The organism is Streptomyces sp. 130 (assembly GCF_007096885.1).
Lineage (GTDB): Bacteria > Actinomycetota > Actinomycetes > Streptomycetales > Streptomycetaceae > Streptomyces.
This window is the reverse complement of record NZ_VJNO01000028.1, coordinates 1-57671: the sequence shown is the minus strand read 5'-3', so window position 1 is coordinate 57671 and position 57671 is coordinate 1. Positions and strand designations below refer to the sequence as shown.

The window sequence follows — 57671 nt, the reverse complement described above, 5'->3', positions numbered from 1 at the left end:
GTCCGGAGAGGAAGGTCACCTCGATCTCGTTGACCTGGTGTGCGTACTGCGGAGGCGGTGCGAGCTCGATCTCCTGGTAGAAGGGCAACTGCTGACCGGTTCCCCGGATGTGCCCGAGCTCGAGGTCGGCCGACTTGAAGCCGAACCCGAGCTGGCCCAGGGCCTCCAGGATCGCCTCCTGCGCGGGCAGCGGCCGCACCGCGAGCGGGTCCAGGTCGCCCTTGTCCTTCGCGCCGGCGACACCCAGCTCGGTCCGCACACCGAGGGCGATGCCCAGGCCCTGCCCGTACAACTCGGTGATCGGCGTCTCCCATGGCAGCGGGAAGGAGAACGGCACGCTGCGCTGCTCGCCCTCGGCGAGGGGGAAGCCCCCGCCCACCACGTGTTGATGGAAGACGACCACGCCCTCGGACTCACCGTCGTGATGCTCGGCCTCGACGCGGGCCACGAGCTCCAGGGTGATGTGCTCGATGGTGAAGTCGGCGTTCCCGCCCTCCAGGTGCACCTGGCCGCTCAGGGTGCCACCGGGCGTCACCGCGCCGGAATCCAGCACGGTGTCCACCGAGGGGCCGCCCACGCCGAGCGAGCCGAGCAGACGCTTGAACACCATGTGGCGTTCACTCCTTCAGATAGCTTGCCTGGTTCAGCACTTGGGCCGGACGACCTCCGGCCATCTACATGCGCGTAGAAGCATAGGGGGGAAGTCCGTCCCGGAATCAGCCGGAGACGTGCCGGGCGCGCAGATTCGGACAGCGCGCACCCGTCGTCGGCTGGAGAGGGGTGCGAAAAGGCGGCGTCGGACGACATGCGTGTGCTCGGGGACGCGTCCGGCGAGGTCCTGGAACGGGCGGCGGCCGTGACCTTCGGGCTGCTCGCCTCCCCGGTGCGTCCGCGTATCCCCCGGGCCCCGGCGCAGGGCGAGAACGATGTGGCACGCCTGACGGCAAGGGTCGGCGGAGCGCCGTCCACGATCGGCCGGCACCTGTCGGCGCTCAAGCGATCCGGGCTCGGTAGCGCGCGCGGGGACGGGCGGCGGCATGCGTACCGCTCTGCGGGGGCCTCCGCCTCCAAACGATCTACAAAACCAGTCAGGGGTCTGATTCGATCTCTCGAATCAGACCCCTGACCTGGTCTTACAGCTGTCGGGGTGGCGGGATTTGAACCCACGACCTCTTCGTCCCGAACGAAGCGCGCTGCCAAGCTGCGCTACACCCCGATCGCCGCCGGTCTCCCGGCGACATCGACAACTTTAGCCCACCGGCGCCCGGAGACGAAATCCGGTTGTTGTCGTGATCGGCGGGAGCGGCCCGGTCAGGCGTCCCGGGGCGTCAGGGTGAGCAGGGTCGCCTCCGGGGGGCAGGCCACGCGGACCGGGGCGTAGCGGCTCGTACCGCAGCCCGCGGAGACGTGGAGGTAGGAGCGGTTGCCGCCGCAGTAGTGGGTGGAGAGGCCCTTCACGCGGTCCGTGTCCAGGTCGCAGTTGGTGACCAGGGCGCCGTAGAAGGGGATGCAGACCTGGCCGCCGTGGGTGTGACCGGCGAGGATCAAGGGGTAACCGTCCGTGGTGAACGCGTCCAGGGAGCGCAGGTAGGGGGCGTGGACCACGCCGATCGAGAGGTCGGCGCCCGTCTCGGGGCCGCCGGCCACCTCGGCGTAGCGGTCGCGCTTGATGTGCGGGTCGTCCAGGCCGGTGAAGGCGAGCTCCAGGCCGTCCAGCTTGAGGCGGCCTCGGGTGTTGGACAGGTTGAGCCAGCCCGCCTCGTCGAAGGCGTCGCGCATCGGCTCCCACGGGTTGTGGACGGCGCCGGTCGCCGGGGCGTTGCCGTTGAGCCCGTGCTTGCCCGACGCCTTCTCGAAGAGATAGCGGACCGGGTTGCGCAGCTTGGGGCCGTAGTAGTCGTTGGAGCCGAACACGTACACGCCCGGGAGCTCCATCAGCGGGCCGAGGGCGTCCAGCAGCTCCGGTACGGCCTCGGGGTCGGAGAGGTTGTCGCCGGTGTTCACCACGAAGTCGGGGCGCAAACCGGCCAGGGACTGGAGCCAGGCGCGCTTCTTGCGCTGTCCGCTGACCATGTGCACGTCGGAGACCTGGAGGACGCGCAACGGGCGCGCCCCTCGGGGAAGCACCGGGACAGTGACCCTGCGCAGGCGGAACGAGCGGACTTCGAAGCCTGCCGCGTAGGCGAGACCGGCGGCGCCGGCCGCGGCGGTGACCGCCGTGATTTTCAGGGGTACTCCGTAGCGTGCGCGCATGCGCCCATCGTCGCAGACGCCGTCCGCCCGCAGGAAAACAGGCGGGCGCCGGGCGCCCCGCACCTGCCACAATCACCACATGACCACGCTCAAGTCCAAGCTCAAGGAAGACCTCACCACGGCCATGAAGGCGCGTGACGAACTGACCTCGTCCACGCTCCGGCTGACCCTGACCGCGATCACGAAGGAAGAGGTCGGCGGCAAGACCGCCCGCGAACTCTCCGACGACGAGGTGCAGAAGGTGATTGCCAAGGAGGCCAAGAAGCGCCGTGAGGCCGCCGATGCCTTCGCCAAGGGCGGCCGGGCCGAGCAGGCCGAGCGGGAGAAGAAGGAGGGCGAGATCCTTGAGGCGTACCTCCCCCAGCAGCTGAGCGACGAGGAACTGACCGCGATCGTGGCCTCCGCCGTCGACGAGGCGAAGGCCGCCGGGGCCGAGGGGCCGCGCGCGATGGGCGCCGTCATGAAGATCGTCAACCCGAAGGTGGCGGGGCGCGCCGAGGGCGGCCGGGTGGCCGCCACGGTGAAGAAGCTCCTCGCGGGCTGAGCGAAGGCCGAGCCGGCCGCGTACCTACGAGGGCGGGGCGCCCGGATGATCCGGAGCGCCCCGCCCTCGTCTGTGCGTCTGTGCGTCTGTGCAACGGCCGATCAGGGGCCGTTCGTACCGCCACCGTTCTGACCGCGGCCGTGGCCGTTGTCGCCGCCGAGGATGTCCGGCGGGATGCTGATCCCGGGGAACGGGTTGTCGTCGCCGGGCTTGTTGTCGCCCGGCTTCTTCTTGTCCCGGTCCCTGTTCTTGTCCTTGTCCTCCCTCTCCTTCGCCCGCGGTACGTCGACCGGGTTGAAGGACGGGGTCTCGGACGAGCTGAGGGAGCCGGTCATCGCCGTCTTCCAGATCGGTCCGGGCAGGCAGCCACCGCAGACCTTGTCGTAGTACTGGCCGCCGATGACGATGTTGGACATCTTGTTCTGGCGGGCGCCGTCGCTGCCGACCCATACCGCCGTGGACAGGTTCGGTGTGTAGCCGACGAACCAGGCGTTCTTGCGCTCGTCGGTGGTACCGGTCTTGCCCGCGTTGTCCCGGTCGCTGAGGCCGGCCTGCGTACCGGTGCCGTCCTCCACGACGCCCTTGAGCATCTGGTTGATGGTGTCGGCCGTGTGCTCGCTCATCGCGCGGTTGCACTGCGACTTCGGTACGTCGATCGGCTTGCCGTCCGGCTTGGTGACCGAGAGGAGCGCGACCGGCGTGCAGTACGTGCCGCGGTTGGCGAAGGTCGCGTAGACCGAGGCCATGGCCAGCGGGGTCGACTCCTGGCTGCCGAGGGTCGTGGTGGGGACCTGCAGGAGCGGCTTGTTGTCACCGCGGTCGTAGCCGACCTTCTTGGCCATCGCGAGCGTCTCGCAGAGGCCGGTCTGCTGCTGCAGCTTGGCGAAGTAGGTGTTGATCGACTTGCCCAGCGCGCTGGTCATGTCGAACATGCCCTTCTCGGTCTCCGTCTCGTTCCCGACCTCCCACGGCTTGTCATCGGCGGGGGCGCCGTCGCAGGTGCGGAAGGCGTCGGCGGGAAGAGTTATCGAGGAAGGGGTGTCGAAGGTCTGCGCCGGGCTGATGCCCTTCTCCAGGGCCGCCGCCGCGGTGATCGGCTTGAACGTCGAACCGACCTGGAAGCCGACGTAGCTGCCGCCCATCGCGTGGTCGACCGAGAGGTTCAGCATGGTCTGGTGCTTGGAGGAGTCGAGGCCGTACGGGCGGGACTGGGCCATCGCCAGGATGCGTCCGGTGCCGGGCTGGACCTGGACGACCGCGTCCGCGACCTTGTCGTCCGCGTTGACGCGGGAGACGGCGGCCTCGTTGGACGCGGCCTGCGACCTCGGGTCCAGGGTCGTCTTGATGGTCAGCCCGCCGGTCGCCCAGAGCTTCGCGCGGTCCTTCGCGGTCTTGCCGAAGGCCGGGTCGCTCTTGACGATCTTCGAGACGTAGTCGCAGAAGAACCCGGCGCCGCTGACGGCGGTGATGCAGCCGTTCCGCGGTCGCTTGACCTTCAGCTTGATCGGGGTGTTCTTGGCCTTGTCCGCCTCCGTCTGCGAGATCTTGCCGATGTCCGCCATCCGCTGGAGCACGGTGTTGCGGCGCTTGGTCGCCTCCTCCGTGTCGTTGATGGGGTCATAGCGGCTGGGCGACTGCACGATCCCGGCCAGCAGCGCCGCCTCCTCCAGCTTCAGGTCCTTCGCGGACTTGGAGAAGTAGCGCTGGGAGGCCGCCTCGACGCCGTACGCCTGCTGCCCGAAGAAGGTGATGTTGAGGTAGTTCTCCAGGATCTTCCGCTTGCCGAGCTCTTCCTCGACCTGGATCGCGTACTTCAGCTCCTGGACCTTGCGGCCCAGCGTCTGCTGGGTGGCCTCGGCGACCTTGGCCGGGTCGTCGCCGGCCTCCTCCACGAAGACGTTCTTCACGTACTGCTGGGTGAGGGTCGACGCGCCTTCCGCCGTACCGCCCGCCTGGACGTTGCGGTTCAGCGCGCGCAGGATGCCCTTGAGGTCGACCGCGCCGTGCTCGTAGAAGCGGGCGTCCTCGATCGCGATGATCGCGTCCTGCATGTAAGGGGAGATGCTCGTGAGCGGCACCACCGTGCGGTCACGCGAGTAGACCGTGGCGATCAGGCCGCCCTCGCTGTCGAGGATCTTGGTGCGCTGGCTGAGCGGCGGGGTCTTCAGGTTGGCCGGGATCTCGTCGAACCCGTCGACCGTCCCCTTGGCCGCGAGGCCCAGTGCTCCGGCCGCCGGCAGCGCGATGCCCGCCAGGACGACTCCGGAGAGTGCGGCGACACCGAGGAACTTGGCGGCCTGCTGGGTCGTGGTGAGACCCCCGCCCGAGCGCTTCTTTGGCATGGGGGCAGCCTAATCCGTAGATATGAGCGTTCCGTAGGACCGGGGGCCCCTCGGAGCGTTCGCGTACCGGACCGTGACATTTCAATCCGGCGTGGTTGCCGCACAGCGGCTGCTGGACCTGGTGGCATGGCGGCGCGAGGCGGCTACGTTCCCATTCGCCGGACACACGGATATGCCTTGGCCTAAGCTGCTCTCAACTGTCACAGCAGTCCGGTTCCGCATCAACCCCCGTGCACGATCAGGCCACACATCCGGCGCTCCCGAATTCGCCCCGTGTGTCACCGAATGTCCGATGTGGTTCTGGCAGACTGTCCTGATTTTGACAGGATGGTCCCGCATGTCCTCACCTCACTCCCCTGGGTGATCTGCCGTTTACGCATAGTCCGTTCGGGCCATTCAAGATTGGGCCCGAAGGGGGTGTTGTGCTGTCGCCACCTTCCGTAACGTCCTCAACTGGCAGCGGTGAATATGCCGCTGCCGCCGTGGGGGAGCCTCGATTCGGGAGAGGACGGCGCCGGGATGGGCTGGGTAACCGACTGGAGTGCGCAGGCAGCCTGCCGCACTACTGATCCGGATGAACTGTTCGTACAAGGGGCAGCGCAGAACAGGGCCAAGGCGGTGTGCACCGGATGCCCGGTGCGGACCGAGTGCCTGGCCGACGCGCTGGACAATCGCGTCGAATTCGGCGTGTGGGGCGGGATGACCGAGCGGGAGCGCCGCGCGCTGCTGCGCAGGCGGCCGACGGTGACGTCATGGCGCCGGCTGCTGGAGACGGCCCGGAGCGAATACGAGCGCTCCTCGGGCCTCCTGCCCGTGGCGATCGGGCTGGAGGACGGCGAGGAACTGCACGAGACGTTCGCCGCCGTCGGCTAGTCCTGGCGGTCCGTACGTTGTAAGGCTTACGTGGCACGAGGGGCTAGGCGGCTCCGGCCGGTGCTGAACCGGTCGCGAGGCGGTCTCCGATGGCTCGCAGGCCCGAGAGGTCATGGACGTCTCCGGGCAGCGCGGCCACGGCGGTCACGGCCACCTCGGGGTGCAGCGCGGTGAAGCGGTCGCGTGTGTCCTGTTCGCGCGCGACCACCTGCATCCGCTCCGCATGCAGACGGAGCAGGCCCGCGGTCAGTTCTTCGGTGGTGACGGCTGCCGTGCTGTCGGGCCGGGGCCCTGGGTCCGTGGCGCGTGCGTGCCCGGCCGTGGGGGAGTCGGCGGGCTCACCAAGTCCAGCTTTCCCTGCCGCCTGATCGACAATGCCGCCGGTTTCAAGATTTTCTGCGTCAAGCTTCTCCGCGGCGGCGAGCGCCTGCCCGGCGGAGAGTCGCGCCGCATCGCTGTCGTGGACCCGGTTGAGCACCAGCCCCGCGAGCGGCATGGCCTCCGCGCCCAGCCGTTCCACGAAGTACGCCGCCTCGCGCAGGGCGTCCCGCTCCGGCGTCGCGACGACGAGGAACGCCGTACCGGGTGCCTGAAGAAGTTTGTACGTGGCGTCCGCCCGGGTACGGAAACCGCCGAACATGGTGTCCATCGCCGCGACGAACGTCTGTACGTCACGCAGGAACTGACCGCCCAGCAGCTTGCCCAGCGTCCCGGTCATCATCGACATGCCCACGTTGAGGAACTTCATCCCCGCCCGGCCGCCCATCTTCGCCGGGGCCATCAGCAGCTTGATGAACTTCCCGTCCAGGAACGACCCCAAACGCTTCGGGGCGTCCAGGAAGTCCAGCGCGGACCGCGACGGCGGAGTGTCCACGACGATCAGGTCCCACTCGTCCCGCGCCCGGAGCTGCCCCAGCTTCTCCATCGCCATGTATTCCTGCGTGCCCGCGAAGCCGGCCGACAGCGACTGGTAGAAGGGGTTCTCCAGGATCGCGCGGGCCCGCTCGGCGTCCGCGTGCGCCTCGACGATCTCGTCGAAGGTGCGCTTCATGTCGAGCATCATGGCGTGCAGCTCACCGGAGCCCTCGATGCCCTTCACCCGGCGCGGGACGTTGTCGAGCGAGTCGATGCCCATGGACTGGGCGAGTCTGCGGGCCGGGTCGATGGTGAGGACGACGGCCTTGCGGCCGCGCTCCGCCGCCCGCACCCCGAGGGCCGCGGCGGTGGTCGTCTTGCCGACGCCGCCGGAACCGCAGCAGACGATGATCCGGATGCCCGGATCGTCGATCAGGGCGTCGGTGTCCAGAGCCGGTACGGGAGCGGACGCGCCGGCCCGGGCGTCCTCGTCCGCCTTCGTGCGCGCTGTCATGCACCCGCCCCTCGTCCGGATCCCGTTTCGCCCACGCCCTGAGCGCGCAGCGTGGCCGCCAGGTGGTCGAGCCCCGCCCGGTCCACCCCCTCGCCGATCAGCGGCAGTTCGCACCCCGGCAGACCGAGCCCGGCCAGCACGGTGCGCTGCTCCCGCTCCAGCGCGACCCGCTGGGTGTGCTCGGCGGCCTGCTCGACCAGCGGGCGTACGAGCCCCGCCGCGCCGGTCACGCCCGCCCGCGTCAGCGTCTTGGCGATCTCCTTGCGCCGTCCGCCCACCGCGGCGCCCAGCGCGTCCCCGTCCAGCAGCTGCGGGCGCACCATGTTCACGATGACCCGGCCCACCGGCAGCTCGGCGGCGCGAAGCTCCGCGATGCCGTCCGCGGTCTCCTGGACCGGCATCTCCTCCAGCAGCGTCACCAGATGCACCGCGGTCTCCGGGGACTTCAGCACCCGCATCACGGCCTGTGCCTGATTGTGTATCGGGCCGATCCGGGCGAGCCCGGCCACCTCGTCGTTCACGTTGAGGAAGCGGGTGATGCGGCCGGTCGGCGGGGCGTCCATGACCACGTAGTCGTAGACGAACCGGTTCTGCCGGTCCTTTCGGCGGACCGCCTCGCACGCCTTGCCCGTCAGCAGGACGTCCCGCACACCGGGCGCGACGGTGGTGGCGAAGTCGATCGCGCCGAGCTTCTTGAGCGCCCGGCCCGCGCTGCCGAGCTTGTAGAACATCTGGAGGTAGTCGAGGAGCGCCAGCTCCGCGTCAATCGCGAGCGCGTAGACCTCGCCGCCGCCCGGAGCGACGGCGATCCTGCGCTCCTCGTAGGGGAGGGGGTCCGCCTCGAAGAGCTGGGCGATGCCCTGCCTGCCCTCGACCTCCACGAGGAGGGTGCGCCTGCCCTCGGCCGCGAGGGCGAGCGCGAGGGCGGCGGCGACCGTGGTCTTACCGGTACCGCCCTTGCCGCTGACGACCTGGAACCTGCTCACGTATTCGAGCCTAACCAGTCGCACCGCAGGCTACGCACGAGGCTGCGCGTGCCCTGGATTGCGCAGGCATTACAGTCGGGCCATGACCAAGTGGGAATACGCGACCGTGCCCCTTCTCGTGCACGCGACCAAGCAGATTCTGGACACCTGGGGCGAGGACGGCTGGGAGCTGGTCCAGGTCGTTCCCGGCCCGAACAACCCCGAGCAGCTCGTGGCGTACCTGAAGCGGGAGAAGCAGTAGTGGCGGGCACCGTCGAGGCGAAGCTGGCCGAGCTCGGACTGCCGCTGCCGGCCGTGGTGCCCCCGCTGGCCGCGTACCAGCCGGCCGTGCAGTCCGGGGTGTACGTGTACACGTCCGGCCAGCTGCCCATGGTCGACGGCAAGCTGGCGGTGACCGGCAAGGTCGGCGCCGAGGTCACGCCCGACGAGGCCAAGGAGCTGGCGAAGACCTGCGCGCTGAACGCCCTCGCCGCCGTGAAGTCGGTCGTGGGCGACCTGGACCGGATCGCGCGGGTCGTGAAGGTCGTCGGCTTCGTCGCCTCGGCCACCGACTTCACCGGTCAGCCCGGTGTGATCAACGGCGCGAGCGAGCTGCTGGGCGAGGTCCTCGGGGACAAGGGCGTGCACGCCCGCAGCGCCGTGGGTGTCGCCGTGCTGCCGCTGGACGCCCCGGTAGAGGTCGAGATCCAGGTCGAGCTGACCGGAGCCTGACCCGTACCGTCTCCCTCCCCTGATCCCGTCCGGCCGTGTGGCCCGGGCGGGATCTTGTGTGTACACGCCATACACGGATTCGGGGACCCCTCGAACATCGACGCGGTTCCGGATAGCCTCCGGCCATGTCCAATGGTCAGTGGTACCCCCCGGAATGGCCCGGCCGGATCAGGGCCCTCGCCGCAGGCGAGCTGACGGCCGCCGAGCCCCGGCGGGCCGCCACCGTGATGCTGCTCCGGGACGACGCCACCGACACCGGGGGCGCGCCCGCCGTCCACATGCTGCGCCGGCGCACCTCGATGGCCTTCGCCGGAGGCGCGTACGCCTATCCGGGTGGCGGCGTCGACCCGCGCGACGACGACCGGCTCGTCCGCTGGGCCGGGCCCGCGCTGGAGACCTGGGCGCACCGGCTGGGAGTCGGCACGCCGGCCGAGGCGCAGGCGATCGTGTGCGCCGCGGTGCGCGAGACGTACGAGGAGGCCGGGGTCCTGCTGGCCGGTCCGACACCGGAGACCGTCGTCACCGACACCACCGGTGACGACTGGGAGGCCGATCGCGCGGCGCTGGTCGCCCGGGAGCTGTCGTTCGCCGCGTTCCTGGAGGGGCGTGGGCTGGTGCTGCGCTCGGACCTGCTCGGCGCGTGGGCGCGCTGGATCACGCCGGAGTTCGAGCCGCGCCGCTACGACACGTGGTTCTTCGTCGCCGCGCTCCCCGAGGGCCAGCGCACCCGGAACGCCTCGACGGAGGCCGACCGCACGGTGTGGATCACGCCGGGCGACGCGGCCGACGGATACGACCGGGGCGAGCTGCTGATGATGCCGCCGACCGTGGCGACGCTGCGGACGCTGCGGCCGTACGCCACCGCCGCGCAGGCGCTGGAGGCGGCGCCGGACCAGGACCTCACCCCCGTACTGGCGCAGGCGCGTCTGGACGGGGACGAGCTGGTGCTGAGCTGGCCGGGGCACGAGGAATTCACCAAGCACGTTTCCACCGCCGCGACGGACGAAACACCCGCCGGGGTGAGATCCGGCGGGGAGGCCTCCGGTGTCGCGAGTGCGCCCGGCGCGGAAGGCGGCACGGCATGAGCGACGCGGCGGCGCTGCCCGGACAGCCGCGCGGCGGTGTGCTGTCCGGTCCCGCCACGGCCCGTACGGTCAATGTCCTGGCGCCCAACCCCTCGGCGATGACGCTGGACGGGACCAACACCTGGGTCGTCGCCGAGCCGGACTCGGACCTGGCGGTGGTCATCGACCCGGGCCCGCTGGACGACGGCCACCTGAGGGCCGTCATCGACACCGTCGAGCGCGCGGGCCGCCGGGTCGCGCTGACGCTCCTCACCCACGGCCACCCCGACCACGCGGAGGGCGCGGCGCGCTTCGCGGAGCTGACCCGGACCAAGGTGCGCGCGCTCGACCCGGAGCTGAGGCTCGGTGACGAGGGCCTGGGCACCGGCGACGTGATCACCACCGGCGGCCTCGAAATGTACGTGGTGCCGACGCCGGGCCACACGGCGGACTCGCTGTCGTTCCACCTGCCCGCCGACCAGGCGGTGCTGACCGGGGACACGATCCTCGGACGCGGGACGACGCTGGTGGCGCACCCGGACGGGCGGCTCGGGGACTACCTCGACTCCCTGCGGCGGCTGCGCTCGCTGACGGTGGACGACGGGGTCCACACGGTGCTGCCCGGCCACGGACCCGTGCTGGACGACGCGCAGGGGGCGGTCGAGTTCTATCTGGCCCACCGCGCGCACCGGCTGGCCCAGGTGGAGACCGCGGTGGAATCGGGCCACCGGACCTCGTCCGAGGTGGTGGCCCATGTCTACGCGGACGTGGACCGTTCGCTGTGGCCGGCGGCGGAGCTGTCGGTGCGGGCGCAGCTGGACTACCTGGCCGAGCACGGGCTGATCTGACATGCGTGAGGGGCCCCGCCGATGCCGGTGGGGCCCCCCACGACGCGACGGGTCAGCGCGACCGCTTGGCCAGCCGCTCCACGTCCAGGAGGATCACCGCGCGGGCCTCCAGCCGGAGCCAGCCGCGGCCGGCGAAGTCGGCGAGGGCCTTGTTGACCGTCTCGCGGGACGCGCCGACCAGCTGGGCCAGCTCCTCCTGCGTCAGGTCGTGCACCACGTGGATGCCTTCCTCGGACTGGACGCCGAAGCGGCGCGACAGGTCCAGGAGGGCGCGGGCGACGCGGCCGGGCACATCGGAGAAGACCAGGTCGGACATCTGGTCGTTGGTCTTGCGCAGGCGCCGGGCGACGGCGCGCAGGAGTGCCGTGGCCACCTCGGGGCGCGCGTTGAGCCAGGGCTGGAGGTCGCCGTGGCCGAGGCCGAGGAGCTTGACCTCGGTCAGTGCGGTGGCGGTGGCGGTGCGCGGGCCCGGGTCGAACAGCGAGAGCTCACCGATCAGCTCGCCGGGGCCGAGGACCGCCAGCATGTTCTCGCGACCGTCGGGGGAGGTGCGGTGGAGCTTCACCTTGCCCTCGGTGACCACGTAGAGGCGGTCGCCCGGGTCACCCTCGTGGAACAGCGCGTCACCGCGCGCGAGGGTCACCTCACTCATCGAGGCGCGGAGCTCCGCGGCCTGCTCGTCATCGAGCGCCGCGAAAAGCGGGGCGCGCCGCAGAACGTCGTCCACGAGTTCTCTCCTTGTCGGCCTGTTCAGGGAACCGTGGTCCCCATCATGCCGGACGGTAAAACAGTGCGATCAATCACAAACCAGTTTGACGCACGCGCGTGCCGAGGGGTACGGCAGGGGGCCGATTGGGGGCGGATCACCCGTGACCGGGGCGGATGTCAGTGCCGGGCTCTAGGCTGGCCGGGTGTCCGAATTGCCGGTGAGAGCGCAGGCCAAGGGGGTTGATGGGGTGTCGCAGGGCCGTGATTCCGCTGTGGGCGAACAGGGTGCTGGCAAGGGGAGGAATCTGAGGAAAACGGCGGAAAGCAGCTCCGGGCAGACGAAGAGCCGGTCCGCCGGCCCCGGCTCGGCCAGGCGGGCGAAGCCCGAGGAGGCCGGGGCGTCCGAAACCGCCGGGCCGAAGAAGCGGCCGGGCCGGCCGGAATCGCATCTGGCCATGGTCCGCCGGGCCCGCCGGATCAACCGCGAACTCGCCGAGGTCTACCCGTACGCCCATCCGGAGCTGGACTTCCGGAATCCGTTCGAACTGCTCGTGGCCACGGTTCTCTCCGCCCAGACCACCGACCTGAGGGTCAACCAGACCACGCCCGCCCTCTTCGCCGCCTACCCGACCCCCGAGGACATGGCCGCCGCCGTTCCGGAGGAGCTGGAAGAGCTCATCCGGCCGACGGGCTTCTTCCGGGCCAAGGCGAGGTCTCTCCTCGGCCTGTCCGCCGCGCTCCGCGACGACTTCGGCGGGGAGGTGCCGGGGAGGCTCGCGGATCTCGTCAAGCTGCCGGGGGTCGGCCGCAAGACGGCCAATGTCGTGTTGGGCAATGCCTTCGGAGTGCCTGGAATCACCGTGGACACCCACTTCGGGCGCTTGGTCCGGCGGTGGAAGTGGACCGAGCAGGAGGACCCGGAGAAGGTCGAGGCGGAGATCGCGGCGATCTTCCCCAAGAGCGAGTGGACCATGCTCTCGCACCGCGTCATTTTTCACGGACGCCGTGTCTGCCATGCCCGCAAGCCCGCCTGCGGCGCCTGCCCGATCGCCCCGCTGTGCCCGTCGTACGGTGAGGGCGAGACGGACCCGGACAAGGCCCGCAAGCTGCTGAAGTACGAGCTGGGCGGCCGGCCGGGCCAGCGGCTGAACCCGCCGCCGGATTACCCGGGAAGCCCGGCACCTCCCCTGGGCGCCGACTGACGCGGACCGCCGCTGCGGAACGAATCGCGGGACGACGGGCGTTGTGAGACGGAGGGGTGCCTATGAAGACGCATGAGACCGGCACGGAGCACGGTGGGGCGGACGGCCCCGCGGTCATGGTTTCGGAGGAGGGCCTGCCCGACTGGCTCGACCCCGTCGTCCGTGCCGCGCGTACGGTGCGGCCGCAGCAGCTCAGCCGCTTCCTGCCGCCGGAGAACGGGGCGGGACGCCAGTCGGCCGTGCTCGTCCTGTTCGGCGAGGGCGCGCGCGGCCCCGAGCTGCTCCTGATGGAGCGTGCCGGGAGCCTGCGCTCCCATCCCGGCCAGCCCTCGTTCCCGGGCGGCTCGCTCGACCCGGAGGACGGCGACGAGGCGACGACCGGACCGCTCAGGGCGGCTCTGCGCGAGGCCGAGGAGGAGACCGGCCTCGATCCGCGCGGGGTGCAGATCTTCGGTGTGCTGCCCCGTCTCTACATCCCCGTGAGCAGCTTCGTGGTGACGCCGGTCCTCGGCTGGTGGCGGACGCCCAGCCCGGTCGGTGTGGTCGACCCGGGCGAGACGGCGCGGGTCTTCACGGTCCCGGTGGCGGATCTCACGGACCCGGCCAACCGGGCGACGGCCGTCCACCCCAGCGGCCACCGGGGACCGGCGTTCCTGGTCGAATCGACACTCGTCTGGGGGTTCACGGCCGGCGTGATCGACCGGATTATGCACTTCGCGGGCTGGGAACGCCCGTGGGACAGAGCCAGACAGGTGCCGCTCGACTGGCGCGCATGACAGGCTGACCTCCGTGCTCCGCCGATCCGGGACCGCCCGGACCGCGGAGACGTACGGGCCCGGTGACGAATCTGCGAGGCTATAGACGGTGAACGTGCTGGACATCCTGCTGCTGGCCGGAGCCGTGTGGTTCGCGGTCATCGGCTACCGCCAGGGGTTCGTCGTCGGCATTCTGTCGGTGATCGGGTTCCTGGGCGGCGGTCTCGTCGCCGTTTACCTTCTGCCGGTCCTCTGGGATCGGATGACGGACGGTTCGGAGGTCTCATCCACCGCCGCCGTCGTCGCGGTCGTCATCGTGATCGTGTGCGCGTCGGTCGGCCAGGCGTTCACCACCCATCTGGGAAACAAACTCCGCCGGCACATCACGTGGTCGCCCGCACGCGCCCTGGACGCGACCGGCGGCGCCCTGGTCAACGTGGTGGCGATGCTCCTGGTCGCCTGGCTGATCGGCTCGGCCCTGGCGGGCACCTCGCTGCCGACACTGGGCAAGGAGGTCCGCAACTCCTCGGTCCTGCTGGGCGTCTCCCGGGTGATGCCGCCGCAGGCGTCCACGTGGTTCACGGACTTCTCCTCGGTCCTCGCGCAGAACGGCTTCCCCCAGGTCTTCAGCCCGTTCGCCAACGAACCGATCACCGAGGTCAGGGCCCCCGACCCGGCGCTGGTCGGCAGCCCCGTCGCCGCGCGCGCCAAGCAGTCCATCGTCAAGGTCGTGGGCACGGCCCCGAGCTGCGGCAAGGTCCTCGAGGGCACCGGGTTCGTCTTCTCCGACCGCCGGGTGATGACCAACGCCCACGTCGTCGGCGGCGTCGACGAGCCGACCGTGCAGATCGGCGGCCAGGGACGCCTGTACGACGCGAAGGTCGTCCTCTACGACTGGCAGCGCGACATCGCCGTACTCGACGTTCCGGACCTCGATGTGAAGCCCTTGCAGTTCACCGGTCCCGACAGCGATGCGGAGACGGGCGACAGCGCCATCGTCGCGGGCTTCCCGGAGAACGGCTCGTACGACGTGCGCTCCGCGCGCGTACGGGCCCGTATCGACGCCAACGGCCCCGACATCTACCACCGGGGCACGGTCCGCCGGGATGTGTACTCGCTCTACACCACGGTCCGCCAGGGCAACTCCGGAGGCCCGCTGCTCACCCCCGAGGGCAAGGTGTACGGGGTCGTGTTCGCGAAGTCGCTCGACGACCCGGACACGGGCTACGCGCTGACGGCGGACGAGATCCGCGACGACATCGCGCAGGGCCGTGCGGCCAACCAGCAGGTCGACAGCCAGGGATGCGCGCTCTGAAGGTCTCCGGACGGCCCGTGCGGGACCGCCGGCGTGTCAGCTGCGGGGATGGCGCAGCCGCGCCGAGACCCAGCGGGCCCTGCGGCGGAGGATGCGTGAGATGCCGAGCCGAGGATCATGCATGACGTGCAAAGCGTGCACCCGGCCCGGAAGGCCGTCCCCCTCGTGAATGCCCGGAACCGCCGTGGCGGTCGAGCGACGGTTGCGTGCTGCGTCACCGAAGTCGTGCGTCCAGCCCATACCCGGACGTCTGCCCGTGCCTCATGGTCCGTAACCGCCCATCCGTCAGCCAATTGGCTTATGCGCCGGGCACGTGGCCTTTCGTAGGACATGTGTGCCGGAGCGGCTAGCGATCCGGCTCGGAATCCTTGAGCCAGTTGATGAGTTCGGCCGAGAACCCCGCCGGGTCCTCCTCGTGGGGGAAGTGACCCAGACCGTCGAAAAGTCGCCAACGGTAGGGCGCCTCGACGTACTCGCCGGACCCGGCCGAGCTACGGGTGCGGACCGCCGGATCGAGTGAACCGTGGAGGTGCAGCGTCGGCACCCGAACGGGGCGCTTCATGCGGCGGTTGAACTGGATGCCGTCCGGGCGCGCCAGCGAGCGCACCATCCAGCGGTACGGCTCGATCGAGCAGTGGGCCGTCGAGGGAATCGTCATGGCCCGCCGGTAGACGTCCAGGGCCGCCTCGTCGGGGAATTCCGTTCTGCCCGGCCCCGCCCAGTCGCTGATCAGCCGCCCCACCAGGGCGGCGTCGTCGGCCACGAGCTGACGCTCCGGCACCCAGGGCCGCTGGAAGCCCCAGACGTACGAGCCGGCCCGGGTCTGCGCGAAGTCGGAGAGCATCGAGGAACGCCACCGCCGCGGGTGGGGCATCGAGGAGACGACCAGCCGACGCACCAGCTTCGGGCGCATCACGGCGGCGGTCCAGGCCAGGTAGCCGCCCATGTCGTGGCCGACGAGTGCGGCGTCCGGCTCGCCGAGGGACCTGACCACGCCCGTGATGTCGAGCGCCAGGTTGGCGGGATCGTAACCGCGCGGGGTTCGGTCGCTGCCGCCCACCCCGCGCAGGTCCATCGCCACGGCACGGAAGCCGGCCTCGGCGAGCGCAGGGAGCTGGTGGCGCCAGGTCCACCAGAACTGCGGGAAGCCGTGCAGCAGGAGGACCAGTGGCCCTTCGCCCATTTCGGCGATGTGGAAGCGGGCGCCGTTCGCCGCGACGTCCCGGTGGGTCCAGGGGCCGTCGAGGCGGACGGGGCCGCCGTCCGGTGCGGGAGCGCTCATGCGGACGAGCGTGCCACAGCCGACGCCTCGTCCTGGACCGGTGCGCTTTCGATGGCCCGGTCGGAGCGGGTGCTGCCGCCCACCGGGAGGATCGCGTCGGCCGCGGTCTCGGGGCGCGGGTGCGGCTTGACGCCCTGAAGGACGGCGGCGGTCTGCTTGGCGGAGGCGATGGACTTCTCCGGCGGCTTGACCTTCTTGAACTTCGCGTAGCCGAAGAGCGCGAGCAGGACGCCCAGAAGGATGAACGCGCTGCCCACGATCAGGAACGACCAGGCGAGGCCCAGACCCAGGTTGTGGATGCCGTACGCGGCCGCGAAGCTCAGCACCGGGATCGCGAACAGGATCAGCACGCCGGTGACGATGAAGGCCACGCTGCCGATGACGCCGCGCTTGACGTCCTGCCGTACCTCGGCCTTGGCCAGGGCGATTTCGTCGTGTACCAGCGCCGACAGTTCGGCCGTCGCCGACGCGACCAGCTGGCCGAGACTGCGGTCGGCGCCGCCCGCGTAATTGCCGGGGTCGCTCATCCCTGACTCCCTCTCCTGTTCAACACGTCCGATGTCAGATCATGCCGGACTGTCCGGCCTGTCGCTCGCTGCCCCCGCCAGTCGGGCAAGGCGGCGGTGCTCGGCCGCCTTCTCCTCGTAGATCGCGGCCATCCTCAGGTGGTACGCCGGATCGTCCTGCTCGTAGACGTCCGGCACACCGGAACCGTCCTCGTCGAGTTCCTCGGCGTCGGACAGTGCCCTGTATCTGCGTACCCGCAGTTTGAGCAGTACACCGGAGAGTACGGCGGCGATGAGGGAACCGAGCAGAACCGACGCCTTGATCTCGTTGATCATGTCGTCGTCACCGGCGAACGCGAGCTCCCCGATGAGCAGGGACACGGTGAAGCCGATGCCGGCGAGGGTGGCGATCGCGAAGACGTCCGCCCAGGCCAGGTCCTTGTTCAGCTCGGCCCTGGTCAGCCGGGTGGTCAGCCACGTACCGCCGAAGACCCCGATCGTCTTGCCGGCGACGAGGCCCAGGACCACCCCGAGGGTTTCCGGTCGGTCGAACACGGATGCCACCGCGCCGCCGGAGAGGGAGACGCCCGCGGAGAACAGCGCGAAGACCGGTACGGCGAAACCCGCCGACAGCGGGTGCACCAGGTGCTCGATGCGCTCACCGGGGGAGTGCTCCTCGCCCTCGCGGCGGCTGCAGCGCAGCATCAGGCCCATGGCGACACCGGCGATGGTGGCGTGGATGCCGCTGTTGTACATCAGCCCCCAGATGACCAGGGCGAGCGGCACGTAGACGTACCAGCCGCGCACGCCGAGGCGGAGCAGCAGATAGAAGAGGCCCAGGCCGAGGAAGGCGCCACCGAGCGCGAGAAAGTCGATGTCGTCGGTGAAGAAGATGGCGATGATGAGGATCGCGAAGAGGTCGTCCACGACGGCGAGCGTGAGCAGGAAGGCCCGGAGCGCGGCGGGCAGCGAGGCACCGATGACGGCGAGGACGGCGAGTGCGAAGGCGATGTCCGTGGCGGTGGGAACCGCCCAGCCGTCCTTCGAGCCGTCGCCGAACACGTTCACCAGGGTGTAGACGACCGCCGGGGCCGCCATGCCGCACAGCGCGGCGGCCACGGGGAGCGCCGCGGCCTTCGGATCGCGCAGTTCTCCCGCCACGAGTTCGCGTTTGAGCTCGACGCCCGCGACGAAGAAGAAGACCGCGAGCAGCCCGTCGGCGGCCCAGTGCTCCACGGAAAGGTGCAGGCCGAGGGTTTCGGGCCCGATGTGGAAGTGGCTGACGGCCGAATAGCTCGAACCGGCGGTGTTCGCCCACACCAGCGCGGCCACGGCGGCGACCAGCAGGATGACGCCCCCGACGGTCTCCGTGCGCAGGGCGTCGGCGACGTAGTTGCGCTCGGGGAGCGGCAGCCGTCCCAGGAAGGTGCGGCGCGGGCCGGTGGGCGCGGGGGTGGGTGTGGCCACGGGGGGAGACCTCCGGGTCGGTACGGCAGCGATGGCATGGCTGATGCACTTGCCGACCAGACTTCCCGGCACCCCTGTGGAGATTTTCTTATCTTGTTCTCGATCGGCTGCCACTGTACCCGTGGGGTGCGGCGGTAAGGGTGCTTGGGAGCGGTGATCTCACCGTAAGGGCCCGAAGGGCACCCGGCGCGCTGCCGGATGCCCTTCGGATCGTGCGACTCGTGCGACAGCGTCAGTCCTCGGAGGGAGCCGAGGGCAGCTGGCTCTGGATCAGGTCCATGACCGAGGAGTCGGTCAGGGTCGTGACATCGCCCAGGGCCCTGTTCTCCGCCACGTCGCGCAGCAGGCGGCGCATGATCTTGCCGGAACGGGTCTTCGGCAGCTCGGCCACCGGCATGATGCGCTTCGGCTTGGCGATCGGGCCGAGGGTCGACCCGACGTGGTTGCGCAGTTCCGCCACCAACTCGTCGGAGGCGGTCGCGGTGCCCCGGAGGATGACGAAGGCGACGATGGCCTGGCCGGTCGTCTCGTCGGCGGCGCCGACCACGGCGGCCTCGGCGACCGACGGGTGCGAGACGAGAGCCGACTCGACCTCGGTGGTCGAGATGTTGTGCCCCGACACCAGCATGACGTCGTCCACCCGGCCGAGCAGCCAGATGTCGCCGTCCTCGTCCTTCTTGGCACCGTCGCCGGCGAAGTACTTGCCCTCGAAGCGCGACCAGTAGGTGTCGAGGAACCGCTGGTCGTCGCGCCAGATGGTGCGGAGCATCGACGGCCACGGCTCGGTGAGGACCAGGTAGCCGCCTCCGCCGTTCGGGACCTCGTTGGCCTCGTCGTCCACGACGGTCGCGGAGATGCCGGGCAGGGCGCGCTGGGCGCTGCCCGGCTTGGTCTCGGTGACACCGGGCAGCGGCGAGATCATCATCGTGCCGGTCTCGGTCTGCCACCAGGTGTCCACGATCGGGCACTTGTCGGCACCGATGTGCTTGCGGTACCACACCCACGCCTCGGGGTTGATCGGCTCGCCGACCGAACCGAGGACGCGCAGGGACGACAGGTCGAACTTGGCGGGGATGTCGTCCCCCCACTTCATGAACGTACGGATCGCGGTCGGCGCGGTGTAGAGGATCGTGACCCCGTACTTCTGGACGATCTCCCAGAAGCGGCCCTGGTGCGGGGTGTCGGGCGTGCCCTCGTACATCACCTGCGTGGCGCCGTTGGCCAGAGGTCCGTAGACGATGTAGGAGTGTCCGGTCACCCAGCCGATGTCGGCGGTGCACCAGTAGACATCGCTCGCAGGCTTCAGGTCGAAGACCGCGTGGTGGGTGTACGCCGCCTGGGTGAGGTAGCCCCCGGAGGTGTGCAGGATGCCCTTGGGCTTCCCGGTCGTGCCCGAGGTGTACAGGATGAAGAGCGGCTGCTCCGCCTCGAACGCCTCGGGCGTGTGCTCGGCGGACTGGCGGCCCGTGATCTCGTGCCACCAGACGTCGCGGCCCTCGGTCCACGCGGTGTCCTGGCCCGTACGACGGACCACCAGGACGTGTTCCACGCTGTCGATACGGGAGACGGCGTCGTCGACCGCGGGCTTGAGCGCGGAGGGCTTGCCGCGGCGGTACCCGCCGTCGGCCGTGATGACGACCTTCGCGTCCGCGTCCTCGATGCGGGCGGCGATGGCGTCGGCGGAGAAGCCGCCGAAGACGACCGAGTGCGCGGCACCGATGCGGGCGCAGGCCAGCATCGCGACCGCGGCCTCGGGGATCATCGGGAGGTAGACGGCGACCCGGTCGCCCTTGCCGACACCGAGCTCGATGAGCGCGTTGGCGGCGCGGGAGACCTCGTCCTTCAGCTCCGCGTAGGTGATGGCGCGGCTGTCGCCGGGCTCGCCCTCGAAGTGGATGGCGACCCGGTCGCCGTTGCCCGCCTCGACGTGACGGTCGACGCAGTTGTACGCGACGTTGAGCTCGCCGTCCGCGAACCACTTCGCGAAGGGCGGGTTGCTCCAGTCGAGGGTCTCGGTCGGCTCGGTGGCCCAGGTCAGGCGGCGGGCCTGCTCGGCCCAGAAGCCCAGCCGGTCCGCTTCGGCCTGCTCGTACGCCTCTGCGGTGACGTTGGCGTTGGCGGCCAGCTCGGCAGGCGGAGCGAACTTCCGCTCTTCCCGAAGCAGGTTGGCAAGGCTCTCGTTGCTCACGACTTCTCCCAGTCCCAGGGTGTCCGTTGTGTCCCGGGGCATAGCTCATCAGTCCCGAGGCCGGGTGACAAGTGTCTGCCGGGAATTGGTTTAGACCTGTGTCTCGTGTATAGAGGCATGATCCCGCCTCCACGCCGAGGCGGCATGGTGGAGCACACCATCGGTGTGGGCGCTTCCGGCACGGAAGCGGGATCACTGGGTCCTACGGATCCGAGGTGCCTGCGGTTCAGAGGTGCCTGCGATTCAGAGGTGCCTGCGGTTCAGATGCCGGTACGTGCCGGCTCCGCCGGGTGCTCAGCCGTGATCGGCTCGAACACCTCGGCCGTGTCGTTCTCCGCGCTCGCGCCCTCGTCCAGCAGATACGACTGGGCCTCGGCCACGTGGAAGTACATGCCGTGGAGCTGCAGGGCGCCGTCGGCGATCCGGCGCGCCACCGAGGGGTGGGCCCTCAGGTGGTCGAGCTGCTGGAGCACGTTGGTGAGGCAGAGTCGCTCCACCGCGTCGGCCGGCAACCGCCCGGAGAGACGGACCGGCGTGTCGTCGGCCGAGGCCGCCCGGGCGAGGCTGGGAAGCCCATGCCGGAGCCAGCGCCACAGCGACGTGTCCGGGGTTTCCGGGGCGGCGCCCAGCAGCGCGTTCATGGCGCCGCAGTCCGAGTGGCCGCAGACGGTGATGGACTCGATGCCGAGCACGTCCACCGCGTACTCGATCGCGGCTCCCACCGAGTGGTCGCCCTCCTCGGCGTCGGGAGGAGGCACCAGGTTGCCGATGTTCCGCACGGTGAACAGGTCGCCCGGGCCGCTGGCCGTGATCATGCTCGTCACCAGGCGCGAGTCCGCGCAGGTGATGAAGAGCTGCGAGGGGCGTTGGCCCTCCCTGGCGAGTCGTGCCAGCTCGCCCCGGACCAGGGGCGCCGTATCCCGTTGGAACGAGCTGAGGCCTCTGACCAGTCGGTGATCGCGGGCTGCGCGCGAGGGACGGCCGGCGGACGCGCGCTGCTGGGCGGAGGCGGCTTGAGCGAGGTGCTCCGCGTGCCGGGTGGGGGGTGCCTGGGCGGAAGAGGCCGTGAGGGTGACGGGCGCGAGGGGCTGGGTCCGCGAGGGGGATGGGTGCTGGGGGAGGGGCGGGACGGGTTCGGGCGGAGTGGCGGGGCCGGTGCCGGTGCCGGTGCCGGTGCCAGGGCCGGTGTGAGGTGAGGCGGAGGCGGGGGCAGGGCCGCTCGGGGCCGGGCTGACGGTGGTGGCGATCCGCGTGGCCGCGGCTGCCGCGGTGCCGGCGGTGTGGGCGGTTCCCGGCGGGTGGACTGTGTCGGGCGCGCCTGCCGTGTGCTGCGGTGCCTCGGCCGCGGCGGCACCCGCGCCGCTGTCGGTCGCTGCGGGAGGCGCGTGCTCGGGCTGGTTGTGGCAGTGGTGGTTGCGCCACGGGGTCCACGGCCGGCAGCAGGAGTGCGCTGCCGCGGCGGGCTCGGCGATCCTGCCGCCCCACCTCCCGGCGAATGCCACCTGGCCGCCATGGGCCGTATGGGCGTTGCTCCAGTCCTGGATCGTCTCGTATGCGGCGTGATCCATGAACGAGCCGTCCAGCTCCACGATCACATCGGCATCCTGGGGAAGCCGCCCCAGTACCCGGCTGAGACGTGGGACGGCCAGGAAGGTCAACTGACCCCGTACGACCACGAGGTGTTGCCCGTGCTGTTCGGAGACCGAGATCCGGGTCCGGCCCAGCCGGTGCAGGGCGACGGCCACCGCTACGGCGATGCCGATGGCCACGCCCTTGAGGACGCCGACGACCAGGACCCCGGCGATGGTCGCGCCGTACACCAGGAACTCGCGGTGCTTATGCACATTGCGGATATGCGCAAGGCTCACCATCTTGAGGCCGACCATCATCACCAGCGCCCCCAGCGCGGCCAGCGGGATGCGCTCCAGCAAGGTGACGAGAAGGCCGGATGCGACCAGAATCCAAACGCCGTGCAGCACGGTGGACGCGCGACCCGTCGCCCCGGCTCTCACGTTCGCGGAACTGCGCACGGCTCCACCGGAAACCGCGAGTCCTCCCAGCAGACCGGACACCGCGTTGGCGACGCCTTGAGCGCGTAGCTCCCGGTCGAGGTCGGCGCGTTTGACCAGGGGTGGCGCGGGCCGCTTGATGTCGTCCGGGCCGGCGTGGGCGGCGGGTTTGCCGCGAGAGTCCGGGCGGTCGCCGTTCTCGCGCGTCCCGTCCGTCTCGTCGCCCTGTCGCTCTTCGGACTTCGCGGGGGAATGTGCCGAGTGCGCACGGCTCCGGTCGGCGGCCAGCTTGTCCACGGCGACAGCGGCGAGCAGCGACTCCAGGCTGGCCACCAGCATCATCGTGAACACGGCTGTGGCCAGGCCGAGCACCGGCCCCTGGGGCATTTCCGGCATGGCGTGCGAACGCCAGGAGGGCAGATCGACCCGGGCGATCGACGGTGCCGCCCACGCGGCCACGGCCGTGGCCAGGCCCACGGAGGCCAGGGCCGCCGGAACCCGACGCAGGAACCGCCCGGCACTTCCGGGCAGCAGCGGCCACACGACGAGGACGGCCACGGTGAGCGCGCCGATCAATGGGGCGGCGGGGCTGACACGTGCCAGCTGGTCGGGGAGATGCAGCACGTTGGAGATGGCCGAGCTCTGCGGTGAACCGCCCAGAACGATGTGCAGCTGAGCGAGCGCGATGGCCACGCCGATGCCGGCGAGCGTGCCGTGAACGATGGCGGGGCTGACGGCGAGTGCGCTGCGGGCCGCCCGCAACGAACCGAGCGCGAGCTGAAGCAGGCCCGCCCCGATCGTGATGGCGCAGGTGGTGCGCCATCCGTAGATCTGGATTGTCTCGGCGGTGACCACGGTCAGTCCGGCGGACGGGCCGGAGACCTGTAGGGGAGTGCCGCCGAGCAGTCCGGCGACGATGCCGCCGACCGCAGCGGAGATGAGGCCGGCCTCCAGAGGGGCTCCCATGGCGACAGCGAGGCCGAGCGACATGGGGATGGCGAGCAGAAAGACAGTGATGGACGCGGACACATCGGCGCCCGAGATGCGGAACTGTCCGCCGGACGGCGGTGGGGGCGGGCTGTGTGGTCGCTTGACTCCCGAGGACCGGGAGGGGCGCGAACTGCGGGACGAGTGTTCGTGGCGAGTGGGTACACAGGCAGACATATTTCCCGTCTCCTCCTGGGCAGCGCGGTCGCGGAACTCGATGACGCGACCGCGGGTCTCGGCATGCAGCGGCGGGATATCTCAACTCTCGGTAAATAGACAGTAATGGAGAGTAAAGAGTCGTGTCCAGGGTTGAGAGCAAATGGCCTATTCAGTCACTCATTCCGGTGAATAGTCAGCTTTTCATTCGGCCTGTTGTGCAGGTGCTTGGGTCGTGCGTGCGACTTTGGCCGCGCCGTGTCGGCACCCGGCGCAAGCGACCTGCGAGAAAGAGGTGGGCGGATGATGGCCGCGAGGAAGAGGATGGGCGCCACGAAAGGAATCTGCCTGGGCGTCGTGGCCGTGGCACTGGTCGCGGGGGTGGCCGGGTGCTCGGGGGCCGGCTCCGAGGCGGAGGGCTCCGGCCTCGGGGCCGTGAATGGCGCCGCAGGAGAGAAGAAGAAAGGTGCTGCAGCCGCACCCAAGCGCGTGTTCCGGGCCATTGGCGATGGTTCCACCGCGTTCACGGGTGTTCAGCCCAAGCAGCCCGCTGTGCACCGCCTGGCGACGGGCCAGAAGCCGCCGCAGTTCGTGGTGTTCTCATGGGACGGGGCGGGTGAGGACGGCCAGCGGCTCTTCTCGCACTTCCGCGAGGTGGGCAAGAAGTACGGCGCCGTGATGACGTATTTCCTCAGCGGTGTGTACCTGCTTCCGGAGGGGAGGCGGGACCAGTACGACCCGCCCAAGCACAACGCCGGCGCCTCCGACATCGGTTTCAACGACACCGAGGGCATCCGCGACACTCTGGCCCAGTTGCGTGGGGCCTGGCAGGACGGCAACGAGATCGGCACCCACTTCAACGGGCACTTCTGCGGCAAGGACGGCGGCGTCGGCACCTGGTCCGTCGAGGAGTGGAAGAGCGAGATCAACCAGGCCAAATCTTTCGTGCGGGGCTGGAAGACGAACGCTCCGGTCCTCAAGAACGAGACGGCGCTGCCCTTCGACTACGACAAGGAGCTCGTCGGCGGTCGTACCCCCTGCTTGGAGGGGCAGAAGAACATGGTGGCGGCGGCACGCACCATGGGGTTCCGGTACGACTCCAGCGGTGTCAACGATCAGGTATGGCCTCAGAAGAAGAGCGGTGTGTGGGACCTTTCCATGCAGCTGGTGCCGGTCCCGGGGCGCGATTTCGAGACGCTGTCGATGGACTACAACTTCATGTTCAACCAGTCCGGAACGACGCAGGGCGACCCCGCCAAGCACGAGTACTGGGGAAACCAGATGCGTGACGGACTGCTCCAGGCGTTCGACCGCGCGTATGACGGCAATCGCGCGCCGCTGATCATCGGCAATCACTTCGAGTCCTGGAACGGTGGTACGTACATGCGCGCCATCGAGCAGACGATCGCTGCGGTCTGCACCAAGAAGGACGTGCGCTGCGTCTCGTTCAGGCAGCTGGCGGACTGGCTCGATGCCCAGGACCCGGCGACCCTGGCGAAGCTCCGGACGCTGAAGGTCGGCCAGGCGCCCAAGCATGGCTGGCCCGAGTTCCTCAAGAAGGGCGCGGGCCGGGAACGGCCGGCCTCGAAGACGCCGCCCGCGGCCGCGGGCAACCAGGCCGGTCAGTAGATCCGGCGGCACCGGGCGCCGGGCACGACAGATGCCCGGCGCCGTCCGGTGCGCCCATCGGGCCGCGGGGCCGTCCGTGGCCGGGCCCGCACGGGATCTCAGCCGCTCACGCGGGCTGGCCGGCTTCGGCGCGGATGAAGCGCTCGTCCAGTACGAAGCCGGGGTCGACCTGTGCGGCGAGGTCGGCCCCGGTCTTCTCGTTCCCCCAGCTCTCCGCGTTCCGCAGGTGGAAATGCACCATCTGGCGCGTGTAACGGCCCCAGTCCCGCCGCTCGTACGAGTCCTCCGCCGCGTTCTGCAAGGCTTGCAGCGCCATCCGGTTGTCCGCCTCGAGCAGCTCGAAGCGCGCGGGGCGGCCCTTCTCCATGGCTCGCACCCAGTCGGAATGGCCGACGGTCACCAGCAGGTCCTCGCCGACCTCGGAGCGCAGGAAGTCCAGGTCGTCCTCGCCCTGCACCTTGTTTCCGACCACCTTCAGGTCCACGCCGAAGTCCCGCGCGTACTCCTTGTACTGGCGGTAGACGGAGACACCCTTGCGGGTCGGTTCGGCGATGAGGAACGTCATGTCGAAGCGGGTGAACATCCCCGAGGCGAAGGAGTCCGAACCGGCGGTCATGTCGACCACCACATACTCGTCGGGGCCGTCCACGAGGTGGTTGAGGCAGAGTTCGACCGCGCCGACCTTCGAGTGGTAGCACGCCACACCCAGGTCCGATTCGGTGAACGGTCCCGTGGCCATAAGCCTGATGTCCCCGTCGTCGAGCCGAACCGTACGGGCACAGGCGTCGAAGATCGGGTTGTCCTCGCGCACGCGCAGGAGGCGTGAGCCCTCGCCCGGCGGCGTCGTCTTGATCATCGTCTCGGCCGAGGCGATGCGCGGATTGCTGCCGCGCAGGTACTCCTTGATGAGAGGCAGCTGGGCCCCCATGGCGGGCAGTGCTGCGGATTCGTCCTCATCAAGGCCGAGCGCGGCTCCGAGGTGCTGGTTGATGTCGGCGTCCACCGCGACGACGTGGGCTTCATTGGCTGCGAGGTGGCGGATGAAGAGCGAGGACAGCGTGGTCTTCCCGCTGCCGCCCTTCCCTACGAAAGCGATCTTCATGTTCACCTAGGGTAGTCGATCGATCGCGGCGAGTTGCCCCGTTGCGTGAAGAAGGCCACTTGCGGTCGGTCGGCGGGCGGGAGGCGCGTAGCCTCGCTACTTATGAGTACGACTTCCTCGGACCCGCTCGTCGCACTGGGCGCTCTGCCGGGCGTGACCGACGCGGTGGACTCCGTACGCAAGGCGGTGGACCGCGTCTACGGCCACCGTGTGATGCGACGTCGAAGCAACGAGGTCACCGCGGAGGCCGCTCTTCGGGGCGCGCGTGCATCGGCCGCTCTGTCCGGCGCCGACTGGAATCTGGAAGAAGTGCGCCGGCGCACCGACTTCAGCGGCGACGGCGAGGCGCGTGTCGTCGGGGCCGCCCTTCGCCTGACGGCGGAGGCGGGGCAGCTGCTCTCCATCTGGCGGCAGTCGCCGTTGCGGGTCCTGGCACGGCTCCACCTGGTGGCGGCGGGCAGCGCTGCCCCGCAGGACGCGGTCGGGCGGCCCAGGCTCGCGGGTGAACCGGTGGACGAGCCTCTGATCGAGGCCCCCCTGCCGGACGCTGACGAGGTCGCGGGCCGATTGGACGGCCTCAGCAGGATCATCCTTTCGGGGAGCGAGGCGCCGGCTCTGGTGACCTCCGCTGTCGTCCATGGAGAGTTGCTGGCGCTGCGTCCCTTCGGTTCGCACAATGGCCTGGTGGCGCGGACCGCAGAGCGGATCGTGCTGATCGGGAGCGGGCTCGATCCAAAATCGATCTGCCCTGCCGAAGTCGGGCACGCCGAGCAGGGGCGGGCGGCCTACGCCGCCGCTTTCGACGGCTACCTGTCCGGTACGCCGGAAGGCATGGCGGCCTGGATCAGTCATTGCGGGCGCTCGGCGGAACTCGGCGTCAGGGAATCCACCGCGGTGTGCGAGGCCCTGCAACGAGGCGCCGCATAACGCGATCGACGCGTGCCGCCGACGCTGCCCGGTCGGCTGACATACGGGTCCGAGCATGGTTGCGGCGGTACCGGAACCGGTACCGCCGCTGGCACGTCCGCCCAGTTACCAAGCGTCCTCGAAATATGCCCATCAGGTCGGAGTCTTTGCCCGCTCCTGGTGCGGCTGGCCCGTAATCGACGGGTCGACGTCGCGTGGGTGCCGGGTTTCCATGCGCGGTCCGTGGGGCCTTTGCTGCGTAAATTCAGGTCATCCTCGCGGATGTCCTTGGTCTCGCGGGCCGTTGAGTCCTTTGTACTCCAGGGACCGATGGAGCGGTAGTGCCGACCGCACTTCTTTACTTTTGGGTTCAATTACGGACGAGTTGCTTCAATGGGTCGCGTCAGACGGAAGCCGTTCCGGCTCGCCGGCGGGCGGCGTACCAGACGGCACCGGCCGTGAGCGCTGCCGCACTCACGGCTGCCGCGGCCATGAGGGCCGGACGCGGTGGCAGGGAGAATGAGGAGAGGCGCTGCTTGAGGCGGACGGGCCGGTCGAAGGCGAGAATCGGCCACTCCCGGAGCGTGGCCTCACGGCGCAGCGCGCGGTCGGGGTTGACCGCGTGGGGATGGCCGACGGCTTCCAGCATCGGTACATCGGTGGCCGAGTCGCTGTACGCGTAGCAGCGGGCCAGGTCGTATCCCTCGGATTCGGCGAGTGCCTTGATGGCTTCGGCCTTTGTGGGGCCGTACGCGTAGTACTCCACCTCGCCCGTGTAGCAACCGTCGTCACCGACAACCATGCGGGTGGCGACGACGCGGTCGGCGCCGAGCAGCTCACCGATCGGTTCGACCACCTCGGCGCCCGAGGTCGAGACGATCACGACGTCGCGGCCGGCGGTGTGGTGCTCCTCGATGAGGGTCGCCGCCTCGTCGTAGATGATCGGGTCGATCAGTTCGTGCAGAGTCTCGGCCACGAGTTCCTTGACCTGCTGCACGTTCCAGCCCTTGCAGAGCGCCGAGAGGTATTCGCGCATCCGCTCCATCTGGTCGTGATCCGCGCCTCCGGCAAGGAACACGAACTGCGTGTACGCGGTACGCAGCACCGCGCGGCGGTTGATCAGGCCGCCGTGGTAGAAGGACTTGCTGAAGGTCAGTGTCGAGGACTTCGCAATGACCGTCTTGTCCAGGTCGAAGAAGGCGGCTGTGCGCGGCAAGAAGCGGTTTTCCACATGCAGAGCATAGGGGCCCGCCATTCGGCGTAAACCCCAGCGCGTGGGTTTGCCTGAGAAGGACCTCGGGTACACCATGGAAGTCACGGATCGTTCGCGACCGTGCTAAGCCGGTCCGGCTCCTCCCCCCCCCGAGTCGGCCGTGGGGACGACCCCCGCTCTCCCCCCCGGCGGGGGTCGTCGCATGTCCGGACGCGGTTTGCCGCGCGGAATCGACCATTTCTTCTCCTTCCGCACCAGGCAGGGCTCCGTCTGCGCCCCACTCCCCTGAGCGTGCGCCGTGACGCTGGGTAGCGAAAGAGTCGCGCCAGGAAGTCACCGGTATGAGCGACGAAGTTATTCACAACCACTGAGTTGTCCACAGTTTTTAACCAAGATCCACATCTTTTCCGGAAGCGCTGCACGGTGATTCCACCCGTGAACTCCACGGGTACCGCAATCGCCGTTCTCGGACGGGATCCGAGATCGTCGCGAACGGCGGTGAAGGCGAGTGATGGAGGGGGAGAACGTGGCTGAATCCAGTGCGCAGGACCGGTGGGCGGCTGTCACCACGCGGCGGGGCGGACCGCTGATCGTGACCGAGGACGCGGACCTGCTCGACGACTTGCTGAGGCTGTGTGCCGCCGCCGGTGCGGAACCGGAGGTGCATCACACGCTGCCGAACCATCGGGAGGGGTGGGAGCAGGCGCCCATGGTCCTCGTCGGCGACGACGCGGCCGCACGGTGCCGCGGAGCGGCGCGCAGGAGGGGCGTCATGGTGGTGGGCAGGGGGCAGGACGTGCCGGACGTGTGGCGTCGAGCCGTCGAAATCGGTGCGGAGTACGTGATCCGGCTGCCTGACTCCGAGACCTGGCTCGTCGACCAGATCGCCAATGCGTCGGAAGGCGTCGGCCGGCCGGCGGTCACGGTCGGGGTGATCGGTGGCCGGGGTGGCGCGGGGGCGTCCACATTGGCCTGCGCTCTGGCGGTGTCCGCCGCGAGAGCGGGGCAGCGGACCATGCTCATCGACGGGGACCCGCTGGGCGGCGGCATCGACGTGCTGCTCGGCGGCGAGCGGGCGGAGGGCATGCGGTGGCCGGATTTCGCTCATTCCAAGGGGCGGGTCGGTGGGGGCGCGCTGGAGGAGTCGCTGCCCGCGCTGCATGGGCTTCGGGTGCTCAGCTGGGGCCGGGACGACTGGGTGGTGATCCCGGCACCCGCCATGCGGGCGGTGCTGGCCGCCGCGCGCAGGCTTGGCGGGGTGGTGGTGGTCGACCTGCCGCGCCGGGTGGACGAAGCAGTGGCCGAGGCCCTCGCTCAGCTGGACCTGGGGCTTGTGGTCGTTCCCGGGGAGCTGCGAGCGGTCGCGGCGGCGAAGCGGGTGGCGTCGATGACCGGGGCGGTGCTCGACGACCTGCGGGTAGTGGCCCGGGGACCGTACGCGCCAGGGATCGACGCGCAGTGGGTGGCCCGAGCCATGCGTCTGCCGCTGGCCGGCGAAGTTCCGCTGGAAAGAGGTCTGCCGGCCGAGCAGGACATCGGTGAGCCGCCCGGTGGCAACGCGCGCGGCCCGCTGGCCAGGTTCTGCGCTGCCTTCTGGGAACAGGCGCTCGCGACGGAGAGCGTCAGCGGACCGCTCGCCGGGAGCACCCCATGACCGAGGCACTGCTCGACGCGGTCAGGCAACGGCTCGCCTCCAGCGGCACCGATCCGACCCCGGCCGGGGTCGCCGCCGCTCTGCGGGCGCAGGGCCGTCTGCTCGGCACGGCTGAAGTGCTGGGTCGCGCGGACGAACTGAGAGGGGAACTGATCGGTACCGGGGCGCTGGAGCCGCTCCTCGCCGACCCCGATGTCACGGACGTTCTGGTGTCCGCGCCCGACCGGGTGTGGGTGGATCGGGGCGGCGGGCTCGAACTCACCGAGGTGTCCTTCGCGGACGCGGCTGCCGTCCGCAGGCTGGCCCAGCGGCTCGCGGCCGTGGCGGGACGCCGGCTCGACGATGCCAGGCCCTGGGTGGATGCGAGGCTGCCGGACGGCACTCGCATGCATGCCGTGCTGCCCCCGGTATCGGTCGGGTCGACGTGCCTGTCTCTTCGGGTGGTCAGGCCCCGGGCCTTCTCACTGGCGGAGCTGGTCGAGGCCGGGACCGTGCCGCCCGGAGGCGACCGGCTGCTGAGGGCCCTGGTGGAGGCGCGGGTCTCCTACCTGATCAGCGGTGGGACGGGGGCGGGGAAGACGACTCTGCTCTCGAGCCTGCTGGGGGCGGGGGGGGAGCGCGAGCGGATCGTGCTCGCCGAGGACTCGGCAGAGCTGCGGCCGGACCACCCGCACGTCGTACGGCTGGAGTCGCGCCCCGCCAACCAGGAGGGTGCCGGACGGGTGACCCTTCGGGATCTGGTGCGACAAGCCCTGCGCATGCGCCCCGACCGGCTGGTGGTCGGCGAGGTACGTGGAAGCGAGGTGACCGAGCTCCTGGCCGCCCTCAATACGGGACATGAGGGCGGCTCCGGAACTGTCCATGCCAATGCTGCCGGACACGTTCCGGCACGGTTGGAGGCGCTCGGCACCGCGGCGGGGCTGGACCGGCTGGCGCTGCACAGCCAGCTGGCGGCGGCTCTGTCGGTCGTGGTCCACCTCGTACGGGACCGGGCGGGACGCAGACGAATCGCGGACATCCATGTGCTGGAGCGGGATGCGGCCGGGCTGGTGCTGACCGTTCCGGCGCTGCGGTGGGGCGTGACGGGCTTTGAGCGGGATCGGGGCTGGGAGCGGCTGTACGCGCTCATCGGGAGCGCGCTGTGACCGGGGAGGAGGCACACGCCGGGGCACCGGACGTGGTGCACGCTGCGGTGCTGTGCGCGGCAATGGCGGCGTGGCTGGTGTTGAGGGGGCGCAGTCGGCCGCTGCGCAGGGCGCGATCGCTGCTGACCGACGGGGGCGAGCGGTCACGGGCGGCGGAGAGGTGGTGCAGGGCCCGTAATCGGACAGAGGGGTGGGTCAGAGGGCGGTGGGAGTTGCTGTGTCTCCCGATGTCTTCGGTGCCGGCCCTGCTCGGACAGTCCGTACTGCCGCTGTTCGCGGGGGCCGTAGCCGTTCCCTTGGTACGGAGATGGCTGCTGCAAAGACGGTCGCGCAAGGAACAGGAGGTCCGGGCGAACGGAGTGGTGGACCTGTGCGCTGCGCTGGTCGGAGAGCTCAGGGCGGGGCGCGAGCCCGGGGAGGCGCTGCTCGTCGCGGTGCGAGGCACGGACATCATGGGCGAAGCCGGATTCCGCGTGTCGGCAGCCGCGCGATTCGGGGGCGACGTGCCGCGAGCACTCGTCCAGGCGGCGGGTGAACCGGGGCTGGACGGGCTGGCCGGAGTAGCCGCCTGCTGGCGGGTGGCGGTCGGCAGTGGGGCCGGGCTCGCTGCGGGACTGGGCCGGCTGGAGAGCGCGCTGCGTGCCGAACGCCGTCAGCGGGACGAACTGCGGGCGCAACTCGCGGGGGCGTGGTCGACGGTCACGGTGCTCGCCGTGCTTCCTGTGATCGGTCTGGGGCTCGGCGCCGCGCTGGGCGCGGACCCGTTGAGGGTGTTGTTGCACAGCACCGCCGGTCTGGTCTGCCTGGTCACCGGCGGCCTGCTGGAGATGTGCGGTCTCTTCTGGGCCGCCCGGATCGTCCGGGCGGGGGAAGCGGGATGAGCGCGTCGGCCGGCGGGCTCGTCCAGGCGGCGGAAGCCGTCGGCGTGGCGTTGTGCCTGTACGCGCGCTTGATTCTTCCTCTTGCGCGGCAGCAGGCCGGCCGGCGGGTGCGGCGTCGTGGCGAGCGCCTTCTGACGGTGCGGCTGCCGGCCCCCAAAGGCTGGACGGGATTCTTCCGGTTGTCCGGACCCCGGGTGGGCCGGACGGACTCCGTCGGCGCGGTCAGACAGTGGCTGGTGCTGTCGGCGGTCGTGCTGACCGGGTGGTTCCTCGTGGGCGGCCCGGTGGGATGGGCGGTCGGCCTGGCCTCGGCCTGCGGCGCTCGGCGGTGGCAGCGGCAGAGGCTCGGACACGCCTCTCGGCTCGCCGCCGAGGCGAAGGCCCGAGCGGAGGAGGCCGCACGACAACTGCCCATGGCGGCGGACCTGCTGGCGGCGTGCCTCTCCGCCGGTGCCGGTCCGGTGGAGGCGGCCGAGGCGGTGGGGGAGTCCCTGGGCGGTGCGGTGGGCGATCAGCTCGCTCGGACGGCGGCGGAGATCCGGCTCGGTGGAGACCCGGCTGTCGCCTGGGGGAGGTTCGGCGAGATACCGGGGGCCGCCGCGCTGGCCGGCTGCCTGGACCGGGCGGGCTCGACCGGCGCCCCGGCGGCGGAGCCGGTGGCCCGGATCGCCGAGGCACTGCGGGCGGAGCGGGCGAGGGCGGCTGTGGCGCGGGCGCAGAGGGCCGCCGTGATGGTCACCGCGCCCGTGGGGCTCTGCTTCCTTCCGGCGTTCCTGGCAGCGGGTGTGGCGCCCGTGGTGATCGGGCTGGCCGGGGGTCTGCTGCAGCCGGCGTAGCCCGGATGACGAAGACGTAGCCGACGAAGACATGAGAGCAGTGCAGCCGTGATGTACGTAACCGATGAGTCAGGAGTTCGAAGTGATGCGCAAGATCAAGAGCTGGACGCGGTACGTGGTCCGTCTCGCACGGTCCCGTGCCGACAGCGGAATGACGACATCCGAGTACGCGGTGGGCACGATCGCGGCCTGTGCGTTTGCCGCTGTGCTCTACAAGGTCGTCACCAGCGCGGCGGTGATGTCCCAGTTGCAGTCACTGCTGAAGGGCGCGCTCGATGCGAAGTTCTGAGGCCGGTGCGCGGGCGGCGGGGCCCGGGCCCGGAAGCCGGTCGAGGCGAGGGGGAAAGCGATGGCGCGGGAGCGCCGTGTGGAGCGTCAGGGGACGTGGCGATCGAGGAGCGGTGACGGCGGAGGCCGCCATGGTGATCCCGGTGCTGGCGGTGTTCGCCCTGGCCCTGCTCTGGGCCCTGATGGCCGCGGCAGCCCAGATCCGTTGTGTGGACGCGGCCCGGGCCGGCGCCCGTGCCGCGGCCCGTTCGGAGCCGGCACCGCAGGTGCGGGAGGCCGCTCTTTCCGCGGCGCCCGGCGGGGCTTCGGTCGAGGTGGAGCGGGCCGGAGCGCTGTGGCGGGTGACCGTGACGGCCCCGACGCCCGGACCCGGACGGCTCGCCGTGACGCTGAGGGCGGAGGCAGCGGCCGCGGCCGAGGACGCGCCCGTTCCCGCCGCCGCTACCGCTGCGGGCGCGCCGGACCTGGCGGTGGAAGGGGGTGACCGGTGAGCGGGCGGGGCCGCCGCCGGTGGATCGCGGCCCCGGCCCGGTGGCTGGGCCGGCGGCGCGCGCCGGTGAGGGACCAGGGGCTGGTGACCGTTTGGGCGGCGGTGACCACGGCGACGCTGTGCACCGTCTTCGCGGTGGTGCTGGCGCTCGGACAGGTGGTCGCCGCCCGGCATCGGGCCGGGGGTGCCGCCGACCTGGCGGCGCTGGCGGCGGCGGCCCGGGCGCTGGAAGGCGTGGATCGGGCCTGCGCGTCGGCCGAGGAGGTGGCCAGGGTGCAGGGGGCGGAGGTGGTGCGGTGCGCGGTCCTGGGAGAGGTCGCCGATGTGACGGCCCGGGCGCGGTTCGGGTCGTACGCGCCCGAGGTCAGGTCCCGGGCGGGGCCGGCGGAGGGGGCTCCTCCGGCGAGCGTGCCTCCGGCCCGGGCGGACCGGGATCAGCCGGGCGGCCGGGAGCGGGTGCACCAGGGCGGCCCGAGCCGCTCTCCGTGACACCCGAGCCCCTCGCCGTAGCGGCCGAGCCGCTCTTCGTGACGCCCATGCCCCCCGTTGTAGGGCCCGGGCCGCCCGCTTGGGGGCCCGAACTGTCGGCCTCGGCCGTCCCGCCCGGCGCGGACCGGAGGAGTTCCGTGAGGAGCCGGACGGCGCCTCGTTTGTGCAGGGGGTCGTTGCCGTTGCCGCACTTGGGGGACTGGATGCAGGACGGGCAGCCCGCAGCGCACTCGCAGGACGCGATGGCAAGGCGTGTGGCCGACAGCCACTCGCGGGCGGTGTGGAAGGCGCGTTCGGCGAATCCGGCGCCGCCCGGGTGGCCGTCGTACACGAAGACCGTCGGCAGCAGGGTGTCGGGGTGCAGCGGGACGGACACCCCGCCGATGTCCCAGCGGTCGCAGGTGGCGAAGAGCGGCAGCATGCCGATCGAGGCGTGCTCGGCGGCGTGGAGCGCGCCGCCGAGGATCTCGGGATTGATCCGGGCGGCCTCGAGCTGGTCCTCGGTCACCGTCCACCAGACGGCCCGGGTGCGCAGGGTGCGGGGCGGAAGGTCCAGCCTGCTCTCGCCGAGCACCTCGCCGGTGATCAGCCTGCGGCGGAGGAAGGAGACGACCTGGTTGGTGACCTCGACGGACCCGTAGCAGAGGCGGCCGTCCCCCCACGGGATCTCGGTGTCGGTGTCCAGGAGGGAGATGGAGGTGGTGTCGCGGGCGGTGGTCGAGTACGGCGGGTCGGCCTGTTCGACCAGGGCCACGGAGTCCCCCAGGTCCAGCTTCCGGACCAGGTAGGAGCGGCCCTGGTGGAGGTGGACGGCGCCCTCGTGCACGGCGCTGTGGGCGGCGGACTCGTCCACGGTGCCCAGCAGCCGGCCGGTGCCTTCCTCGACGATCTGGACGGGGCGGCCGCCCTCGCCCCGGATGTCGGTGAGGTCGGCGGCCCGCTCGCGCCGGGTCCAGTGCCAGCCGGACGGCCGTTTGCGGAGCAGCCTGGCGGTCTCCAGCTGGGGGAGGAGCCCGGGCGCGGCCGGGCCGAAGAGCTGGAGGTCCTTGTCGGTGAGCGGCAGTTCCGCGGCCGCGGCGCAGAGATGGGGAGCGAGGACGTACGGGTTGTCCGGGTCCAGGACGGTCGACTCCACGGGCTGCTCGAACAGGGCCTCGGGGTGGTGGACGAGGAAGGTGTCCAGCGGATCGTCACGGGCCACCAGGATGGCGAGGGCACCCTGGCCCGCCCGTCCGGCCCGGCCCGCCTGCTGCCAGAGGGATGCCCTCGTCCCCGGGTAGCCGGCTATGACGACGGCGTCCAGCCCGGACACGTCGATGCCCAGTTCGAGCGCGGTGGTGGCGGCGAGGCCGAGGAGGCTGCCGGAGTGCAGGGCGCGTTCGAGGGCGCGGCGTTCCTCGGGGAGGTACCCCCCGCGGTAGGCGGCGACGCGGGACGGCAGGGCGCGGTCGACCTCGGCGAGGCGTTCCTTGGCGATGACGGAGATCAGCTCGGCGCCGCGCCGGGAGCGCACGAAGGCGACCGAGCGGACGCCCTGGACGGTGAGGTCGGTGAGCAGGTCGGCGGTCTCGGCCGTGGCGGTACGGCGTACGGGGGCGCCCTTCTCGCCGTGCAGCTCGGTCAGCGGCGGCTCCCACAGGGCGAAGACGAGTTCGCCGCGTGGGGAGGCGTCGTCGGCCACCTCAGTGACGGGGAGGCCGGTCAAACGCCCGGCCGCGAGGGCGGGCTCGGCGGAGGTGGCGGACGCGAGGAGGAAGACGGGGTCGGAGCCGTAGCGGGCGCAGAGGCGGCGTAGCCGGCGCACCACCTGGGCGACGTGGGAGCCGAAGACGCCCCGGTAGGTGTGGCACTCGTCGATGACGACGTAGCGCAGGGAGCGCAGGAAGGAGGACCAGCGGGGGTGGGACGGGAGGATGCCCCGGTGGAGCATGTCGGGGTTGGTCAGGACGTAGTTGGCGTACTGGCGCACCCACTCGCGCTCCTCGACCGGCGTGTCACCGTCGAAGACGGCGGGCCGGATGCCGTTGCCCAGCGGGGCCGCGAGTGCCTTGACCGAGCGGCGCTGGTCGGCGGCCAGGGCCTTGGTCGGGGAGAGGTAGAGAGCGGTGGCGCCGCGCCCGTTCGGGGCTTCTGAGCCGTCCAGGAGGGCGCTGAGGACCGGGGCGAGGTAGGCCAGGGACTTTCCGGACGCCGTTCCGGTGGCGATCACGACGGACGTGCCGTCCAGTGCGAGCTCCGCGGCGGCCGCCTGATGGGCCCAGGGGTGGTCGATGCCGGCCTTCTGGATGGCGGCTGTCACTTCCGGACGGATGCGGTCGGGCCAGACCGCATGGGTTCCCGTCCGCGGGGGCAAGTGCTCCGTATGAGTGATGCGCGCGGACCGGCCCGCCCCTGCGGCGAGCCGGTCGAGGACCATGTCGGGAGAGGGGCGGGAGCCCCCACTCCCCGGGGGTCGACTGGGGCGTTGATTCTTGGCCATCGGCACCGAGTGTGTCACTGGCGAGGCGGACAATGGTCCGAAGGCGTCGTGCATGGCTGCCGGTAAGTGATTGAATGCCATCGCGGCTGGCGATCCGTCCCCCGGCTCCGTCGGGGAGACCGAGGGGCGACCGCTCGATAGCAAGGTGCTGGAGGATCCGTGGACCTGTCCTTGTCGACTCGCAATGTGTCCGGCCCTGGTGGCGACCGTACGGTCGTCGAGGTCGGTGGCGAGATTGATGTGTATACCGCGCCCAAGCTGCGCGAGCAGTTGGTCGAGTTGGTGAATGACGGCAGCTACCACCTGGTTGTCGACATGGAAGGCGTCGACTTCCTCGACTCCACCGGTCTCGGCGTGCTCGTGGGCGGCCTGAAGCGGGTGCGGGCCCATGAGGGCTCGCTACGCCTGGTGTGCAACCAGGAGCGCATTCTCAAGATTTTCCGGATCACCGGTCTGACCAAGGTGTTCCCGATCCACAACACGGTTGACGAGGCCGTCGCCGCCACCGACTGACATCGGGCCGGGCGCCGGGCCGGCTCGTGCCGGCCCGGCGTCGGACCGGCCCGCGAAGGCTTCTGAGGAAGCCGGCCGGGTGGTGGTGTCCGTTCCGCCGTGGCCGGTGGGGCGTGCCAGGGCTGCCGGGATCACCCGGTCGGCGGCCCGTGACCGATTTTGTTTGGCAGCCGTTGTTCGTCAGTCGTCCGACCCGTCCGGGAGTCCGCTCCGATGCCGGGAGCCAAGCGACCGCAGATGGAGCGGGGCTTCCGGCCGTGGTCTGTCCCTGGCATGCACATACGTACGTTCGAGGGGGATCGCATGGCCACCGTTGAACTCCGCTTCAGTGCCCAGCCCGAACACGTCAGGACCGCCCGTCTTGTGGCGGCGGCCGTGGCGCGCAGGGCCGGAGTCGACGAGGCCGTGCTCGACGAGGTCCGCCTTGCGGTGGGCGAGGCGTGCAGCCGCGCCGTCGGCCTGCACCGGAGCCACGGCATCACGGCTCCCGTCACGGTCCGCCTGATCGAGGACGAGAAGACGTTCGCCATCGAGGTCGGGGACGAGGTGCCGGGTCCCGGTGCGGACGGCTCCGTTCCGGGTGGTGTCTCCGGACGACGCGGTGCGGCCTCCGGCGGAGGGCTCGATGAACCCGAGGCTGACGAAGAGGACGAGATGGGTCTCGCGGTCATCAGCGGACTCGTTGACGACGTGGAGGTCCGGTCGGGTGCGGACGGCGGAGTGATCCGGATGAACTGGCCGAAGACGCCGGTCGGAGTTCTTCCCTGAACGGCGCCGGTGGGCGGGCGGGCGACGTGCGCTCAGCTCCCCGCAGACCATGAATCTCTGACGTCGCGTCCGCCCGGCAGTCCCCCTGTGCCGGTGGAGAATCGTTTGCGCGTGCTCCTCCGCGAGGGCTGTCCGGGTGAGTTGCGTATCCCTCATTTCCCTTGGTGCAAATGGCTGCAAAAGCCTGCCTATCGGACGCCTGGCACCCGGATGGGGGGCGCTCGGCGTGTAAGTTCCGGGGCCGAGAGCCTTGGAAGGGACCAAACCGGTGAACAAGAAGTTTGCAGCCGCGCTGTCCGGCGGTGCGGTACTCGTACTGGCACTGTCGGGCTGCAGCGACGACAGCGACGACAAGGTGAACGACTGGGCGAAGAAGGTCTGCGACCAGGTTCAGCCCCAGCTGCAGAAGATCGCGAACGCCAACGCGTCCATTCAGCAGCAGACCTCCGACAACAGCAAGCCGGCCGACGTCCAGAAGACCGACTCTGCTGCCTTCCAGCAGATCTCGCAGGCGTACAAGGCACTGGGCTCGGCCGTCGATTCGGCGGGTCCGCCGCCGGTGGACGACGGCGAGACCACGCAGAAGGAGGCCGTGAAGGAGCTCAACGCCTCCTCCGCGGCCTACGCGAAGCTCCAGGAGAAGGTCGATGACCTGGAGACGAAGGACCAGGGCAAGTTCGCCGACGGGCTCAAGGGCATCGCCGAGGAGCTGAACAAGATCAGCACCAGCGGTGACCAGGCGCTGCAGAAGCTCCAGTCCGGCGAGGTCGGCACCGCGATGGCGAAGCAGGAGGGCTGCCAGAAGCCGACCGCCTCGGCCTCTCCCTCGGCCGGCGCGTCGGACGACTCCGAGCCCTCGGCCGAGCCGTCGAAGGAAGCGTCTCCCTCCGCGTCCGCCGACAAGAAGGCGTAATCGGGCGGCCGTCGTCACGGCCGCCGAGAGTGGACGGAAACCGGGTGAGCGGCCCGGCCACCCCGGGGATTCCCGGCGCGGTGGCCGGGTCGCTGCCGTTGTCAGTGGGAGCCGTCACAATGGAGCACGTGAGTAAGACCAGCCTTTTCGCAGCAGACCTTCCCGCGACGGACCACGCGCACCGGCTCCGTGAGGCCCTGCTCACGGCCGCGTTCACGGCCGACGGGCTCCTCGACCTGCTCGGCGCGCCCGCCTACGCGGCGCTGGCGCGCAGCGAGACGGTCCCGGCGGCACGGGCCACGCGTGGGGACACGCCGCTCGACACGCTGGTGCACCTCTTCCTCCTTCAGCGTGCCGTGCCCGTCGAGCGGGCTGCGGTCGTGCTCCCGCTGAAGGAGTGCGTGGCGGACGGCTGGCTGACCGAGACGGCCGGCGAGGTGCGGGCGACCGTCGATGTGCGGCCGTACGGCGGGCCGGACGGCGAGGACTGGTTCATCGTGTCCGACCTGGGCTGCGCGGTGGGCGGCGCCGGCGGGATCGGCTCGCGCGAGAAGGGCGTCGTCCTCGGCATCGGCGGGGCCTCCACCACCCTGGCCGGCATCACCGTCCGCAGGCCCGTCGGCTCCGCCCTCGACATCGGTACGGGCTCCGGCATCCAGGCGTTGCACGCCGCGCAGCACGCCACCAGGGTCACGGCGACCGACCTCAATCCGCGCGCCCTCGCATTCACCCGGCTCACCCTCGCCCTGTCCGGAGCGGCCCCGGCCGACCTGCGCGAGGGCTCGCTCTACGAGCCGGTCGGCGGCGAGACCTTCGACCTGATCGTCTCCAACCCGCCATTCGTCATCTCGCCGGGCGCCCGGCTCACCTATCGCGACGGCGGAATGGCCGGTGACGACCTGTGCCGGACCCTGGTGCGGCAGACCGGCGACCGGCTCAACGAGGGCGGCTTCGCCCACTTCCTGGCCAACTGGGAGCACACCGAGGACGAGGAGTGGCAGGGCCGGCTGCGCGCCTGGGTCCCGGAGGGGTGCGACGCCTGGATCGTGCAGCGCGAGGTGCAGGACGTCACGCAGTACGCCGAGCTGTGGCTCCGCGACAGCGGCGACCACCGCACGGACCCGGCGGAGTACGAGGCGCGGTACGACGCCTGGCTGGACGAGTTCGAGGCGCGGCGGACGAAGGGCGTCGGCTTCGGCTGGATCACGCTGCGGAGGTCCGCCCCGGCCGCCGCCGGGAATCCCTCCATCGTGATCGAGGAGTGGCCGCACGCGGTGGAGCAGCCGCTCGGCCCTGCGGTCGAGGCGCACTTCGCCCGCCAGGACTTTCTGCGCGAGCAGGACGACGCCGCGCTGCTCGCCGCCCACTTCACCCTGGCCGCCGAGGTGGTGCAGGAGCAGGTGGGGCTCCCCGGGGCGGAGGACCCGGAGCATGTGGTGCTCCGTCAGAACCGGGGCATGCGCAGGGCTACCAAGGTCGACGCGGTCGGGGCCGGCTTCGCCGGTGTCTGCGACGGCTCGCTGCCCGCCGGGCGCATCCTCGACGCCATCGCCCAGCTGATGAACGAGGACCCGGTGCTGCTGAGGGACCGCACCCCGCAGGCCATCCGACTGCTGGTCGAGGAGGGCTTCCTGGAGCCGTTGCCGCCGGGTGGCGCCATGACCGGGTGATCCGGGTCGAGCTGGACGAGGCGTCGCTCGGCGCGACCCGCGTCGCGATCAACCCGTTGTGGGACGCCGTGCGTCTGTGGGGCGCCTTGCGCAGCCTCCGAGGCGCCGATGCCGCACCGCCACCCCTCCCGCCCGTACGGGACTGGGTGGTGCGAGCCAGCGAGGTGCTGCGTGAGACGACCGGACGCATGCGCTGCGGCTGCTGATCGACGGCCCGCACCTGTTCCCCGCCTTCATGCCGCCCCGGCCGGTCGGGGGCACCGCCGTCGAGACGGAGCGGGGCCTGCACGACCGGCTCCCCGCCGTCGATAACCTGCGCCACTTCGCAGAGTTGCTCGAAGTCGAGCACGGGACCAGAAGCAGCGGATCGCCGGGCTGCTCCGTCCCTGAAGTCCCCTTGCCGGACGAACCCCGTCCATCGGTGTGGAACCGGTGGCGGGGCGGGACCTCCGCCGCACCGTCGTCGGCTGCGCGCAGGTGGCCCACGGTGTTGCTGACTACGCATCACACGGCGGAGACCGACGAGCTGTGCGACCGGATCGCTGTCATCGCGGGCGGCACGTCCAGGGCACTCGGTACGCCGGACCGGCTCAAGTCGCGTGTGCAGGAACGCGGCGTCCTGGGGACCGAGGCGCATGGGGCGGGCGAAGACCACCTCGAACGCATGCGCGCAGTGGCCGGTGCGCACGGCGTGGTGGCCGGGGACCGGGGTGGACGGAGCACGGCGTTGATCTGCGCGGAGAGGGCCTGGCAGCGCTTGACGCGGTTCGCGTCGGACGGGTCGTCACCCGGACCCCCGAGGACGCCTACATCGTGATCGCCGGGGAGGCGGGCGCCCCCCGTGCGGAGTCCGCGGCTCAGGCGCCGAGTCCGTGGCTCAGGTCCCCGAGTCCGTGGCGGACCGCCGCCTCGGCGGTGAGGTCGCCGCGTGACGCCGGTCCGGGCCGTGTGCCTGGCCGCCGCCGATGGTGTGCGGACGCACGTGTCGTACATGTGCCGTTCGCCGCCGGCGACCACCTCGCCGTCCTCGTGTCCCCGGTCTGCGCGACGCTCTCCGGCCCCGATGGGCGTGATCAGCAGACGGTCGGAGCCGTCGGCGGCTCCAGTGCCCACCCCGCTCTCCGTCGTCTGCCCGCCCGTACCCCCTACGGATTCCGGTTCCGCCCCGCCCACCAGCGCCGGATCGTTTCCGCGGCAAGACCTGTGGCCCGCTGTTGCGACTCCTCTTCCTCGTCTTCCCGGGACGGCAGCTGGGCGCCGCCGACGACCGCATCCACCTGCTCGGCAACGCCGTGATCCCTCGTCCACAGCCTGTGCGTACGGCGGCACGGCGGCCGTCGCCAACGAGCGGCGTCACGGGATGCCGAGGGGTCGTGCTCAGCCGCCGCCGCAGTGCTCCGCTTCGGTTCGGCCGGGCTCTCTCGCATGTGCTGAAAACTCTCGTCATCAGGGCTTCACGCTCTCCCCGGCCTGCCTCCTGCTCGGTCTGCGTATTCCGCTTGACGCTCTTTCCGGGCTGGGCGCGGTCGCTGCTCGCCGTGGGTGACGGGACGCTCCCGCTGTTCACCCCGTGTTGGCGTCCGCGACGTTCCGCGGTGGGAGCCTCCCCGCGTATCCGAGACGCGGCAGGGAAGAGGGAGGCGTACGGAATGGAGAGCGGGCCCGCTGCTATCGCCGGAACGACGTTCGCACTGTTCGGCGCGGCGCTGCTGCTGTGGACGGGGGCGCGCGTGCTGAACCGCGCGCCGGTGGTGTACGGGGTGCGCCCCCTCTTCTCCACCGCACTCGCCACCGTGTTCGGCGTACTTTTCCTCGTCCTCGGGGTGTGGTGCTTCGGTCGCGTGTGAGTGCGCCCGTGCGCCTCGCGTACGAGGCCGGCCCGGCCCGGGCTCCGGGCGGTGAGGCCGGAAACACGCCCGGGCCGGCCGGCCCGGGCGCCCCGCGCCCGCAGGGCGGTCCGGACGGTGCCGAAAGCCGCAGGCGGCGGCCGTGTGCGCGGCGGACCGAGCGGGCCGGGCGGCAGGAATGGCGGAAGTCGGGTTACCGTTCGAGTGGCCGTTGCGGGCTTTTGCCGTTTGACACGGGGGCGGGTTGTACCGTCACACTCCGCAGCGACAGCACTGTCGGCAGCGCCCTCGCGCTGCCCCGGATGCCTACCGAGCGTCGACCGGAGAGAAGAGCGAAGTTGTCCCCGACCAGCGAGACCGCACAGGGCGGCCGCCGACTCGTCATTGTCGAGTCCCCTGCCAAGGCGAAGACGATCAAGGGCTACCTCGGCCCCGGATACGTTGTCGAGGCGAGCGTCGGGCACATCCGCGACCTCCCGAACGGCGCCGCCGAGGTGCCCGACGAGTACACCGGCGAGGTGCGCCGGCTCGGCGTGGACGTCGAGCACGACTTCCAGCCGATCTATGTCGTCAACGCGGACAAGAAGGCCCAGGTCAGGAAGCTGAAGCAGCTGCTGGCCGAGTCCGACGAGCTCTTCCTCGCCACCGATGAGGACCGCGAGGGCGAAGCCATCGCGTGGCACCTCCAGGAAGTCCTGCGGCCCAAGGTCCCCGTCCACCGGATGGTCTTCCACGAGATCACCAAGGACGCGATCCGGGCCGCCGTCGCCAATCCGCGCGAGCTGAACCAGCGCATGGTCGACGCCCAGGAGACCCGCCGCATCCTCGACCGCCTCTACGGCTACGAGGTCTCGCCGGTCCTGTGGAAGAAGGTCATGCCGAAGCTCTCGGCGGGCCGCGTCCAGTCCGTCGCCACCCGGCTCGTCGTCGAGCGGGAGCGCGAGCGCATCGCCTTCCGCTCCGCCGAGTACTGGGACCTGACCGGAACCTTCGCCACCGGTCGGGGCGGCGACGCGTCCGACCCGTCGACCTTCACGGCCCGGCTCAGCGCGGTCGACGGGCGCCGCATCGCCCAGGGCCGCGACTTCGGCGCCGACGGGCAGCTGAAGTCCGCCTCCGGCCAGACGCTGCACCTGGACGAGGCGAACGCCCGGGCCCTCGCCGCCGCGCTCGCGGACTCCGCGTTCGCCGTGCGGTCCGTCGAGTCGAAGCCGTACCGCCGCTCCCCGTACGCGCCCTTCCGTACGACGACCCTCCAGCAGGAGGCGAGCCGGAAGCTGGGCTTCGGGGCGAAGGCCACCATGCAGGTCGCGCAGAAGCTGTACGAGAACGGCTTCATCACTTATATGCGTACCGACTCCACGACCCTCTCGGACACCGCGGTCGCCGCGGCCCGGGCGCAGGTCACGCAGCTGTACGGCGCCGGCTACCTGCCCGAGAAGCCGCGTACGTATGCCGGCAAGGTCAAGAACGCGCAGGAGGCGCACGAGGCGATCCGCCCCTCCGGCGACCGCTTCCGCACGCCTGCCGAGACCGGCCTCACCGGCGACCAGTTCCGTCTCTACGAGCTGATCTGGAAGCGGACCGTCGCCTCCCAGATGAAGGACGCGACCGGTAACTCGGTCACCGTCAAGATCGGCGGCCGGGCGAGCGACGGGCGGGACGCCGAGTTCTCCGCGTCCGGTAAGACGATCACCTTCCACGGCTTCATGAAGGCGTACGTCGAGGGCGCCGACGACCCGAACGCCGAGCTGGACGACCGGGAGCGGCGGCTGCCGCAGGTCACCGAGGGCGACGCGCTGTCCGCCGACGAGATGACCGTCGACGGCCACGCGACGAAGCCGCCGGCCCGGTACACCGAGGCGTCGCTGGTCAAGGAGCTCGAAGAGCGCGAGATCGGCCGCCCGTCGACGTACGCCTCGATCATCGGGACGATCCTGGACCGCGGTTACGTGTTCAAGAAGGGCACGGCCCTGGTGCCGTCGTTCCTCTCGTTCGCCGTGGTCAACCTGCTGGAGAAGCACTTCGGCCGGCTCGTCGACTACGACTTCACGGCCCGCATGGAGGACGACCTCGACCGCATCGCACGCGGTGAGGCCCAGTCCGTGCCGTGGCTGAAGAGGTTCTACTTCGGTACGCAGGAGGGCGACGACGCGTCCGGTGCGGGAGCGGCCTCCGACGCGGGCAACGGCGACGGCGACCACCTCGGCGGGCTCAAGGAACTCGTCACCGATCTCGGCGCGATCGACGCGCGGGAGATTTCGTCCTTCCCCGTCGGCAACGACATCAAGCTTCGCGTCGGGAAGTACGGTCCGTACATCGAGCGGGGCGAGAAGGACGCCGAGGGGTACCAGAAGGCGGACATCCCCGACGATCTGGCGCCCGACGAGCTGTCCGTCGACTACGCGGAGGAGCTGCTCGCCAAGCCGAGCGGCGACTTCGAGCTCGGCGCCGATCCCGTGAGCGGGAACCAGATCGTCGCCAAGCACGGGCGGTACGGGCCGTACGTCACCGAGGTGCTGCCCGAGGGCACGCCGAAGACCGGGAAGAACGCGGTGAAGCCGCGGACGGCCTCGCTGTTCAAGTCGATGTCGCTCGACACGGTGACGCTGGACGACGCGCTCAAGCTCATGTCGCTGCCGCGGGTGGTCGGGGTGGACGCCGAAGGCGTCGAGATCACCGCGCAGAACGGGCGCTACGGGCCGTACCTGAAGAAGGGCACGGACTCGCGGTCGCTGACCTCCGAGGACCAGATCTTCGACATCACGCTCGACGAGGCGCTCGCGATCTACGCGCAGCCGAAGCAGCGTGGGCGGGCCGCGGCGAAGCCGCCGCTGAAGGAGCTGGGGACCGACCCGGTGAGCGGGTCTCCGGTCGTGGTGAAGGACGGGCGCTTTGGTCCGTACGTCACCGACGGGGAGACGAACGCGACGCTGCGTACCGGGGACAGTGTCGAGGACATCACGCCGGAGCGCGGGTACGAGCTGCTGGCGGAGAAGCGGGCGAAGGGGCCCGCGAAGAAGAAGACGACGAAGAAGGCCGCGGCCAAGAAGGCGCCGGCGAAGAAGGCTGCGGCCACGAAGAAGGCTGCCGCCAAGAAGACGACGGCCAAGACGGCGGCGGCCAAGACGGCGGCGGCCAAGAAGACGACGGCGAAGAAGGCTGTCGCCAAGAAGGCTGCCGCGGAGGAGTAGGCGGTCGGGGCGTCTGGCGCCTGCGGCGGGGCTGTTCCCCTACCCGCCCCTTCCCGAAACCGGGGGGGGGGCCCGCCCCCCCCCCCGCCGGGGCCCCGCGGGGGGGGGGGGGGGGGGGGGGGGGGGGGGGGGGGGGGGGGGGGGGGGGGGGGGGGGGGGGGGGGGGGGGGGGGGGGGGGGGGGGGGGGGGGGGGGGGGGGGGGGGGGGGGGGGGGGGGGGGGGGGGGGGGGGGGGGGGGGGGGGGGGGGGGGGGGGGGTTTGTTGGGGTGGGGGCACGGGGAATGTGGGTGTCCCGTTAGGCTGGGCGGATGACGCGAGCCGAGCAGCCTACGGTCGTGAGCCCCACCTCCGACGCACTTGCCGCAGACTCACGCGAGCGCGCCGTACGAGCCCTGTTGCGTGTTCCTCCGCTGAAGCGGTTGTGGAGCGCCCAGCTCGTCGGCAGTACCGGCGATGCACTCGCCCTTCTCGTGCTGGTGCTGCTGTCGCTGCAAGCGGCGGTTCTCGAGGGCTCATTCGGGACCGGATACCGAGGGGCGGCCTTTGCCGTCGCCGCCGTGTTCGGGGCCCGGATCATTTCCACCCTGCTCTTCGGAGCCGTACTTCTCGGGCCGTTGACGTCGCTCACGGCGCCGGGCGGGCCGGTCGACCGGCGGTGGCTGATGATCGGCGCCGACGGGCTGCGGCTCCTGCTGCTCGTCGTCGCGCCCCTGTGGATCGACTGGACGCCCTCCAACGCGCTCACGATGATCCTCGTCACCGTCTTCGTGGCCGGGGCGGCCGAACGGCTCTGGACCGTCGCCAAGGAGAGCGCGGCGCCCGCGTTGCTGCCGGCCCCGCCGATCGAGGGCGCCGCCGTGCGCCCGCTGCCGGACCACCTCGACGCACTGCGCCGGCTGTCCCTGCGGACGGACTTCGCGGCCGTCCCCCTCGCGGCGGCCGTGCTGCTGGTCGCCACCGTGATCGGCAGCCTGCTGGGCTCCGGCCTGGACTGGTTCTCCTTCCACCAGGCGGCCCTCGGCTCGTACGTCGCGGCCGGACTGTTCTCCGCCTCCATCTCCGCCCTGTACTTCCTGGAACTGCCCGGCACGCAGACGCCCCGCCCGCGCTCGCCCCTGGAGGGGTTGCGCCGGCCGTCCGCGGGGAACGGCCCCGACAAGGGACGCACCGGTTCCATCCCGCTCATCGTCGCCACCTGCGCGGCGGTCGCCGGAGCCATCGCGACCGCCGCCGCCGTCGCCGTGCTGCACGCCAGCGACCTCGGCGGCGGGCCCGTCACCCTCGCCCTGCTGGTCCTCGCCCTCACCGGCGGTACGGGTGTGGGCATCCGTACGGCGGGGAAGGTGCTGCCCACGCTGTCCCGGCGGCGGATGCTCTCGTTCGCCACCGCCGTCACGGGCATCGCCCTCCTGGCGATGGGCCTCGTCCCGGACACGGCGACCGTCGTCCTGCTCGCCGTGCTCGCCGGATACGCGGCGGGCGTCGCCGCGAACACCGGTCACGTCCTCGTCGACCAGGAGACCGAGGAGGCCCGCCGGACCAGGATCGGCGAACACCTCCAGGCCGTCGTCCGGGTCCTCATCGCCCTCGCCGCGGTCGGCGGCCCGCTGGTCGCCGCGGCCATCGGCACCCACCGGCTGACCATCGGCGACTTCGTCTTCGCGCACGGCGGCGCCGCGTTCACCCTGATGCTGGTCGGCGCCCTGCTGCTGCCCGTCGCGGTCATCGTCCTCGCGAAGACCGACGACCGCTCCGGCGTACCGCTGCGGCGCGATCTGCGCGAGGCGCTGCGCGGCGGCGACCCGGCCGTCGCGCCCGCCGCGAACGGGTTCTTCATCGCCCTGGAGGGCGGCGACGGAGCCGGCAAGTCCACCCAGGTGGAGGCGCTCGCCGAGTGGATCCGGGCCAAGGGCCACGAGGTCGTCGTCACCCGTGAGCCGGGCGCGACCCCGATCGGGAAGCGGCTGCGGTCCATCCTGCTCGACGTGTCCTCGGCCGGGCTCTCCAACCGGGCCGAGGCCCTGCTGTACGCCGCCGACCGCGCCGAGCACGTCGACTCGGTCGTCCGCCCGGCCCTGGAGCGCGGCGCCGTCGTCATCTCCGACCGCTACATCGACTCGTCCGTCGCCTACCAGGGCGCGGGCCGCGATCTGGCGCCGACCGAGATCGCCCGCATCTCGCGCTGGGCGACGAGTGGCCTCGTACCGCACCTGACCGTCCTCCTGGACGTCGCGCCCGAGACCGCGAGGGAACGGTTCACCGAGGCGCCCGACCGGCTGGAGTCCGAACCGCCGGAGTTCCACGCCCGGGTGCGTTCCGGCTTCCTGACCCTGGCCGCCGCCGACCCGACGCGTTACCTCGTGGTGGACGCCGGGCAGGAACCTGAGGCCATCACCACGGTCGTACGCCACCGCCTCGACCAGGTCCTGCCCCTCTCCGAGGCCGAGATCAAGGCCCGCGAGGAGGCCCGCAAGGCCGCCGAGGAAGAGGCCAGGCGCCGGGCCGAGGAAGAGGCCGCCCGCAAGGCCGAGGAGGAGCGCCTGGAGCGCGAGCGGCAGGAACAGCTCGCCAAGCTCCGCGCCGAGGAGGAGGAACGCAAGCGCCGCGAGGAGGAGGAAGCCCGCCGCCGCGAGGCCGAGCGCCAGGCCGAGGAGGCCAGGCGCCGGGCCGAGGAAGAGGCCGCCCGCAAGGCCGAGGAGGAGCGGCAGCGTGCCGAGGAGGCGCGCCGCGTCGCCGAGGCCGAGCGCGCGCGCCGCGAAGCCGAGGAAGCGGCCTACGAAGCGGAGCAGGCGCGGCTGCGCCGGCAGGCGGAGGAGGAGGCCCGGCTCCGCAAGGAGGCCGAGGCCGCGCGGCTGGAGAAGCAGCGCAAGGCCGAGGAGGCCCTGCTCCGGGCCGAGGCCGCCCGCCGTCAGGCGGAAGCGGAGGCTCAGGCGAAGGCCGAGGCCGAAGCGGCTGCCGCCGAGGAGCGTGCCCGTGAGCGGGCCGCCCGCGAGAAGGAGGCACGCGCCCTGGCCGAGCGGCAGGAAGCCCGCGCCCGGGCGGCCCGGGAGGAGGAAGCCCGGCTGCGGCAGGACTCCGGGGGCTCGTCGCGAGCCGGTGATCACGGCAGTGGCGGCGACAAGCCCGCCGGGCCCGACAACGAGCTGACCGTGCCCACGCCGATCGTGGACCCGAACGAGATCACGCAGCCCGTTCCCGCACCGGCGGATCCGGAGTCCGGTTCCGGCCGGGGCCGCGGGCCCTGGCCGTCCGACCAGGACGAGACGACCGTGATCCCGAAGTTCTCCGACGACTCCGAGGAGACGACCGTGCTGCCCGCCGTGCGGGACACCGGGCGCGACGGCGCCGTGCGGGAGTCCGGCCCGGCCGACCGCGTGCCGCCCGGCATCTTCCGGGACGAGCGGCCGGCGGAGAGCGACAACGAGCGCACCCGTGAGCTGCCGCAGATCACCGATCCGCATGCGGAGCGGCAGCGCCCCAGGCGCCCCCGGCCCGACTGGGCGGAGGAGACCCCGCTGGACGACCTGCCCAGCCTGGCCGACGAGCTGCTGGGCGGTTACGACGACGAGGGCCCGGAGTCGTCGGGGGGCCGGGGACGACGGCCGCGCCGCTGACCGGGACACCCCTACGGGACGACGCCGGTGGCCCCGCACCTTTCCCTGGTGTGGGGCCATCGGCGTCCGCGTTGTCGGACCCGTCCCCCACAATGGGAGACCGGAGCGACGAGAGCCACGCGTCGAGCGAAGCGGAAAGGCGGTGCCCCATGTCCGTGTGGGACGACCTGGTCGGCCAGGACCGGGTGCGGGAGCAGCTGGGCGCCGCCGCCCGGGACGCCGATGTGCTGGTCACCGCCGACGCGGCGGGGGAGACGGTGCCGCCCGGCTCGAAGATGACGCACGCCTGGCTGTTCACCGGCCCGCCGGGCTCCGGGCGCTCCACCGCCGCGCGGGCCTTCGCCGCCGCCCTCCAGTGCACCAGCCCCGACCGCGCGCTGGGCGGTGCGCCGGGCTGCGGCTTCTGCGACGGCTGCCACACCAGCCTCATCGGTACGCACGCCGACGTCGACGTGATCCGCACCGACCTGCTCTCCATCGGTGTGAAGGAGACCCGCGAGCTGGTGCGCCGCGCCCAGCTCTCCCCGGCCGTCGGGCGCTGGCAGGTCATCGTCATGGAGGACGCCGACCGCCTCACCGAGGGCGCGGGCAACGTCCTGCTGAAGGCGGTGGAGGAGCCCGCCCCGCGCACGGTGTGGCTGCTGTGCGCGCCCTCCCTGGAGGACGTGCTGCCGACGATCCGGTCGCGGTGCCGCCACCTCACCCTGCGTACGCCCCCGGTCGACGCGGTCGCCGACGTCCTGGTGCGCCGGGACGGCATCGACCCGGAGCGGGCCGCCGCCGCCGCCCGCGCGACCCAGGGGCACATCGGGCGGGCGCGCCGCCTCGCCACGGACGAGCGGGCCCGGGCGCGCCGGGCGGCGGTGCTGAAGCTGCCGCTGCGCGTCGAGGACATCGGGGGATGCCTCAAGGCCGCGCAGGAGCTGATCGACACCGCGACCGAGGACGCGAAGCAGGCGTCCGAGGAGGTGGACGCGAAGGAGACGGAGGACATGAAGGCGGCGCTCGGTGCCGCCGCCGGGGGCCGGATGCCGCGCGGGACGGCCGGGGTGATGAAGGAGCTGGAGGACAAGCAGAAGCGGCGCAAGACCCGCACCCAGCGCGACAGCCTCGATCTGGCGCTCACCGAGCTGACCGGCTTCTACCGCGATGTGCTCGCCCTGCAGTTCGGCTCCCGGATCGCGATAGCCAACGCCGACGCCGAGGACGCCCTGGACCGCGTCGCGCGCTCGTCCACCCCGGAGCGCACGCTGCGCCGGATCGAGGCGGTGTCGGCCTGCCGCCGTGCCCTGGACCGGAATGTGGCACCGCTGCTGGCGGTGGAGGCGATGACGATGGCGCTGCGCGCCGGCTGACGGGTCCGTACGCCCATCGAATCACCCGAAAGAGCGAGGAATCGGGTGAGTGGCGGAGCTGCGGCTACGCTCCGGGCATGGACACCAGGCGCCCGTTCCGCACTCTCGCCCTCGCGCTCGGCACTGCCGGCCTGCTCGTCTCCGGGTGCAGCGACGGAGGCTCCTCGTCTGGAGCCGCGTCCTCCGCCGGCGCCGGGTCCGCGTCGCCACCGGCGGTTCCGGCCGCCCTGAAGCCGTACTACGCGCAGCACCTGAGCTGGCGGGACTGCGGTGTCAGCGGCTTCCAGTGCACGACGATGAAGGCGCCGCTGGACTACGCGAAGCCGGACGGGGGTGAGATCAAGCTCGCCGTCTCGCGCAAGAAGGCGACCGGGCCCGGCAAGCGGATCGGCTCCCTCCTGGTCAACCCGGGCGGCCCCGGCGGATCGGCCATCGGCTACCTCCAGGGCTACGCCGGGATCGGCTACCCCGCCCAGGTGCGGGCCCGCTACGACATGGTGGCCATCGACCCGCGCGGGGTGGCGCGCAGCGAGCCCGTCGAGTGCCTGACCGGACCGCAGATGGACGCGTACACGCAGGTGGACCAGACCCCGGACGACGACGCCGAGGTCACGAAGCTGAATGACGCCTTCGAGAAGTTCGCCTCGGGCTGCGAGAAGCGCTCGGGCGAGGTCCTGCCGCATGTCTCGACCGTGGAGACCGCCCGCGACATGGACATGCTGCGCGCCCTGCTCGGCGACGAGCGGCTGAACTACGTGGGGGCGTCGTACGGGACGTTCCTGGGTGCGACGTACGCCGAGCTGTTCCCCGGCCGCACCGGCCGCCTGGTGCTCGACGGGGCGATGGACCCCTCGCTCTCGTCGGTGGAGATGAACCGGGCGCAGACGGCCGGGTTCGAGACCGCGTTCCAGTCGTTCGCGAAGGACTGCGTGAAGCAGGCGCAGTGCCCCCTCGGGAACACCTCCGCCTCCGACGCGGCGGACCGCCTGAAGAGGCTCTTCGCCGACCTGGACGAGGACCCGGTCCCCACGGGCGAGTCGCGCGAGCTGGGCGAGTCGCTCGCCACGACGGGCGTCATCGCCGCGATGTACGACGAGTCGGCCTGGCCCCAGCTGCGCGAGGCACTGACCGGCGCCGAGTCGGGTGACGGCTCCGGGCTGCTGGCCCTGGCCGACAGCTACTACGAACGGGAGCCGAGCGGCAAGTACACCAATCTGATGTTCGCCAACGCCGCGGTGAACTGCCTCGACCTGCCGCCCGCCTTCACCGGCCCCGAGGCCGTCGAGAAGGCCCTGCCCTCCTTCGAGAAGGCGTCCCCGGTCTTCGGCAGGGGCTTCGCCTGGGCCGCCCTGAACTGCGCCCACTGGCCCGTCCCCGCCACCGGCACCGCCCACCGCATCACGGCCGAGGGGGCCGCCCCCATCGTCGTCGTCGGCACCACCCGCGACCCGGCCACCCCGTACGCCTGGGCCGAGTCCCTGGCCGGCCAGCTCTCCTCGGGCACCCTCCTCACCTACGAGGGCGACGGCCATACCGCGTACGGGCGTGGCAGCGACTGCGTCGACACGGCGATCAACACGTACCTCCTGGAGGGGACCCCGCCCGCCTCGGGCAAGAAGTGCCGCTGACCTGCGCGAACGGTGCCGAAGCGGGCTGGTTCGGAGCACCCCCGGAAACTGTGTAGACTTGGCGTCGCTGCTGATCGCATCATGGTGCGAACAGGGCGCGCCGCCTTAGCTCAGTTGGCCAGAGCAACGCACTCGTAATGCGTAGGTCTCGGGTTCGAATCCCGAAGGCGGCTCGGTACTTGACCAGCGGTTTCCCACTCGGAAGCCGCTGGTCTTTTTCATGCCTAGTTGCAGTTGCCGTTGCAGTTCGGCGCTCAATCACCCCCACAGCGCGTCCCCCATCCGCTGGGCCGCGTCCTGCGCAAGCGGCGATCCGACGTGCGTGTAGCGGACCATCATGCGCATCGAGGAGTGACCCAGGACTTCCATTACGACGCGAGGGCTGACACCGGACTCGATCATCAGCGTGCCCGCGGTGTGCCGGCCGTCATGGACCCGGGCGTCCCGCAGCCCGGCCGCCGACAGGATGTCCTTGAAGTCGTCCCAGTCGTGCCGAGGATCGATCGGCCGCCCGTTGGGCTGGCAGAACACGAGGTCGTGTTCCTCCCATAGCTCCCCGGCCGCCAGGCGCTCGCGCAGCTGCTCGGCGCGGTGCGCGCGCAGTACGGGGATCAGGGGCGGCGGGATGGTGACGATGCGCTTGTTCTTCCCCTTGGGCTCGCGGAACACGAGGCCGCCGCCGGTGCGCTCGGGGCACGTCTTGGCGTGGGCCGTGCAGCCCTTCGGGCACGGCTTCGGGCACCCGTTCTTCAGCTTCGCGTGCTGGCGACAGGTCGACTTGCAGCCCTTGCGGTGGTGCCCGGCGCCGCACGCGTGTGGGTCCTCGCAGCCGTGCCGCCAGGTGAGCCGCTGAAGCTGCCACCAGACCTTCATCGCCCCGGTGTCCAGGTCTAGGTACTTCCAGCGCAGGCCCAGCGCCTCGCCCTGTCGCAGGCCGATTGCGAGCGCGACGGACCAGCGGGCGCCGTTGCGCCGCTGCCCGGCCTCGGTGAGCAGGGCGCGTGCCTCAGCCTGGCCGTACGGCTCGATCTCCACCTCCGACGGCTGCGGGGGCTCAACGAGCGTGGCGACGTTCCGGTGCACGATGTCGCGCTGCATGGCGACCTTGAGGGCTCGGGCGATGATCCGGTGCGTCTTCAGGACGGTGCCGCTGGACAGGCCCTGGCGCTCGATCATGTCGAGGTACAGGGCGTCCAGGTGCTCGGCAGCCAGCTTGTCGACGCGGTGCTTCCCGATGCCGGGGAACAGGTAGAGGCGGCATTTCGACCGGTAGTCGTCCAGGGTGCGCGGCGCCATCGTGCCGTCGGCCACCTTGCGCGCGCAGGCCGTGTCCATCCACGTCGTCAGCCACTGCTCGATGGTCGGTGCGCGGCCGGCCTTCCTGGTCCTGCCCGCGTCCCGGGCCTTCTCCAGCTCCTTGACCTTCGCGCGTACGACTGCTTCGTCCGGGCTCTGGCGGTGGCGGCGGTCCGGGGCGCCGTTCGGCTTCGTGCCGACCGTGACCCAGCCGTGCCACTTCCCGTCCGCTTCGGAGAAGTACACCGACGAGTCGCCGTTCGCGCGCCGGCCGCTCATCCCGCACGCCCCGGCCGGCCGGGGGGAAGGAATCCGCGCTTCCGCGCTCGGAGGATCCAGCCCTGCACGGTGCGCACGGGGGCCCCAGTCTGCTCAGCGATGGCCGGTCCCGGCGCCTCGTTGATGTGGGCCAGCCACCGATACTGCGCGGCAACGTCCTTCAGGAAGTCGTCCGTGATCCGCTGCGGCCTCACCAGGGGGGTGCTCGGCTGCTCCACGGGCTCAGGCACGTACGGCGTGTGCTCGCTGAACGTGAAGCGCTGGACTCGCCCGGCTGCAATCTGCTCCTTGAAGTGACGCTCAAGGTCCTCGATGGCAGTCGACTGACCGGCCCCAGCCGCGACAAGATCCATTGCGCGATCCTCCGCCATCCGCTCGATCGTGGCGAACGGGACCTGCGCCCAAGTTGCACTGCTGATGGGCCTGTTGGACTCCATGAAGGTCGCGCATGTGACGAGCCGTGCGGGGTCGCGCTCCGACGGCTTGAGTCGCAGATACGCCGTGCGGTCGTCGTTGCCGACGCACTTCGTCCAGCCTCCCGCGACGACGTGGAAGGTCCAGCTACCGGTCTCGTACATGGCCGCAGCCTCGCACGGCGGGCGTAGGTTACGCAACCCATCACGCAACCTCTTACATACTTGACGCGACCCGTTGTGACCCCTATGGTCCAAACGTGCGTAGCCAATTGGGTACGCAGTCAGTCACCTTCAGGGGTACGCATGAGCAAGCGGCTCTATCAAGTTCCGGAAGCAGCCCGGCAACTCAGTCTCGGGCTGACCACCACGAAGGCGCTCGTGGCCTCCGGTGAACTCCGGAGCGTGAAGATCGGGCACGCCCGACGCGTGCCGGCCGACGCCATCGACGAATACGTGCGCCGCCTCGACGCCGCACAGAACGGCGACAGGGCCGCGGTTGCACCCGCAGCCCTGTCCGTCGAATCACCCATCGCTGCCCAGTCCTGAACAGCCAAACGGCCGCGCGGGATGCCAGTCCCATATGCGCGGCCGTCGAAAAGGAGCTTCAGATGAAGCGTACGACCAACCTCCTCGCCGCCGCTACCCGGCCCGCCGTTCCGGCGCTCGACCTGACGAAGCACGGAAAGTGCCCGTTCACCGTCGACGCCGTCCAGCAGACCGCGGCCGCCGCCGACGCGCTCCCCACCCCCCGCTACACCGGCGCCCAGCTCGACGGCCACGAGTGCGCCCGCTGCGGCGTGGACCTCGCCTACGCCCAGGGCGAGCGCCCCTACTTCACCCCGGACGGGGAACGGCTCAACGTCTGCTACCCCCCGTGTGACGTGCGGTGCGCGTACGAGTGGTGCACCGTCACCGGCGACCACACCACGCACACCTCCGCGTATATCGAAGCGCCCACCGTCGACGGGTACGGCGACCACCTGCTGCCCGCAAGCATCATGGCCGAGGACGGGCCGAACGGCTTCAAGCCGTTCGTCGGGTTTCTCGACCTGGACTTGACCCCCGAGCAGGTCCGCACCCGGTGCGCCGACCTCCGCACGCACCTGGAGAAGGTCGAGGCGCTTGCGGACCAGCTCGACGGCCGGGCCCCGCTGGAGCCCGCCGCCGAGTGCTACTCCGTCACCACTTCCGGCGCGGCCGGAGACCTTCTGTCTGCGGAGATCTTCCGCAGCGACGACGTCGACAACCTGCGGACCTCGATCGCCGTGTGGTCTCAGCCGCGCTCCGGTGACGAACTCGACGTCGCCGGGGCCGACCAGCTGATCGCCGACCTGGAGCAGTTCATCCCCCGGCTCCGGGCCCTGCGCAACCACCTCGCCACCGTCGAGGACAGCCAGTGAGCAGCAATCCCACCGAGTCCCGTCCCCTCCTGGCCGTCGCGGCCGGGCGGGGGCGGGTCCTCCAGGCCGTCCCCGAGAACGTCACCGCCGGACAGATCACCGGCCTGCGCGCAGAGAACCAGATCGCCGCCCTGCGCGTCACCGAGTGGCCCACCTACGGCACCCCCGAGTGGCTTCAGCTCAGCCCCGAGGACCCCCGCACCTACGCGGCCACCCTCGAAGCCGCCGAACTCCACCGCCGCGCCGAGACCGAACGCCAGCGCCTTGACGACCTCGCGGACAGCGACCCAGTCGCCTGGTACCGCGAGATCACCGCCGAGGCCAACGCCGAGGCCGCCAAGCGGGGCCGCGAACTCGCCGCCCGCCGCACGGCCGAGGAGATCCGCGTCGCCCGCGACAACGCCAACAACCGGCCGCCGCACCAGCTGCGCGCAACCCCCGGGTGGCCGCCCATCGCCATACCGGGACAGCCGGGCCGCTACCTCACCCACGGTCAGGAGAACAGCGCGTGACCACTTCGTACGACCCCGTGGGCTTGCCGCCGCAGCACATCCGCGCGGCAAGCCCACAGGGCGGCTCAGACCCGATGTGGCTCGATGACGACCCCGCCCCGGGCCCCCCGCCCGCCGAAGGCGAGCAGCACCGCGGGCAACTCCGCATGGCCGAACGCCTCATCAACGAGCACGGCAACGAACTGCGGTACGTCCACGGCATCGGGTGGCACCAGTGGGACGGCACCCGGTGGAAGCCCGACGAGGAACGGGCCGACATGCAGGCCGCCATCGCCACCGTGAAGACGGCCCTGGGCAGCCTCGGCTACCTGGAGAAGACCGAACGCGACGCCCTGTACCAGGACGTCCGCCGGTCGGAGTCCGCGGCCGGCCTGGAGGGCATGCTCCGCATCGCCTCCGCCCTCCCCCCGGTCAGCACCGCATCCCGGAAGCTCGACGCCGACCCGTACCTGTTCAACGCCCTCGACGGCACCCTCAACCTCGACACCGGCCTCATCGGCCCGAACAACCGCGACCACCTGATCACGAAGGTGGCCGGGGCCCGCACCGGCGGCCGCCCCTACGCCGAGTGGGAGGCGTTCCTCGAACGCATCCTGCCCGACGAGGCCGTCCGCTCCTTCGTGCAGCGCCTGTTCGGCTACGCCATGCTCGGCAAGGTCACCGAGCACGTCATGCCGATCTTCACCGGGGCCGGGGCCAACGGGAAGGGCACCCTCCGCGACGCCGTCATGGCCACCTTCGGGGACTACGCCATCGAGATCGACCCGGCCATGCTCATGGAGTCCAAGCACGAGCGGCACGGCGCGTTCAAGATGCGACTCCGCGGCGCCCGGCTGGTGTTCTGCTCCGAGACGGAGAAGGGCCGCAAGTTCGCCGAGGCCCAGATGAAGCGGCTCGTGGGCGGCGACCCCATCGAGGCGAACCTGATGCACAAGAACCCCATCACGTTCGACCCCTCGCACACCCTGATCATGCTCACCAACCACCTGCCCGCCGTGTCCGGCGACGACCCCGCCGTCTGGCGCCGCATCCACGTCGTCCCGTTCGACGTCGTCATCCCCCCGGACGAGCGCGACGGACACCTCCCCGAGCGCCTGAAGGCCGCAGCAGACGCCGTCCTCGCGTGGGTGTACCAGGGGTGGAAGGACTACCAGGACCAGGGCCTCAACCCGCCCGAGGCGGTACGGGCCCGCACCGAGGCGTACCAGGCCGACTCCGACGCGCTGGGCCGCTTCCTGGCGGAGCGGACCATCGCCAACCAGCACGGCTACGTGAAGGCGCGTGAGCTGTTCACCGCCTGGTCCTCCTGGTGCCACGACACCGGCTTGAGGGGCGAGGACATCGGCAACGAGGTCTCGTTCGCCACCTCGATGCAGGCCCGCGGCTACGCGAAGAAGCGGAGCGCGGGCGGCCAGACCTACCGCGGGCTTCTGCTTACTGGCGGCGAAGAGGACGAAAGCCCCTGACCTGCGGGTGTGTAGGGGTGTGCAGGGTTTCCCGGTTTCTCCCTAGGCGCGCTCGCGTAGCGAGTTTCGGAAAACCCTGCACACCCCTACACAAGCCCCTCCACACCACCGATCGGAGACCC

The 57671-nt window shown here is 71.1% G+C and carries 48 protein-coding genes, 2 tRNA genes and 1 pseudogene (1 of these 51 running past the window's edge); 33 read left to right on the top strand and 18 right to left on the bottom strand.

Features of this window, described 5'->3' with window-relative positions; all coding sequences use genetic code 11:
- From FKN01_RS22485 to FKN01_RS22475, 3 genes are all read right to left on the bottom strand, one after another.
- Positions 1-610, bottom strand: partial view of a sporulation protein gene (locus FKN01_RS22485; protein WP_143623412.1) — the 5' portion only. The gene continues 401 nt to the left of window position 1, outside the view; the window shows 610 of its 1011 coding nt (coding positions 1-610); the start codon lies at positions 608-610; its stop codon lies beyond the left edge, outside the window.
- Between the two features lie 532 nt (positions 611-1142).
- Positions 1143-1216, bottom strand: a tRNA-Pro gene (locus FKN01_RS22480).
- Between the two features lie 95 nt (positions 1217-1311).
- The gene (locus FKN01_RS22475; RefSeq protein ID WP_143623410.1) at positions 1312-2253 is read right to left on the bottom strand and encodes a metallophosphoesterase; all 942 of its coding nucleotides are present in this window, start codon (positions 2251-2253) and stop codon (positions 1312-1314) included.
- Positions 2254-2332: 79 nt separating this feature from the next.
- On the opposite strand from FKN01_RS22475, the gene FKN01_RS22470 reads away from it, so the two are divergent.
- Positions 2333-2797, top strand: a complete 465-nt coding sequence (locus FKN01_RS22470; RefSeq protein ID WP_143623408.1) for a GatB/YqeY domain-containing protein — start codon at positions 2333-2335, stop codon at positions 2795-2797.
- A 101-nt stretch (positions 2798-2898) separates the two neighbouring features.
- Here the strand turns inward: FKN01_RS22470 and FKN01_RS22465 are convergent, their stop codons facing one another.
- Positions 2899-5139 (bottom strand): transglycosylase domain-containing protein, encoded by a 2241-nt coding sequence (locus tag FKN01_RS22465; protein WP_143623406.1) that lies wholly within the window; start codon positions 5137-5139, stop codon positions 2899-2901.
- A gap of 519 nt (positions 5140-5658) precedes the next feature.
- Here FKN01_RS22465 and FKN01_RS22455 point away from each other — a divergent pair.
- Complete coding sequence (locus tag FKN01_RS22455; RefSeq protein ID WP_185992948.1) at positions 5659-6012, top strand: WhiB family transcriptional regulator; 354 nt, start codon at positions 5659-5661, stop codon at positions 6010-6012.
- A gap of 43 nt (positions 6013-6055) precedes the next feature.
- Here the strand turns inward: FKN01_RS22455 and FKN01_RS22450 are convergent, their stop codons facing one another.
- Entirely contained in the window at positions 6056-7381 is a 1326-nt protein-coding gene (locus FKN01_RS22450) for an ArsA family ATPase (RefSeq protein WP_260696983.1), read from the bottom strand.
- On the bottom strand, positions 7378-8367 hold the full coding sequence (locus FKN01_RS22445; RefSeq protein ID WP_143623404.1) for an ArsA-related P-loop ATPase: 990 nt from the start codon (positions 8365-8367) through the stop codon (positions 7378-7380). The genes FKN01_RS22450 and FKN01_RS22445 overlap by 4 nt, the downstream gene beginning before the upstream one ends.
- Positions 8368-8449: 82 nt before the next feature.
- Here FKN01_RS22445 and FKN01_RS22440 point away from each other — a divergent pair, with 82 nt between their 5' ends.
- From FKN01_RS22440 to FKN01_RS22425, 4 genes are all read left to right on the top strand, one after another.
- Positions 8450-8608, top strand: coding sequence for a DUF4177 domain-containing protein (locus FKN01_RS22440; protein WP_003991873.1), 159 nt, complete (start codon positions 8450-8452; stop codon positions 8606-8608).
- The gene (locus tag FKN01_RS22435) at positions 8608-9078 is read left to right on the top strand and encodes a RidA family protein (RefSeq protein ID WP_143623402.1); all 471 of its coding nucleotides are present in this window, start codon (positions 8608-8610) and stop codon (positions 9076-9078) included. The genes FKN01_RS22440 and FKN01_RS22435 overlap by 1 nt, the downstream gene beginning before the upstream one ends.
- Before the next feature lie 125 nt (positions 9079-9203).
- Positions 9204-10163: an NUDIX hydrolase gene (locus tag FKN01_RS22430; protein WP_143623400.1), complete on the top strand. Its 960-nt coding sequence runs from the start codon at positions 9204-9206 to the stop codon at positions 10161-10163.
- Positions 10160-10990, top strand: coding sequence for an MBL fold metallo-hydrolase (locus tag FKN01_RS22425; RefSeq protein ID WP_143623399.1), 831 nt, complete (start codon positions 10160-10162; stop codon positions 10988-10990). The genes FKN01_RS22430 and FKN01_RS22425 overlap by 4 nt, the downstream gene beginning before the upstream one ends.
- 52 nt (positions 10991-11042) lie before the next feature.
- On the opposite strand, the gene FKN01_RS22420 is transcribed toward FKN01_RS22425, so the two are convergent.
- Positions 11043-11717 carry a Crp/Fnr family transcriptional regulator gene (locus tag FKN01_RS22420; protein WP_014046869.1) on the bottom strand — a complete coding sequence of 225 codons (675 nt, stop codon included), beginning with the start codon at positions 11715-11717 and terminating at the stop codon, positions 11043-11045.
- Positions 11718-11970: 253 nt separating this feature from the next.
- On the opposite strand from FKN01_RS22420, the gene nth reads away from it, so the two are divergent.
- The 3 genes from nth (at position 11971) to FKN01_RS22405 (ending at position 14970) form a co-directional block, all read left to right on the top strand.
- A complete protein-coding gene (nth, locus tag FKN01_RS22415) occupies positions 11971-12900 on the top strand; it encodes an endonuclease III (RefSeq protein ID WP_143623397.1) in 930 nt (309 codons plus the stop codon).
- A 62-nt stretch (positions 12901-12962) separates the two neighbouring features.
- Entirely contained in the window at positions 12963-13676 is a 714-nt protein-coding gene (locus tag FKN01_RS22410) for a CoA pyrophosphatase (protein ID WP_143623395.1), read from the top strand.
- Between the two features lie 88 nt (positions 13677-13764).
- Positions 13765-14970 (top strand): MarP family serine protease, encoded by a 1206-nt coding sequence (locus FKN01_RS22405; RefSeq protein WP_143623393.1) that lies wholly within the window; start codon positions 13765-13767, stop codon positions 14968-14970.
- Between the two features lie 36 nt (positions 14971-15006).
- On the opposite strand, the gene FKN01_RS33320 is transcribed toward FKN01_RS22405, so the two are convergent.
- The 6 genes from FKN01_RS33320 to FKN01_RS22375 form a co-directional block, all read right to left on the bottom strand.
- Entirely contained in the window at positions 15007-15210 is a 204-nt protein-coding gene (locus FKN01_RS33320; protein WP_143623391.1) for a hypothetical protein, read from the bottom strand.
- Positions 15211-15316: 106 nt separating this feature from the next.
- Positions 15317-16252, bottom strand: coding sequence for an alpha/beta fold hydrolase (locus FKN01_RS22395; RefSeq protein ID WP_143623389.1), 936 nt, complete (start codon positions 16250-16252; stop codon positions 15317-15319).
- The gene (locus FKN01_RS22390; RefSeq protein ID WP_143623387.1) at positions 16249-16779 is read right to left on the bottom strand and encodes a phage holin family protein; all 531 of its coding nucleotides are present in this window, start codon (positions 16777-16779) and stop codon (positions 16249-16251) included. Before FKN01_RS22390 ends, FKN01_RS22395 begins: the two co-directional genes overlap by 4 nt.
- A gap of 39 nt (positions 16780-16818) precedes the next feature.
- Positions 16819-18225 (bottom strand): Na+/H+ antiporter NhaA, encoded by a 1407-nt coding sequence (gene nhaA, locus FKN01_RS22385; protein ID WP_143623385.1) that lies wholly within the window; start codon positions 18223-18225, stop codon positions 16819-16821.
- A gap of 232 nt (positions 18226-18457) precedes the next feature.
- Complete coding sequence (gene acs, locus FKN01_RS22380; protein ID WP_143623383.1) at positions 18458-20455, bottom strand: acetate--CoA ligase; 1998 nt, start codon at positions 20453-20455, stop codon at positions 18458-18460.
- Positions 20456-20673: 218 nt separating this feature from the next.
- Positions 20674-23586, bottom strand: coding sequence for a bifunctional SulP family inorganic anion transporter/carbonic anhydrase (locus tag FKN01_RS22375; protein ID WP_260696982.1), 2913 nt, complete (start codon positions 23584-23586; stop codon positions 20674-20676).
- Between the two features lie 303 nt (positions 23587-23889).
- On the opposite strand from FKN01_RS22375, the gene FKN01_RS22370 reads away from it, so the two are divergent.
- Positions 23890-25194 (top strand): hypothetical protein, encoded by a 1305-nt coding sequence (locus FKN01_RS22370; RefSeq protein WP_185992942.1) that lies wholly within the window; start codon positions 23890-23892, stop codon positions 25192-25194.
- Positions 25195-25300: 106 nt separating this feature from the next.
- On the opposite strand, the gene FKN01_RS22365 is transcribed toward FKN01_RS22370, so the two are convergent.
- Positions 25301-26296: an ATP-binding protein gene (locus FKN01_RS22365; protein ID WP_143623377.1), complete on the bottom strand. Its 996-nt coding sequence runs from the start codon at positions 26294-26296 to the stop codon at positions 25301-25303.
- A 102-nt stretch (positions 26297-26398) separates the two neighbouring features.
- On the opposite strand from FKN01_RS22365, the gene FKN01_RS22360 reads away from it, so the two are divergent.
- Positions 26399-27223 (top strand): oxidoreductase, encoded by an 825-nt coding sequence (locus FKN01_RS22360; RefSeq protein ID WP_143623375.1) that lies wholly within the window; start codon positions 26399-26401, stop codon positions 27221-27223.
- 382 nt (positions 27224-27605) lie between these two features.
- Here the strand turns inward: FKN01_RS22360 and FKN01_RS22355 are convergent, their stop codons facing one another.
- Positions 27606-28457, bottom strand: coding sequence for an HAD family phosphatase (locus tag FKN01_RS22355; protein ID WP_143623373.1), 852 nt, complete (start codon positions 28455-28457; stop codon positions 27606-27608).
- A gap of 550 nt (positions 28458-29007) precedes the next feature.
- Here FKN01_RS22355 and ssd point away from each other — a divergent pair.
- From ssd to FKN01_RS22320, 7 genes and pseudogenes are all read left to right on the top strand, one after another.
- Positions 29008-30069 carry a septum site-determining protein Ssd gene (ssd, locus tag FKN01_RS22350; protein ID WP_143623475.1) on the top strand — a complete coding sequence of 354 codons (1062 nt, stop codon included), beginning with the start codon at positions 29008-29010 and terminating at the stop codon, positions 30067-30069.
- The gene (locus FKN01_RS22345; protein ID WP_143623371.1) at positions 30066-31214 is read left to right on the top strand and encodes a TadA family conjugal transfer-associated ATPase; all 1149 of its coding nucleotides are present in this window, start codon (positions 30066-30068) and stop codon (positions 31212-31214) included. The genes ssd and FKN01_RS22345 overlap by 4 nt, the downstream gene beginning before the upstream one ends.
- On the top strand, positions 31211-32095 hold the full coding sequence (locus FKN01_RS22340; protein ID WP_143623369.1) for a type II secretion system F family protein: 885 nt from the start codon (positions 31211-31213) through the stop codon (positions 32093-32095). Before FKN01_RS22345 ends, FKN01_RS22340 begins: the two co-directional genes overlap by 4 nt.
- A complete protein-coding gene (locus FKN01_RS22335; protein ID WP_260696980.1) occupies positions 32092-32931 on the top strand; it encodes a type II secretion system F family protein in 840 nt (279 codons plus the stop codon). The genes FKN01_RS22340 and FKN01_RS22335 overlap by 4 nt, the downstream gene beginning before the upstream one ends.
- A gap of 85 nt (positions 32932-33016) precedes the next feature.
- Complete coding sequence (locus tag FKN01_RS22330; RefSeq protein WP_143623367.1) at positions 33017-33220, top strand: DUF4244 domain-containing protein; 204 nt, start codon at positions 33017-33019, stop codon at positions 33218-33220.
- A 112-nt stretch (positions 33221-33332) separates the two neighbouring features.
- Positions 33333-33710: a TadE family type IV pilus minor pilin gene (locus FKN01_RS22325; protein ID WP_143623365.1), complete on the top strand. Its 378-nt coding sequence runs from the start codon at positions 33333-33335 to the stop codon at positions 33708-33710.
- Positions 33707-34033: pseudogene (locus tag FKN01_RS22320) on the top strand (Rv3654c family TadE-like protein); the annotation flags it as partial. The gene FKN01_RS22325 and the pseudogene FKN01_RS22320, both read left to right, overlap by 4 nt.
- 40 nt (positions 34034-34073) lie before the next feature.
- Here the strand turns inward: FKN01_RS22320 and FKN01_RS22315 are convergent.
- Positions 34074-36758 carry a DEAD/DEAH box helicase gene (locus FKN01_RS22315; RefSeq protein ID WP_260696978.1) on the bottom strand — a complete coding sequence of 895 codons (2685 nt, stop codon included), beginning with the start codon at positions 36756-36758 and terminating at the stop codon, positions 34074-34076.
- 78 nt (positions 36759-36836) lie between these two features.
- Here FKN01_RS22315 and FKN01_RS22310 point away from each other — a divergent pair, with 78 nt between their 5' ends.
- The 11 genes from FKN01_RS22310 to FKN01_RS22255 all read left to right on the top strand — a co-directional run bounded on the left by FKN01_RS22310 (position 36837) and on the right by FKN01_RS22255 (position 52353).
- Positions 36837-37190: an STAS domain-containing protein gene (locus FKN01_RS22310; RefSeq protein ID WP_143623362.1), complete on the top strand. Its 354-nt coding sequence runs from the start codon at positions 36837-36839 to the stop codon at positions 37188-37190.
- A 303-nt stretch (positions 37191-37493) separates the two neighbouring features.
- Positions 37494-37958 carry an ATP-binding protein gene (locus FKN01_RS22305; protein ID WP_143623360.1) on the top strand — a complete coding sequence of 155 codons (465 nt, stop codon included), beginning with the start codon at positions 37494-37496 and terminating at the stop codon, positions 37956-37958.
- Between the two features lie 268 nt (positions 37959-38226).
- Positions 38227-38871 (top strand): small secreted protein, encoded by a 645-nt coding sequence (locus FKN01_RS22300; RefSeq protein ID WP_143623358.1) that lies wholly within the window; start codon positions 38227-38229, stop codon positions 38869-38871.
- Positions 38872-38990: 119 nt separating this feature from the next.
- Entirely contained in the window at positions 38991-40541 is a 1551-nt protein-coding gene (locus tag FKN01_RS22295; protein ID WP_143623356.1) for a class I SAM-dependent methyltransferase, read from the top strand.
- The gene (locus FKN01_RS32605; protein ID WP_260696977.1) at positions 40538-40747 is read left to right on the top strand and encodes a hypothetical protein; all 210 of its coding nucleotides are present in this window, start codon (positions 40538-40540) and stop codon (positions 40745-40747) included. The genes FKN01_RS22295 and FKN01_RS32605 overlap by 4 nt, the downstream gene beginning before the upstream one ends.
- 1443 nt (positions 40748-42190) lie before the next feature.
- Entirely contained in the window at positions 42191-42388 is a 198-nt protein-coding gene (locus FKN01_RS22280) for a hypothetical protein (protein ID WP_143623354.1), read from the top strand.
- Positions 42389-42726: 338 nt separating this feature from the next.
- On the top strand, positions 42727-45582 hold the full coding sequence (gene topA, locus FKN01_RS22275; RefSeq protein WP_143623352.1) for a type I DNA topoisomerase: 2856 nt from the start codon (positions 42727-42729) through the stop codon (positions 45580-45582).
- 309 nt (positions 45583-45891) lie between these two features.
- Positions 45892-49197, top strand: a complete 3306-nt coding sequence (gene tmk, locus FKN01_RS22270) for a dTMP kinase (protein WP_185992941.1) — start codon at positions 45892-45894, stop codon at positions 49195-49197.
- A 149-nt stretch (positions 49198-49346) separates the two neighbouring features.
- Positions 49347-50552 (top strand): DNA polymerase III subunit delta', encoded by a 1206-nt coding sequence (locus FKN01_RS22265; protein ID WP_143623350.1) that lies wholly within the window; start codon positions 49347-49349, stop codon positions 50550-50552.
- A gap of 77 nt (positions 50553-50629) precedes the next feature.
- Positions 50630-52180: an alpha/beta hydrolase gene (locus FKN01_RS22260; protein WP_143623348.1), complete on the top strand. Its 1551-nt coding sequence runs from the start codon at positions 50630-50632 to the stop codon at positions 52178-52180.
- A 99-nt stretch (positions 52181-52279) separates the two neighbouring features.
- A tRNA-Thr gene (locus FKN01_RS22255) sits at positions 52280-52353 on the top strand.
- Positions 52354-52438: 85 nt separating this feature from the next.
- Here the strand turns inward: FKN01_RS22255 and FKN01_RS22250 are convergent.
- The gene (locus FKN01_RS22250; RefSeq protein ID WP_260696976.1) at positions 52439-53755 is read right to left on the bottom strand and encodes a site-specific integrase; all 1317 of its coding nucleotides are present in this window, start codon (positions 53753-53755) and stop codon (positions 52439-52441) included.
- A complete protein-coding gene (locus FKN01_RS22245) occupies positions 53752-54333 on the bottom strand; it encodes a hypothetical protein (protein ID WP_143623347.1) in 582 nt (193 codons plus the stop codon). Before FKN01_RS22245 ends, FKN01_RS22250 begins: the two co-directional genes overlap by 4 nt.
- A 141-nt stretch (positions 54334-54474) precedes the next feature.
- Here FKN01_RS22245 and FKN01_RS22240 point away from each other — a divergent pair, with 141 nt between their 5' ends.
- The 4 genes from FKN01_RS22240 to FKN01_RS22225 all read left to right on the top strand — a co-directional run bounded on the left by FKN01_RS22240 (position 54475) and on the right by FKN01_RS22225 (position 57549).
- Positions 54475-54717 (top strand): excisionase family DNA-binding protein, encoded by a 243-nt coding sequence (locus tag FKN01_RS22240; RefSeq protein WP_143623346.1) that lies wholly within the window; start codon positions 54475-54477, stop codon positions 54715-54717.
- A 62-nt stretch (positions 54718-54779) separates the two neighbouring features.
- Complete coding sequence (locus FKN01_RS22235; protein ID WP_143623345.1) at positions 54780-55571, top strand: hypothetical protein; 792 nt, start codon at positions 54780-54782, stop codon at positions 55569-55571.
- Positions 55568-56083 carry a hypothetical protein gene (locus FKN01_RS22230; protein WP_143623344.1) on the top strand — a complete coding sequence of 172 codons (516 nt, stop codon included), beginning with the start codon at positions 55568-55570 and terminating at the stop codon, positions 56081-56083. Before FKN01_RS22235 ends, FKN01_RS22230 begins: the two co-directional genes overlap by 4 nt.
- 146 nt (positions 56084-56229) lie before the next feature.
- A complete protein-coding gene (locus FKN01_RS22225) occupies positions 56230-57549 on the top strand; it encodes a phage/plasmid primase, P4 family (protein ID WP_185992940.1) in 1320 nt (439 codons plus the stop codon).
- Positions 57550-57671 lie beyond the last annotated feature (122 nt).

Bases quoted from the DNA above. Each gene is read 5' to 3' on its own strand.
- FKN01_RS22475 (WP_143623410.1), bottom strand. From the start codon at position 2,253: ATGCGCGCACGCTACGGAGTACCCCTGAAAATCACGGCGGTCACCGCC.
- FKN01_RS22470 (WP_143623408.1), top strand. From the start codon at position 2,333: ATGACCACGCTCAAGTCCAAGCTCAAGGAAGACCTCACCACGGCCATG.
- FKN01_RS22465 (WP_143623406.1), bottom strand. From the start codon at position 5,139: ATGCCAAAGAAGCGCTCGGGCGGGGGTCTCACCACGACCCAGCAGGCC.
- FKN01_RS22455 (WP_185992948.1), top strand. From the start codon at position 5,659: ATGGGCTGGGTAACCGACTGGAGTGCGCAGGCAGCCTGCCGCACTACT.
- FKN01_RS22450 (WP_260696983.1), bottom strand. From the start codon at position 7,381: ATGACAGCGCGCACGAAGGCGGACGAGGACGCCCGGGCCGGCGCGTCC.
- FKN01_RS22440 (WP_003991873.1), top strand. From the start codon at position 8,450: ATGACCAAGTGGGAATACGCGACCGTGCCCCTTCTCGTGCACGCGACC.
- FKN01_RS22430 (WP_143623400.1), top strand. From the start codon at position 9,204: ATGTCCAATGGTCAGTGGTACCCCCCGGAATGGCCCGGCCGGATCAGG.
- FKN01_RS22425 (WP_143623399.1), top strand. From the start codon at position 10,160: ATGAGCGACGCGGCGGCGCTGCCCGGACAGCCGCGCGGCGGTGTGCTG.
- FKN01_RS22410 (WP_143623395.1), top strand. From the start codon at position 12,963: ATGAAGACGCATGAGACCGGCACGGAGCACGGTGGGGCGGACGGCCCC.
- FKN01_RS33320 (WP_143623391.1), bottom strand. From the start codon at position 15,210: ATGGGCTGGACGCACGACTTCGGTGACGCAGCACGCAACCGTCGCTCG.
- FKN01_RS22395 (WP_143623389.1), bottom strand. From the start codon at position 16,252: ATGAGCGCTCCCGCACCGGACGGCGGCCCCGTCCGCCTCGACGGCCCC.
- FKN01_RS22390 (WP_143623387.1), bottom strand. From the start codon at position 16,779: ATGAGCGACCCCGGCAATTACGCGGGCGGCGCCGACCGCAGTCTCGGC.
- acs (WP_143623383.1), bottom strand. From the start codon at position 20,455: ATGCCCCGGGACACAACGGACACCCTGGGACTGGGAGAAGTCGTGAGC.
- FKN01_RS22375 (WP_260696982.1), bottom strand. From the start codon at position 23,586: ATGTCTGCCTGTGTACCCACTCGCCACGAACACTCGTCCCGCAGTTCG.
- FKN01_RS22370 (WP_185992942.1), top strand. From the start codon at position 23,890: ATGGGCGCCACGAAAGGAATCTGCCTGGGCGTCGTGGCCGTGGCACTG.
- FKN01_RS22365 (WP_143623377.1), bottom strand. From the start codon at position 26,296: ATGAAGATCGCTTTCGTAGGGAAGGGCGGCAGCGGGAAGACCACGCTG.
- FKN01_RS22360 (WP_143623375.1), top strand. From the start codon at position 26,399: ATGAGTACGACTTCCTCGGACCCGCTCGTCGCACTGGGCGCTCTGCCG.
- FKN01_RS22355 (WP_143623373.1), bottom strand. From the start codon at position 28,457: ATGGCGGGCCCCTATGCTCTGCATGTGGAAAACCGCTTCTTGCCGCGC.
- FKN01_RS22345 (WP_143623371.1), top strand. From the start codon at position 30,066: ATGACCGAGGCACTGCTCGACGCGGTCAGGCAACGGCTCGCCTCCAGC.
- FKN01_RS22335 (WP_260696980.1), top strand. From the start codon at position 32,092: ATGAGCGCGTCGGCCGGCGGGCTCGTCCAGGCGGCGGAAGCCGTCGGC.
- FKN01_RS22330 (WP_143623367.1), top strand. From the start codon at position 33,017: ATGCGCAAGATCAAGAGCTGGACGCGGTACGTGGTCCGTCTCGCACGG.
- FKN01_RS22315 (WP_260696978.1), bottom strand. From the start codon at position 36,758: ATGGCATTCAATCACTTACCGGCAGCCATGCACGACGCCTTCGGACCA.
- FKN01_RS22305 (WP_143623360.1), top strand. From the start codon at position 37,494: ATGGCCACCGTTGAACTCCGCTTCAGTGCCCAGCCCGAACACGTCAGG.
- FKN01_RS22295 (WP_143623356.1), top strand. From the start codon at position 38,991: ATGGAGCACGTGAGTAAGACCAGCCTTTTCGCAGCAGACCTTCCCGCG.
- FKN01_RS22280 (WP_143623354.1), top strand. From the start codon at position 42,191: ATGGAGAGCGGGCCCGCTGCTATCGCCGGAACGACGTTCGCACTGTTC.
- tmk (WP_185992941.1), top strand. From the start codon at position 45,892: ATGACGCGAGCCGAGCAGCCTACGGTCGTGAGCCCCACCTCCGACGCA.
- FKN01_RS22265 (WP_143623350.1), top strand. From the start codon at position 49,347: ATGTCCGTGTGGGACGACCTGGTCGGCCAGGACCGGGTGCGGGAGCAG.
- FKN01_RS22260 (WP_143623348.1), top strand. From the start codon at position 50,630: ATGGACACCAGGCGCCCGTTCCGCACTCTCGCCCTCGCGCTCGGCACT.
- FKN01_RS22250 (WP_260696976.1), bottom strand. From the start codon at position 53,755: ATGAGCGGCCGGCGCGCGAACGGCGACTCGTCGGTGTACTTCTCCGAA.
- FKN01_RS22245 (WP_143623347.1), bottom strand. From the start codon at position 54,333: ATGTACGAGACCGGTAGCTGGACCTTCCACGTCGTCGCGGGAGGCTGG.
- FKN01_RS22240 (WP_143623346.1), top strand. From the start codon at position 54,475: ATGAGCAAGCGGCTCTATCAAGTTCCGGAAGCAGCCCGGCAACTCAGT.
- FKN01_RS22235 (WP_143623345.1), top strand. From the start codon at position 54,780: ATGAAGCGTACGACCAACCTCCTCGCCGCCGCTACCCGGCCCGCCGTT.
- FKN01_RS22225 (WP_185992940.1), top strand. From the start codon at position 56,230: ATGGCCGAACGCCTCATCAACGAGCACGGCAACGAACTGCGGTACGTC.